We start from the raw sequence: 57068 nt of genomic DNA, 5'->3' as shown, positions 1-57068 counted from the left end.
GAGGAGGACGTCGTCGGACAGGCGGCCCGGACCGGTGAGAACGTCATCGGGCCCGCGCTGCGCGAGCTGGCCGAGCGGCACCCGAGCGTCGGCGAGGTGCGCGGCACCGGCATGTTCTGGGCCCTGGAGCTGGTGCGGAACCGGGAGACCCGGGAGCCGCTGGTCCCCTACAACGCGAGCGGCGAGGCCAACGCGCCCATGGCGGCGTTCGCGGCGGCGGCGAAGGCCAACGGCCTGTGGCCCTTCGTCAACATGAACCGCACGCACGTCGTGCCGCCGTGCAACATCGGCGAGGCGGAGGCCAAGGAGGGCCTCGCCGCGCTGGACGAGGCACTGTCCGTGGCGGACGAGCACACCGTGTGACGGCTCCGGCCGCCGCCCCGGCCGCCGGGACACGGGCGTCCGCACGGACTCTCCTGGCGCCGCGACCCCACCGCGTAAGGTGACGTGCTCGTAGACACACATGAGCGACGACCACGTACCCGTACGCGATGGGGGAGCCAGACACCATGCCCGGCACCGGCGGCGGCGCCGTAACCCGTAGCACCCTGCGGCAGCAGATCGCGGACGCCCTCCGTGACGAGGTGCTGGCCGGCCGGCTCCAGCCGGGGCAGGAGTTCACGGTGAAGGAGATCGCCGAGCAGTACGGCGTCTCCGCGACCCCGGTCCGCGAGGCCCTCGTCGACCTGTCGGCGCAGGGCCTCCTGGACTCCGTCCAGCACCGCGGCTTCCGGGTCCACGAGTACTCCTTGGACGACTACCGGGGCATGATCGAGGCCCGGAGCATGATCACGGACGGCATGTTCCGCAGCCTGGCCGGCGGTTCCATGAAGGACGCGGACAAGCCGCGGGCCCTCGCCGCGCTCGCCGGGGTGCGCCGCCGCGGCGAGGAGGCCGCCCGCGCCGCCGTCGCCGGCGACCTGAACGTCCTCATCGGGTACGACCTGCGCTTCTGGCGCGAGCTGACCGGACTGTTCGGCAACCCCTACCTCACCGACTTCCTGCACCGCATGCGCGTCCAGTGCTGGGTGTGCACGGTCCAGCACCTGCGGCGGGTGACCGACCTCAAGGGGCACCTGTGGTCGGGGCACACCGAACTCGTGGACGCGCTGGCGCGGCGCGAGCCCGAGCAGGCGCACGCGATCGTCGCCGCGTACAGCGCGCACTCCCTCGCCCTCGTCGAGCGACTGGCCGCCGGATGAGCGCGCCGCAGTACACGGTCGTCCCCGACGACAGGCCGGCCAAGGACGTGGAACTCACGGTCGTCGTGCCCGCCTACAACGAGGAGCGGCGGCTCGGCCCGACGCTCGACGCGATCGTCACCCATCTCGGCGAGGACGACGGCCGGTTCGGGGAGTGGGAGCTGATCGTCGTCGACGACGGCTCCACTGACGCGACCGCGGACGTCGTCGCGGCGGTGACGGACCGCGACCCCCGGGTCCGGTTCGTCGCGAGCCCCAGCAACCGCGGCAAGGGCCACGCGCTGCGCCTCGGTGTCGCCGCCTCGCGCGGCCGGCGCGTGCTGGTCACCGACGCGGACCTGGCGGCCCCGATCGAGGAGCTGGAGCACCTCGACAAGGCGCTCGCCGACGGCCGGGCCGCGGCGATCGGCTCGCGGGCCACACCCGGCGCGACGATAGAGACGCACCAGCACCGGCTGCGCGAGTTCCTCGGCCGCGCCGGCAACTTCCTGATACGCAGGGTCGCGGTGCCCGGCATACGCGACACCCAGTGCGGCTTCAAGCTGTTCGACGGCGACCGCGCCCGCGAGGCGTTCGCCGCCTCCCGGCTCAACGGCTGGGGCATAGACGTCGAGATACTGCAGCACTTCCGCCGCTCCGGCTGGCCGGTGGCCGAGGTCCCGGTGCGCTGGGCGCACCAGTCGGGCTCCAAGGTGCGGCCGCTGGACTACGGGCGGGTCCTCGCCGAACTCTCCCTCCTCAAACTGCGCCTGCTCGGCCCGGCGGACGTGCTGGCCGCGGCCCTGTTCCTGCTGATGTCGGTGGCCCTGTACTCCGGGCGCTGGACGAACCCCGACGACCGTTACCTCGTCGACTCGCTCCAGGACCAGAACCAGTGGGAGTGGTTCTTCGCGGTCACCGCCGACAACGTCAGCCATCTGCACAACCCGCTGTTCACGACCTTCCAGGGCTTCCCGGACGGCGTGAACCTGATGGCCAACACGGTCATGCTGGGCCTGTCCGTCCCCTTCGCACCGGTCACCCTGCTGTTCGGCCCCGCGGTCTCCCTCAACCTGGTGATGACGCTGGGCCTCGCCGCCACGGCCGCCGCCTGGTACTGGCTGATCGTCAAGCGGGTCGTACGGCAGCGGGGCGCGGCCTTCCTCGGCGCCGCGCTCGCCGCCTTCGCCCCGCCGATGGTGAGCCACGCCAACGCCCACCCGAACTTCGTGATCCTGCTGATGATCCCGCTGATCATCGACCGTGCCCTCAGGCTGTGCGCCGGCACCCGGGTGGTCCGCGACGGCGTCGTCCTCGGGCTGATGACGGCCTACCAGGTCTTCCTGGGCGAGGAGCCGCTGCTGCTCGCCTCGATGGGCATGGCCCTGTTCGCGCTGGCCTACGCGGCGGTCCGCCGGGACGTCGCCAAGGCGTCCTGGCGCCCGCTGCTCCGTGGCCTCGGGATCGGGGCGGCGGTCTGCCTGCCCATCGTCGCGTTCCCCCTGTACTGGCAGTTCGCCGGACCGCAGAGCTACAAGAGCGTGCTGCACGGCGACAACGCGGGCAACAGTCCGCTCGCGCTCCTCTCCTTCGCGGAGCGCTCGCTGGTGGCGGGGAACGCGGAGACCGCGGGCGCGCTGTCCCTGAACCCCACCGAGCAGAACGCCTTCTACGGCTGGCCCCTGGCGGCGCTCGCCTTCGCCATCGCCGTACGGCTGTGGGACCGGGCGCTCGTCAAGGCGCTCGCCTTCACCGCGCTCGCTGCGGCGGCGCTGTCCCTCGGCCCGAGGTTCCGGGTCCCGCTGACGGACGTGGTGCTGCCCGGCCCCTGGGCGGCCCTGTCGGACAAGCCGCTCTTCGAGTCGGTCATCGAGGGCCGGGTGGCGATGGTCTGCGCGCCCGCCCTGGGCATGCTGGTGGCGCTCGCCTTCGACCGGCTCGTGCGCACCCGCGCCCTCGGCACCCAGTACCTGGGGATGGTGGCCGTCGCCGCCGCGCTGCTCCCCCTCGTCCCGGCGCCGCTGAAGTCCGTGGACCGGGCGGACGTCCCCGCCTTCGTCGCGGACGGGACCTGGAAGCCGTACGTCGGCGAGGGCGAGTCGCTGGTGCCGGTGCCGCTGCCCGACCCCGTCAACGCGGACGCGCTGCACTGGCAGACGACCGCCGGCCTCGGTTTCCGGTTGCCGGGCGGCTACTTCAACGGCCCGTTCGGCGAGGAGCGGGTCGGCATCTACGGCGCCGCGCCCCGCTACACGTCCAACCTGCTGCGCGAGATCGCCAACACCGGCACCGTCCCGGAGATCGGGAAGAACTGGCGGGCGCAGGCGCGCTACGACCTCGCGTACTGGAAGGCGGGGGTGCTGGTGCTCGGCCCGCAGGTCCACCAGGACGCGCTGCGGCAGGCGGTGGACGAGCTGGTGGGGCACCCGGGCACGTTCACCGGCGGCGCCTGGGTGTGGGACCTGGACGGGGCGGGCGGGTTCAGCCCGTCGTAGGGACGCACCGCCGCCGGGGTTTGAGGGACGGTCCCGCGGGCGATCGGGGGTGTGGGGGCCCAGCCCCCGGGCGGGGTCGCGGACGGGCAGCCCCCGGTGCCGCCCCGGGACGGATATGAGCCGGAGTTGCGCACCGGGAGTCACCGGCGGGCGCCGCGCGCATTACGCTTCCCTGACCATCGTCGTGCCGCTGCCGCGCAACGAACCAGAGGAGTCGTCTGTTGGCCTGTGACCTGTGGCTGGTCCCGCTCGTCGACGTGTTGTGCCACACCCCCGACAACCCCTTCGCCGAAGAGCTCGCGCTCTACGACAAGGTGCTGGGCGAAGCCGGCCTCCCACCGGTCCCGGTCTACGCGTACATGCCCGGACTGACCGGTGAGGTCGCCCCGGTCGCGGGCTTCGACTACGACGCGCTGCACTTCCTGCGACGGGCGTACCTGCTGCAGATGTGCGGCCTCGCGGTGACCCCGGTGGACGAACTGGGCGGCGACTACGAGCAGCTCCTGGAGATGTTCGAGACGAACGCCCAGCAGTCGCACCTGGTGTGGCACTACGACCACGCGGGCGCCTACGTCCCGGTCGACTTCCGGTACCCGCTCTCCAGCGACGAGCTGCTGGCGGGCGGCGGACCGCTGGGCTCGGCCCACGGCCTGCTGCGGGAGCTGGAGTTCGTCGGACCGTCGATCGGGATCGACCCCGGCAATCCGCCCGTGGCACCGGAACCGCCGCGCGCGCCCACGGAGTTGGAGGAACCGGCCGCGCCCGCGCCCTACGACGCGAGCCCCTTCGCCCGTGAACGGCACGTCTGGCTGGGCCTGCACGCGGCGGCCACGCGCAGTCTCGCCCAGGGCTCGATGATCATCTTCAGCTGAGGGGACTCCCGGCGCGGTCAGCCGAGCTGGGAGAGGCCCTTCTGGAGGTCGTCCGCGTTCATGATCGGGAAGACCTCGACCTTGGCGTTGAGCTGGGTGAAGAACGGTTCACCCACGGGGGGCAGCTCGGAGCTGTCCGTCATGTCGAAGACGAGGTAGCACGTCCGGTGGCCGCCCTCGGGGCCGAAGTACGCGGCCTCGGGCCTCAGGTGCTCCATTGTCTCCTTGATGAGCTGCGGCATCTTGCCGCTCGTCAGGGCCTCGTTGGCCTTGTCGGTGTCCATCGTGGCTTTGAGCATGACGCGCATCGCACTCACCTTCTCCTGGCTGACGCACGCACTCGTACCCCTTCAGCCTATGCCCGCTCCGTCCCCTTCGCCCCAGCAGAAAGGGCGCCCCGAGGGGCGCCCTTTCCGTGGTCACGGGACCGGCTAGATGAACGAGTTGATCTCGATCGTCTCGTCGCGGCCCGGGCCGACGCCGATCGCGGAGATCGGTGCGCCGGACATCTCCTCCAGTGCCTTCACGTACGCCTGGGCGTTCTTGGGCAGGTCGGCGAAGGACTTGGCCTTCGTGATGTCCTCCGACCAGCCGGGCAGCGTCTCGTAGACGGGCTTCGCGTGGTGGAAGTCCGTCTGCGAGTACGGGAGTTCCTCGACGCGCTTGCCGTCGATCTCGTACGCCACGCAGACCGGGATCTCCTCCCAGCCGGTCAGCACGTCCAGCTTGGTGAGGAAGAAGTCCGTCAGGCCGTTCACCCGCGTCGCGTACCGGGCGATGACCGCGTCGAACCAGCCGCAGCGCCGGTCACGGCCGGTGGTGACACCGCGCTCGCCGCCGATGCGGCGCAGAGCCTCGCCGTCCTCGTCGAACAGCTCCGTGGGGAACGGGCCCGAACCGACGCGCGTCGTGTACGCCTTCAGGATGCCGATGACCCGGCTGATCTTCGTGGGTCCGACGCCCGCGCCGGTGCAGGCGCCGCCGGCGGTCGGGTTGCTGGACGTCACGAAGGGGTACGTGCCGTGGTCGATGTCCAGGAGCGTGCCCTGGCCGCCCTCGAAGAGCACGACCTTGTCCTGCTCCAGGGCCTCGTTCAGGATCAGCACGGTGTCCGCGACGTACGGCTTCAGCCGGTCCGCGTAGCCGAGCAGCTCCTCGACGACCTGGCCGGCCTCGATGGCCCGGCGGTTGTAGAGCTTGGTCAGCAGCTGGTTCTTGACCTCGAGGGCCGCTTCGACCTTCTGCGTCAGGATCGACTCGTCGTACAGGTCCTGGATGCGGATGCCGACGCGGTTGATCTTGTCCGCGTACGTCGGGCCGATACCGCGGCCGGTGGTGCCGATCTTGCGCTTGCCGAGGAAGCGCTCGGTGACCTTGTCGACCGTGACGTTGTACGGCGTGATGATGTGTGCGTTGCCGCTGATCAGCAGCTTGGAGGTGTCGACGCCGCGCTCGTTGAGCCCGTTCAGCTCGGAGAACAGGACCGAGGGGTCGACGACGACTCCGTTGCCGATCACCGGCGTGCACTCAGGCGTGAGGATTCCGGAAGGGAGGAGGTGGAGGGCGTACTTCTGATCGCCCACGACTACCGTATGGCCGGCGTTGTTGCCGCCCTGGTAGCGCACCACGTAATCCACGGAACCACCGAGCAGGTCGGTGGCCTTTCCCTTGCCTTCGTCACCCCACTGAGCACCGAGCAGCACAAGTGCGGGCACAGGCGTACACCCCTTCCGGGCGGGGCATGTCCAAGGTCGGGGACGTACGCTGCTGTCTTTGCTGTACGGCAGCGTGCGCCGGCGACCACCTTTGGCCGCGACCGTCGGACCGGATGCCCCGGAATAGACGAAGCCCCTGGCGCAATAGCGCAAGGGGCTCTTGCACCAAGATGCTACCCGAGGAAGCGAGGCATGACCGAGGTGGCGGCTTCCGACCAGCTCCTGGTGGTCATCGACCCGGTCGCCCGTCGCGGCGACGGGGAGTCGGTACGGATCGCGAAAGACGTGCTCAGCGCGGGTGCGGCCACCAAGGTGTGCCTCCCTGACGGGCCCGAGGAATTCGCCCGGGCACTGGCCCGAAGGGGTTCCCGGCGGCCGGTGGTGATCGGCGACGACCGCGCGCTGCTGCGTGCCGTCTCCCTCCTGCACCGGCAGCGCGAGCTCACGGCGTGCGCGCTCTCCCTGGTGCCCGTGGGCGGCGCGCTCTCGCTCGCCCGCGCCCTCGGTGTGCCGACGGGCGCGGTGGCGGCGGCCCGCTGCGTCCTTGAGGGCTCCGTGCGGCGCCTGGACCTGCTGGTGGACGACAGCGACGGTGTGGTGGTCGGCGGGCTGCGGATCCCCTCGCTGCCGCTGACCGTCGGCTCCGCCGCCGACGACTCCTCCGGCCACGCCTGGCTGCGGACCTGCCAGTCCCTGGTCCGTACGCTGGCGACGCGCCCCTCCCGGCCCGCGTCCCTGACCGGCTCCGGCCCCAGCCGCCTGCGGATCGAGGTCGACGGCGTGACCCTCGTCGACCTCGACCAGCCCGTGGAGGCGGTGTCGGTGACGCCCTGCGCGGGCGGCAGCGCCGAGGTGGAGGTGCGGCGCCTGTCCCTGGGCGCGGAGGCCTCACCCCTGCGGGCGGTGGGCCGGCGCGTGACCGTCTCGGGCGCGGACTTCCGCTACCGCGCGGACTCGGTGATCACGGGCCCGGTCCGCACCCGCACCTGGACGGTCCGCGAGGACGCCTGGGGCCTGACCCTTCCCGGCTGACCCGCCGCCTGCCCGGACGGCGGCGGGCGCGGGCGCTCAGACCTCGACGCGCAGGCCCTCCAGCCCCCGGATCACGAAGTTCGGCCTGCGCTCCGGCTCGGACACCGGGCGGAGGCCGGGCGCCTGCTCCAGCAGCGCGTCCAGGGAGGCGGCCAGCTCCAGCCGGGCCAGCGGCGCCCCGATGCAGTAGTGGATGCCGGCGCTGAACGAGATGTGCGGGTTGTCGCGCCGCGAGAGGTCCAGCTTCTCCGGCTCGGCGAACACGGCCGGGTCGTGGTTGGCGGAGCCGAACAGCATCGCGATCTCCGCCCCCCGCGGGATCGTCGTGCCGTCGATCTCGATGTCGTCCAGGACCCACCGCTCGAAGAGCTGGAGCGGGGTGTCGTAGCGCATCAGCTCCTCGACCGCCGTCGGGACGAGCGACCGGTCGGCGCGCAGGGCCGCCAGCTCGCCGGGGTGCCGGAACAGCGACCACCAGCCGTTCACCGTCGCGTTGACGGTCGCCTCGTGCCCCGCGTTCAGCAGCAGCACGCAGGTGGAGATCATCTCCTGCTCGGTGAGCCGGTCGCCCTCGTCGTGCGCCGCGATCAGCCCCGAGACGAGGTCGTCGCCCGGCTCCTCGCGGCGGACCGCGATCAGCTCCTGGAGGTACTCCGTGAACTCGACGGACGCGCGGACCGCCCGCCGAGCGGTCTCCGGGGACGGCTTCAGCTCGTACATCCCGCAGATGTCCGCCGACCAGGGCCGCAGCGGCGCCCGGTCCTGCTCCGGGATGCCCAGCATCTCGGCGATCACCGCCACCGGGAGCGGCTCGGCGACATCGGTCAGCAGATCGCCGCCGCCCGCCGCCACCAGGTCCGCGACCAGCTCGGACGCCAGCCCGTGCACGTACGGACGCAGCCGCTCGACCGTACGCGGTGTGAACGCCTTGGACACCAGCCGCCGGATCCGGGTGTGGTCCGGGGGCTCCAGGTCGAGCATCCCGTGGTCGTTCAGGACGTGGAACGGCTCGTGCTCCGGGGGCGGTGCCGTGCGCCCGAACTCCTCGTGCGTGAACCGGTGCCGGTACGTGCGGCCCAGGCGCCGGTCCCGCAGCAGCGCCGAGACGTCCGCGTGGTGCGGCACCAGCCACTGGCCGGTCGGCTCGAAGAAGTGCACGCGGCCCTGGGCACGCAGCTCGGCATACGCGGGGTACGGGTCGGCGAGGAACGCCGGGTCCCAGGGGTCGAAGGCAGTCATGTCCGGACGCTAGCCCGCCGCACCCCCGGCTGACCAGGGGTGTCGGCCCGTGGCGGGCCGCGTCCCCCTCCCGCCGCCGGGCCGGCCCGCGCCTCCCGGCCGGGCTCCTCAGGCCGGTCGCACCAGCCGGGCCTCGTACGCGAACACGGCCGCCTGCGTGCGGTCGCGCAGCCCCAGCTTCACGAGGATCCGGCTGACGTGGGTCTTGATGGTGGACTCGGCGACGACCAGGCGGCTCGCGATCTCCGCGTTCGACAGGCCCTGCGCGATCAGCACCAGGACCTCCGTCTCCCGCTCGGTCAGCTCCCCGTACGCCGCCTGCGCCCCCGCCGGGAACCGGGGTGCCTCCGCGAGCTTGGAGAACTCCGTGATCAGCCGCCTGGTCACCGAGGGGGCGAGCAGCGCCTCACCCGACGCCACGACCCGCACCCCGTCGGCCAGCTGACGGGCCGAGGCGTCCTTCAGCAGGAACCCGGAGGCTCCGGCCCGCAGCGCCTGGTACACGTACTCGTCCAGGTCGAAGGTGGTCAGCACCAGCACCTTCGCCGCGCCGTCCGCGGCGACGATCTCCCGCGTCGCCTCGATGCCGTTCAGCTCCGGCATGCGGATGTCCATCAGGACGACGTCCGGGGACAGCTCGCGCACCCGCCGCACGGCGTCGCGCCCGTTGACCGCCTCGCCGACCACCTCGATGTCCGGCATCGCGCCGAGCAGCACGGAGAACCCCTCACGCACCATCACCTGGTCGTCGGCGATCAGGACGCGGATGGTGCCTGGGGCGGCGGCCGGGCGGTTCCCTTGGCCGGCGCGGTCGGTGCCAGAGGGGCCGTTGGTGCCAGGAGTGCCGTCGGTGCCCCGGGTGCCGTTCAACGCGCCGCCGTTCGTGTCGGCCGTGTCGCCCGTCATGCGGACTCCCCGGCGAGGGCCACCGGGAGGAAGACCGAGATCTCGTACCCGCCGTCGTCCGTGCCGCCCGCGGTCATCTCGCCGTTCAGCATCGTGACGCGCTCGCGCATGCCCGTGATGCCGTGCCCCGCGCCGTGCGGGGACTTCTGCGGCGTCGGCCGGGGGGCCGGGCCGTTCACGACGCGCAGGCCGAGTCCGCCGAGCACGTAGCCGATCTCGACACGGGCCGTCGCGCCGGGCGCGTGCCGCAGGGTGTTGCTCAGCGCCTCCTGCACGATCCGGTACGCCGACAGCTCGACGCCCTGCGGCAGCTCGCGCACCGCTCCGGTGACCGCCTTGTCGACGGGCAGGCCCGCTTCGCGCACGTTCGCCAGGAGCGCGTCGAGGTCGGCGAGCGTCGGCTGCGGGGCGTCCGGCGCCTCGTAGTCCTCGGCCCGTACGACGCCGAGGACGCGGCGCAGCTCGGTCAGTGCCGCGACCGCGTTCTCCCGGATCGTGGCGAACGCCTTCTCCAGCTCGGGGGGCGGGTTCTCGACGCGGTACGGGGCGGCCTCGGCCTGGATGGCGACCACCGACATGTGGTGCGCGACCACGTCGTGCAGCTCGCGGGCGATGTTGGTGCGCTCCTCCAGCAGCGTGCGCCGGGACCGTTCGTGGGCCGTGACCGTCTGCTGGGCGGTCACCTCCTGCTCCGCCTGGCGGCGCACCTGCCGCACCGTGACGACCAGCAGGGCGAGCGCCGAGACGAACAGGAACGGCACGCTGTTGCTCGCGTAGTGCCCGCCGCCCAGGAGCGCTTCGACGAGGAAGCCGTACGCCGCCGTCAGTGTCCACATCCAGGCCGCCGTGCGCGGACGGGTCCGGGCGGCGACGACCGTGAGGACGACCAGGTGGGTGGCGAAGCTGGCGGGCGCCCAGGGCCAGTCCGACCACTGGGTGCCGAACGTGGCGACGATCGGCGTGGATGCCATGGAGAGCCAGAAGGCGCCGACCGGCCGCACCAGGGTCAGCAGCACCGCGCTCACCGAGAGGAGCACCGTCAGCAGGTCCGTGACGCCGCCGGCGGCCACGCTGGACGCGGCGGCGACGAGCAGCACCAGCGCGGCCGCCGCGGTCACCAGCGCGTGCGGGGTCCATACCGCGTACCGCAGGGCCCGCGCGGGGAGCCGGCGGGAGAGCGGGCCGTCCCCGCGCAGCGGCGGCAGGGGCCGGTAGGCGAAGGCGTCGTGGAAGAGGTCCTGGCGCAGCCTCCGCAGGGCGCCCATGGCCAGCCGGAACTCGGGGCTGCGCCCGTCGGCGCCGCCGGCCGGTATCGGCATCGTCTTCGTCTGGGTCGTCTCGGTCACGTACAGAACGGTAGGGCGGGGGCGGGCCGCGGTCGTCCCCAGTGAGAGGGGTCCTTTCGGATCCTTCTCAGGTACTACGGGGAGGACCGCGGCGGCGGGGCGAGGCTGCCCGGCCGCCCGTACGGAGCCCTGGGGGCGCCGCGGCCCCGTCGTCACCAGGCCAGTTGGGCGATCTCCTCGGCCACCACGGCGCAGGCGTCCGCCGCGGGGTCGATGAGGGGGAAGTGGCCCACGCCGTCCAGGAGGGTCAGGCCGACCACCTCGCCGGCCTTGGCCGCGGCGTCCGCGTACGCCTCCGCGACGGCCTGCGGCACCACGAGGTCGGCGCGGCCCTGCACGAGGGTGGTCGCGATGCCGGTCGGCAGCAGCAGGGCCGGGTCCGCGTACGCCCTGCGCTCGGCGAACTTCCCCGCGCCGCCGAGGAGTTGGGACGTCGCGCCCGAGCAGACGTCCAGCTTCTCGGCGACGCCGAAGTCGGCGATCGGGGCGAGCGCCACGACACCGCGCAGGGGGGCCGGGCGGTCGAGGTACCAGGGGGCGTCGGCCGGCAGGAGATGGCGGGCGGACGCCCACAGGGCCAGGTGCCCGCCCGCCGAGTGACCGGTGACGACGACGCGGCGCGGATCGGCCTGGGGCAGCGCCTGCCGTACGAGTCCGGGCAGGGCGTCGAGCGCCGCCGCGACGTCGTCGAAGGTGTCCGGCCAGCGCCCCGCGACCGGGCCGGTGCCGCCCTGCGCGGGGATGGCGCTGCCGCGCCGGTACTCGACGTTGGCCACGGCGAACCCCCGCCGCGCCAGGAAGCCGGCGAGCGGGGTCACGTGCCGGCGGTCGAACGCCGTCCGCCACGCGCCGCCGTGCAGGACGACGACGACCGGCGCGGGCACGGTCGCCCCGGGGCCGCGCGGGGCGTAGAAGTCGATCACCTGGTCGGGGTGGCCGCCGTACGCCGCGGTGGAGTCCGGGTCGACGGCCGGATGCGAGAAGGCGGACGCCTCTTCGGCGGCGTCACGGGCGACGTCGTCACGGCCTTCGGCACCACGGGGGACGGCGTCGTCCGGCATGCTCCAACCTCTCAGCGGCGAAACGGAATTGGACGGAAAGACGAGGTGGCCGGGAGGGAACGCGGCCGTTGGCGGGGACGGTATCAGGCCGATGACGTGCGCGGACAGGTGGATGTCACGCTCGGTGAGGGTTAAACGGTTCTGCTGTTTCGTTACGCTGGGGTCGCGCACGTCCGGCACCCGGCTCGGGCCACCGCACCCCGGCCGGCGCGTCCGTCGTCCGTCCTGCCCCCGTCCGCCGTGTCCCCCCGTCCGCCGCAGCTCCGTCCGCCGCGGTCCCGAGCGCCGTAGCCTCGTCCGCCGTAGCCCTTCCGCCGCATCCCCAGGAGGCCGCATGTCCGCCGAGCCCGGCACCGTACGACCCGGGGGCCGCACCGCGCGCGTGCGTGCCGCCGTACTGCGGGCGGCCGGGGACCTGCTGGCCGAGCGGGGCTTCGCGCACCTCGACCTCGCGGACGTGGCCCGCCGCGCCGAGGTCGGCAAGACGACCGTCTACCGCCGCTGGGGCAGCGTCACCGGGCTCGTCGCCGACCTCCTCGCCGACATGGCCGAGCAGTCCCTGAACCGCACCGACCTGGGCTCCGTGCTGGAGGACCTGCGCGCCAACGCCGCGCTGGTCCAGCGGACGCTGGCCGACCCCCGGCAGGGGGCGCTGTTCCGCGCGGTCATCGCGGCGGCCACGTGCGACGCGCGTACGGCGGAGGCGCTGGCCCGCTTCTACGAGGTGCGGGTCGCGGAGTGGGTGCCGTGCGTGCGGCGCGGCGTCGAGCGCGGGGAACTGCCGGCCGGCACCGACCCGGCGCAGGTCGTGCGCGCCGTGTCCGCGCCGCTGTACTACGCCCTGCTCACCACGGGAACGGCCCCCGACCCGGCCGCCGCGGACCGGGCGGCCCGGGCCGCGGTGGCCGCGGCGACGGCCGGGGTGTACGCGACCGGAGCGTGAGTGCCCCACGGGCGCGGCCCGCTCCGGTGCGGCGCGGGTCGGGTACGCGGGGCGCCCCGCGTCGGGTGCGTGGGGTGTGCGGGGCGACCGGGTCGCGGTGCGTGGGGTGTGCGGGGCGACCCGGTCCGGTGCGTGGCGCGTGCGGGGCGACCCGGTGCGTGGTGCCGGGCCGGGGTCGTGCGGGCGGGGTGTGGCCCCCGCCCGCGCCGTAGCCGGAGTGCTACTCCAGCACCTCCGCGAGGACCCGTACCGCCCGTTCCACGTCCGCGAAGCCGACGTACAGCGGGGTGAACCCGAAGCGGAGTACGTCCGGGTGCCGGAAGTCGCCCACCACTCCGCGCCCGATGAGCCGCCTCATCACCTCACCGGCGTCCGCGCAGCGCAGCGCCACCTGGCTGCCCCGCTCCCCGTGCGCCTCCGGGGTCATGGACTCGACGCGGCCCTCGGGCACGTACGCCGCGACGCACTCCAGGAAGAAGTCCGTCAGTGCCAGCGACTTGGCCCGCACCTCCTCGACGCCGACGCCGTCCCACACCTCCAGGGCCGCCTCCAGCGCCAGCATGGAGAGGATGTCCGGCGTGCCGACCCGGCCGCGCAGCGCACCCGGCGCGGGCTCGAACTCCCCCCGCATGCCGAACGGTTCGGCGTGCGAGTTCCAGCCGGGCAGCGGCGAGTCGAAACGGTCCTGGAGGTCCGAGCGCACATAGAGGTACGCCGGTGAACCCGGTCCCCCGTTCAGGTACTTGTACGTGCAGCCCACGGCCAGGTCGACGCCGTGCTCGTCCAGTCCGACCGGCAGGGCGCCCGCGCTGTGGCACAGGTCCCAGACCGCGTAGGCCCCGGCCTCGTGCACGGCCGCCGTCAGCCCGGGCAGGTCGTACAGCCGGCCCGTGCGGTAGTCGACGTGGTTCAGCAGTGCCGCCGCCGTCCGCGGGCCCAGCGCCCCGGTCACCTCGCCGGGGGCGACCGCGCGCAGCGTGCACCCGGTCATCCGCGCCGCCGACGCCGCGATGTACCCGTCCGTCGGGAACGTCGTGGCGTCGACGACGATCTCGTCGCGCCCCTCTCCCGCGAGGCGGACCGCGCCGACCACCGCCTTGAACACGTTGACGCTGGTCGAGTCGCCGACGACGATCTGGCCCGGTGCGGCCCCCACCAGCGGGGCGATGCGGTCGCCGATCCGCTCGGGCGCGGTCCACCAGCCGCTCTCCTCCCAGGACCGGATGCGCAGTTCGCCCCACTGCCTGCGGACCACGTCGTCCACCCGGCCCGGCACCGCCACCGGCAGCGCGCCCAGCGAATTGCCGTCCAGGTACACGGTGTCGTCGAGCACGAAGTGCTCGCGCAGTCCGCCGAGCGCGTCCGCCGCGTCCAGCTCCTTCGCCCTGGCGCGCGCCTCAGACATGGGACCTCGCCGTCCACAGCTCGGGGAACACGTTCTTCTGCGCCCGCTTCTCCAGCCAGGCCACGCCCGCCGAGCCGCCGGTGCCGGTCTTGGCGCCCATCGCGCGGCGGGTCGCCACGAGGTGGTCGTTGCGCCAGCGCCACACCAGCTCGGCCACGTCGGTCAGCGCCTCGCCCAGCCGGGCCAGCTCACCGCTCTCGTCCCCGGCGTAGAGCTCCGTCCACACGGCCTCCACCTCCGGCGACGGCTCGTACTTCTTCGCGACGTCGCGCTCCAGCACCGCCGCAGGGATCGCGTACCCGCGCCGCGCGAGCAGCCGCAGCACCTCGTCGTACACGCCCGGCTCGTGCAGCGCCTTCTCCAGCTCGGCGTGCACGCGCGGCGCGCCGCGGTGCGGGACGAGCATCGACGCGGACTTGTCGCCGAGCAGGAACTCCATGCGGCGGTACATCGCGGACTGGAAGCCGGATCCCTCGCCGAGGGCGCTGCGGTACGAGTTGAACTGCGCCGGGGTCAGCTGACCGAGCGGGCGCCAGGACGCGTTCAGCGCCTCCAGCTCGCGGACCGAGCGCTTCAGCGCGGCGACGGCGGTCTTCACGTCGTCCGCGCGCAGGGCGCGCGCCGTGGTCTCCCACTCGTGCACGATGACCGTGAACCACAGCTCCATGACCTGGGTCGTCACCAGGAACACCATCTCGCCGGGGTCGTCCGAGAGGGTGTGCTGCAGGTGGGTCAGGACGTCCGCCTGTACGTAGTCCTCGTACGGCGTGGTCCCCTGGAAGTCGAGATGCGGGGTCTCGGGCTCCTGAGCCTCTTCGGGCTGAGTCTGATGAGCCTGTTGGGACATCGCTGTCTCCTGTTGCGTACTCCGGGTAGCGGTCCGCCCCTGCCGTTACCGGCACGGGGGCCCCGGTCCCCACCGCGCATCCTCCGCAATGGTCCCCCGAAACCGCAAGGCCCGCCTGATCACACCAGGCGGGCCGGGCGACGCGCTTCGGCTCTAGCCCAGGGTCTGGGCCGCCGCGGGCGAGGAGTCCTTCAGGAACTGGCTGCAGCGCTCGTACTCCTCCTGCTCGCCGATCGCCTGCGCGGCGCGGGCGAGGGCGTGCAGGGCGCGCAGGAAGCCGCGGTTCGGCTCGTGCTCCCACGGGACCGGGCCGTGGCCCTTCCAGCCGTTGCGGCGCAGGGAGTCCAGGCCGCGGTGGTAGCCCGTACGGGCGTAGGCGTACGACTCGACGACGCTGCCGCGCTCGAAGGCGTCGTCGGCCAGCTGGGCCCAGGCGAGCGAGGAGGTGGGGTACTTCGCGGCGACGTCGGCCGGGGGTGTGCCGTTCGCGAGGAGCTCGCGGGGCTCCGGGTCGTCGGGCAGTTCGGTCGGGGGCGGTCCCCCGAGGAGGTTCTCGTGAAGGCTCATGGACTCCAGTCTGCGCCATGCGGGGCGGGGCGCGGCACGGGTGGGCGCCGGGCGCCGGCCGTCGGTGAGCCCCCGGCCGTCGGTGGGCGCCGGGCGCCGGGGGGTGGGTCGGGGCCGTGCCGGTACATCCGGCCGTCGGTAGTCGTCGCCGGCCCTCGTCACCAGCCTCGGTTGCTCACGTCCCGTACCCGACGGCCATCCGATGTACCGGCACGGCCCCTTCCGCCGGATCGCGGCTGCGGGTCGTGGGCGGCTGGGCTGCGGGGGCTCGGGGCGGCTGCCCGGCTGCGGGCTGGTAGCGCCGCGCGCGGCTTCCGGTCGTGGGCGGGTGCCGGATGTACGGGGTGACCGGCCCTCCGTCGGCGATGCCCGTAGGCGCCGCGTACCGGTGTGGTCCTCGTCGTCGGCCCGGGTCAGGTCCGGTGTTTCGGGGGGTCCGGGGACGGGCGGGCCGACTCCAGTGGGGGTGCTGTGACCCAGCCGTGCGTGCGGCACTGGGGGCGCCGGCAGTCCGGCCGGGGACGCCGTACCGTCGTGAACGCCACCACCGCGCCCACGAGGAGCACCCCCGCGCACCACGGCATCGCCCGCCGGAAGGCCGCGTCGAACTGCTCCGCCGACCGGTACGCCTCCGGGCCCATCCCCGCCAGCAGCGGCAGCGCCGCCACCGCGACGAGGCCCGCCACCCGGGCCGCCGCGTTGTTGATCCCGCTGGCCAGCCCCGCCCGGCCGGTGTCCAGCGACGCCAGCACGGTGGCCGTGAGCGGCGCGACCAGGGCCACCATGCCCGCGCCCATGACCAGCACCGCCGGCAGGACGTCCGCCACGTACGAGGTGTTCCGTCCCACCCGCAGCATCAGCAGCATCCCGGCCGCGCACAGCACCGGCCCCACCGTCAGCGGCAGCCGGGGGCCGATGCGCTGGGCGAGGTCACCGGAGCGGGCCGAGAACAGCAGCATCAGGACGGTCGTCGGCAGCAGGGCCGTGCCCGCCTGCAGGGCCGAGTAGCCGGCCACCACCTGGAGCTGGAGCGCGGTCAGGAAGAAGAAGCCGCCGAAGGCCGCGTAGACGCAGAGGGTGACGAGGTTGACCGCCGTGAACTGGCGGGACGCGAACACCTCCAGCGGCAGCATCGGATCGGGCCGCCGCCGCTCCACCACCACGAACGCCACCCCGGCGGCGAGCCCGGCGACCGCCGTGACCACGACGACGGCGGTGCCGTTGCGGGCCTCCGTCAGCGCGTACGTCACCAGGGCCAGCGACGCGGCGGCCAGCACCGCGCCGAGCACGTCGAAGTGCCCGTGGGCGCGCCCGTCGGCCGACTCGGGGACGTGGCGTACCGCGACGGGCACGCACAGCAGGGCCAGCGGCACGTTCAGCAGGAAGACCCAGCGCCAGCCCGGCCCGTCCACCAGCCAGCCGCCGAGGAACGGACCCACGGCCGCCCCGACCCCGCCGAGGCCGGACCAGAGCCCCACCGCCCTCGCCCGGTCGTCCGGGTGGAAGGACGCCTGGATCAGCGCGAGCGAGCCGGGGGTGAGCAGCGCCCCGCCGACCCCCTGCAGGGCGCGCGCCGCGACGAGGACGGCCGCGTTCGGCGACAGGCCGCACAGCAGCGAGGCCGCCGCGAACCACACCACCCCGATGACGAAGATCCTGCGCCGCCCGAAGTGATCGCCCAGGGCCCCGCCGAGCAGGATCAGGCCCGCCAGGGTGAGCAGGTAGGCGTTGACCGTCCACTGGAGCGCGGCGAGGTCGGCGTCCAGGTCGCGGCCCACGCGGGGCAGGGCGACGTTGACGACGGTCGAGTCCAGCAGGGCCATGCCGGAGCCCAGCACCGTGGCCAGCAGGATCCACTTCCCCTGGGGCGAGGTGATCCTGACGGCCGGGGTCTCCTGCGGCGGGGCAGCCATGCAGCCGATCATCCCGCGCCGGGCGCCGCACGGCCAGGCTTGGGGACGGCGAAGGGCCCGCCCCTCGGGGGGGCGGGCCCTCGGAAGGCCGGGACTACTTGATCTTCGTGCCGGTGGAGCGGAGGTTGGCGCACGCCTCGGTGACCCGCTGGGCCATGGAGGCCTCGGCGAGCTTGCCCCAGGTGCGGGGGTCGTACGTCTTCTTGTCGCCGACCTCGCCGTCGACCTTCAGGACACCGTCGTAGTTGCGGAGCATGTGGTCCGCGACCGGGCGGGTGAACGCGTACTGCGTGTCGGTGTCGAGGTTCATCTTCACGACGCCGTTCTCCAGGGCCGTGGCGATCTCCTCGGCCGATGAGCCCGAGCCGCCGTGGAAGACGAAGTCGAACGGGGAGGGCTTGCCGTACTTGGCGGCGACGCCCTCGTTCAGCTCCTTCAGCAGCTCCGGACGCAGGACGACGTTGCCCGGCTTGTACACGCCGTGCACGTTGCCGAAGGAGGCGGCCAGCAGGTAGCGGCCCTTCTCGCCCAGGCCCAGGGCCTCGGCCGTACGGATGGCGTCGTCGACCGTCGTGTACAGCGAGTCGTTGATCTCGTGCGAGACGCCGTCCTCCTCGCCGCCGGTCGGGGTGATCTCGACCTCAAGGATGATCTTCGCGGCGCGGGCGCGCTCCAGCAGCTCCTGGCCGATGGCCAGGTTGTCGGCGAGGGTCTCCGCCGAGCCGTCCCACATGTGGGACTGGAACAGCGGGTTGCGGCCGGCCTTGACGCGCTCCTCGGAGACCGCCAGCAGCGGGCGTACGTACCCGTCGAGCTTGTCCTTGGGGCAGTGGTCGGTGTGCAGCGCGACCGTCACCGGGTACTTCTCGGCGACGATGTGGGCGAACTCGGCCAGCGCCACGGCACCGGTGACCATGTCCTTGCTGTACTGGCCGCCCAGGAACTCGGCGCCGCCGGTGGACATTTGGATGATGCCGTCGCTCTCGGCCTCCGCGAAGCCGCGCAGCGCAGCGTGCAGGGTCTGGGTCGAGGTCACGTTGATGGCCGGGTAGGCGAACTTGCCTGCCTTCGCCCGGTCGAGCATCTCGTTGTAGACCTCGGGGGTTGCGATGGGCATCTGTCCGCTCCTTGTATGTGCGGGTGGCGTGGTGCTTGGGACCCTGACCTAGGGGGGCGACGTCATCGTCGGCCCCATCTTTCCAGACTCGGCCCGATGGTCCACCCATGGCGTCCGGCCCGTGGACAACCGGGCCGGGCCCGGGTGGACGGCGCTCAGTCGAGGCCCAGCTCGTCCTTGTCGAAGGCGAACAGGTACGGCACCCCGGCACCCTCCTGGATCTTCTCGGCGGCGCCCGTCGCCCGGTCGACGATGGTGGCGACGCCGACGACCTCGGCGCCCGCCTCGCGGACCGCCTCGACGGCGGTGAGCGGGGAGCCGCCGGTGGTGGAGGTGTCCTCGACGACGAGGACCCGGCGGCCCCTGATCTCCGGGCCCTCGACCCGGCGCTGGAGACCGTGCGCCTTGGCGGCCTTGCGCACCACGAAGGCGTCGAGCCGCCGGCCGCGCGCGGCGGCCGCGTGCAGCATGGACGCGGCGACGGGGTCGGCGCCCATGGTGAGGCCGCCCACCGCGTCGAAGTCGAGCTCCGCGGTGAGGTCCAGGAGCACCTGGCCGACCAGCGGGGCGGCCTCCCCGTCGAGGGTGATGCGGCGCAGGTCGACGTAGTAGTCGGCCTCCAGCCCCGAGGAGAGGGTCACCTTGCCGTGCACCACGGCCTTGTCCTTGATCTGCTGCAGCAGCGCGCCGCGTACGTCACTCATGCGAGCCAGCTTAGAGGCGCCGCCGGGCCCGGCCCGCCCCGCCTCAGAGGCGTCGCCAGGTCCAGGTGGTGGCGGCTTCGAGGGGTTCGATCGGGGTGACCAGCCTGGGCTGGGAGTTGAGCCCGTCCGGCGGTCCGGTCTGCGGTTCCACGCAGACGGCGGCCTCCTGCTCGTCGTACACGACGACCCACTGCTCGGGGCTGGTGACCTTCAGCTCCAGGTGTCCCGGCCAGGTGACCGTGACGTCGACGCCGTCGGGCATCCCGAAGCAGTCGTCCCAGGGGCCGGGCCTCGGCTCGGTGCGCCGTCCGGTGGGCAGGTGGTCGTCGCCGCGCTCCTCCTGCCAGGCGGGCGCGAAGTCCAGCCGGGCGTCCTCGCCGCTGCCGAGGTTCCGGTTGAACCAGGGGTGCCAGCCGATCTGCGCCGGGAAGGAGGACTCGTGCGCCTCCACGGCCATGGCGAGCGTGAGGCTGTCCTCGGTCAGGGTGACGATCTGCGTGACGCGCCCGGGGTGGGGCCAGGGGTCGACGAGGTCGTACGTGATGACGGCCTCGCCGTCGCCGGCCCGCGCGGTGCGCCAGGCGCCGTCCCGGACGGTGCCGTGGATGGCGTGCGGCGGGGAGTTGAGGGGCAGCTGCCGCAGGACGCCGCCGTCGCGGAAGCGTCCGTCACGGACGCGCCCGCACCAGGGCACCATCGGGAAGCAGCCGAACTTCGGTCCCTGCCGCAGCAGTTCGACGCCGCCGATGCGCAGTCCGCCCACCCGCCCGCCGTTTCCCGGCTGTACGGTCACCTCCGCGTCGCCCGCGGTCAGCGTGATGTCTTCGTTACTCACGTGATGACCCTACTGGCCCGGCGGTGTGCCGCTCAGCCCGTCCGGTACCGGAGGCCGGAGCGCGTCCTTCGCCGGGCGGGGCCCCGGACCGCCCGGCCCGCCGGGTCACCTCACCGGCGTCGGCGCAGCGCCCGTCCGACGACGACGGCCGAGGCCAGCGCGAGGGCCGCGGCGGGCGCCGCCCAGCGCAGGGTGGCGCCGGCCGCGCCGGACTCGGGCGCGGGCACCGGCGCGTACCGTCCGCGCGGCGGTGCGTGGTCGACCTCCTCCGCGCTCCGCCCGATCATCGTCCGGCGGGCGTGCGCCGCCTCGGCGGCCGGTTCGCCGGGCGCGTCCAGTCCCTCGGCCACGAACTCCCGTTCCGCCTGCTCGGCGTCGAGCTCCTCCTCGGCGAGGGGGTCGAGGGAGGGCGGCGGCACGTCGGTGTCGAAGACGGAGGGCGGGACGGGTCCGGCCGCGTCGCCGATGTCGTCGGCGGCGTCGGCGTCGTCGTCCTCGGCGGCGGACAGACCCTCGGCGGACGCGGCGGGCGTGGGTACGGCGGGCGCGGCGTGCTCGCCGGTGCCGGCGGCCGTGCCGTCCGCCTCCGTGAAGGAGCCGTCGCCCGGGGACGCCGGCTCACCGGCACCCTCGGCGGCCGGCTCCGCGGTCCGGGCGGTTCCCGCCGCCAGGTTCTCCGCGAACCGGTCCAGCAGCCGGGTCGCCGCCGAGGCCACCGCGTCGGCGGGGAGTTCCTCGACGCGCCCGTCCGCGGTGGCGCCGCCGCCGAAGGCGACCGCCGTCCCGCCGTCCGCGGCGGTGAGCCGCAGGGTGAGGGCGAGCTTGACGGAGCCGCTGCCGCGGGACTCGGTCGCGTCGCCCTCGACGGCGTACGAACCGTCGTCCCGGGCGGCGACCCGCAGCGCCCCGCGGTACGTGATGCTGTGGCTCCCGACGCGCACCTTCAGCCGCCCGGAGACGGGCGCCGTCCCCGCGTCCTGCTGGAGCCCGGGGACCGCCCGGGCGACCCGCGCGGGGTCGGCGAGCGCCTCCCTCAGCCGTTCGGCCGGAACCGGAACGAACACCTCATGGTCCATGTCAGCCGAGCCTACCCAGCATGGCTCGAAGCGCACCCCTGCATCACGGGATTCTCCCGGTGTCCGTGCGCCCGGGGACTCAGTCGGCGTACCGCGGGTGGATCAGCGTGGACGGCGGCAGGCCGGTGACGCGGGTGGCGGCCGCGGCGCGCGCGTCGGCGGCGAGCGCCGCGCCGGTGAGGCCGTGCGGCGGGGGTTCGCGCGGGTCCACGCGAAGCGGCGGGCGGCTGCGGGCGGCGAGGACGAACCCCCAGTCGCGCGGGGCGCGGGAGGCGCCGGTCGTCCGGTCGGGGCCGGCCGCGAACCCGGAGTCGCGCCCTCCGGCGCAGTACGGCGCGGTGCGCAGCCCGGCGGCCCGCACCGTGGCGTCGACGGTCCAGAAGACGCGGGGCCGGGAGAGGACGGGTCCCGCGTGCACGGCGAGCCGGCCGCCGGGGGCCAGGGCCTGCCGGGCGAGGCCGTAGAACTCCTGCGAGTAGAGCTTGGTGCTCGGGGTGATGCCGGGGTCCGGCAGGTCCGAGATCACCACGTCGTACGTGCCCCGGTCGCGGCGCAGCCGGTCGAAGGCGTCGCCGACGGTGACGTGGACCCGCGGGTCGTCGAAGGCGTGCCCGTTGAGCGCGGACAGGGCGGGGTCCCGGCGGGCCAGGCGCACGACTCCGGCGTCGAGCTCGACCACGTCGACGCGGCGCACCCCGGAGTGGCGCAGCACCTCGCGGGTGGCGAGCCCGTCGCCGCCGCCCAGGACGAGGACGCGCGCCCGCGGCCCGTTCAGCGCGGGGTGGACGAGCGCCTCGTGGTACAGGTGCTCGTCGCGTCCGCTGACCCGCAGGCGTCCGTCGAGGTAGAGGTCGAGGGGACGGCCGTGGGTGCCGCCGGTCAGGACGACCTCCTGGACGCCGGTCTGCAGGGCGACGCGCACGTCAGCGCCGTAGACGGCGTGGCGTGCGGCACGTTCGAAGTCGTCGACGAGGAGGGCGGCCGTGGCGAGCAGCCCGAGGACGAGGACGTTGGCGGTGACCAGCAGCCAGCGGGCGCGCCGGGTCAGGTCGTGCCGGAACAGGCCGAGGACGAGCGTGCCGCCGGCGACCACGTTGACCGCGCCGGTGAGCAGGGCGCCGGTGAGCTGGCCGAGCAGCGGCAGCAGCAGGAAGGGGAAGGCGAGGCCGCCGACGAGCGCGCCGACGTAGTCCGCGGCGAACAGGTCCGCGACGGCGCCGCCCGCGTCCTGGCGCCGGATGCGCTGGATCAGCTCCATGAGGAGGGGGACCTCGGCGCCGATGAGGAGGCCGATGGCCAGGGAGAACGCCACCAGGAGGCAGCGTGATCCGCTCGCCCAGGCGCCGCCCCAGTCCCCGGTCCAGGCGAACATCGCGTACAGGGCCATCGCGCTGCACCCGCCGACCAGGGCGAGGGCGGCCTCGACGGCGCCGAAGCCGGCCGCGGCGCGGCAGCGCAGCCGTTTGGCGGCGAGGGAGCCGATGCCCATCGCGAAGACCATCACGGAGAGCACGACGGAGGCCTGGGTGACGGAGTCGCCGATCAGGTACGAGGCGAGGGCGACGAGTTCGAGTTCGTACACGAGTCCGCAGGCGGCGCAGACGAAGACGCAGGCGAGGACGAAGAACCGTCCGGTGCCGGGCCCTACGGGCAGGCGCGCCGGGCCCCGCTCACCGACCGGCGGCGGCGCGCCGGGTGTCGGGGCTCCCCGTGACCGCGTGAAGCCGCGTGTGGGGGAGGGCGCGTGCGGATCGATCACGCTGCGAACGCTACGTCACGGCGGCGGCACGCCTCGTCACCCACACGTGTGGAACGTGGCCGCCTGTGCGACACCGCGTGCCGGGGGCCGGGGTACGCGACGGCCGTGCCCCGCGGGCCCGGACGGGCGGCGGAGGTCCGGCCGGTCAGACGGCGGACGTACTCAGGGACGGGACTCGTACACCCACTCTCGTCCGGGTGGCGACGAGTTGACCGTCCTGCGGATAGGCGTGCCAGGTGCGCCAGTGCACTTGGCCCTCGTGGCGCTGGGCGAGCATCGCGGTGAAGGCGTGCGGGCTGCCGGGAAAGACGCCCGCGAGACCGTGGGGATGGTCGGCGACGAGGGCCAGCAACTCCTGGGCGCGGCCCGCGAAGGAGCCGTGCGACAGCGTCTCGACGCGGGCCGCGAACTCGTACTCCCAGTCGCCGATCCGCTTCGCGACGCCGAGCGGCAGCGGGGTGCTGCTGCCGGCGATGCACGCGACGGTCTCCGAACAACTGCCCCCGTCCTCCTCCAGAAGCACCTGGTGGGAGGCTCCGAGCAGCCGCAACTGCAGTTTGGCGCCCGTCAGTTCGAGGTCGAGGGTGGCGAGCGCCGGGAGCGGCTCGCGGCCCAGGGTCCAGGCGAGGTCGGCCGCACGCGTGTCGGTGTACGAGGTGTTCAGGGTCGTGAGCATGGGTCGGCTCCGCTATGGCGCAAAGGGAGGTGGGGGGTCCGGCGCACCCCGTCGGTACCGGGGGATCGGCCAGGTCAGTCCGGTCAGGAGGGACACGTCCGAGGGCCGCGTTGGTGATGTAGAGGGAATCATGAACTGTGGCGACACCACAGCGTTTTTACCCAACTTCGTAGGGTTTCCATCCCCCCGAGGGCTCCACAGCTCAACTGTTCAACCACGGCGTACGCCCGGAGCACCGAAGCCGCACCCGGAACCCGCCGTTCCGTCAGGGCCGCCGACCCGGGCCCGCCCGGCAGCCGAAGGCACGGGAGCGGGCCGGGCGGGAACGCCGGAGTGCCCGTCGGGGCACTCCCCCGACGGGCACTCCGGTGTGCGGACGCGCTTCCCCCGAAGGAGCTCAGCTGCCCCGTGTCAGCTGCCTCCGCCGCATCCGCCTCCGCCGCCGCACGACGACCCGCCTCCGCAGGACGAGCCGCTGCTGCACGACGAGCCTCCGCCGCAGGAGTGGCCGTGGTGGCCGCCCCCGCTGGACGATCCGCACGACTGGGCCGCGCCGCCCCCGGCCCACCAGCTTCCTTCCCCCCTCGCGCGGCGCGAGCGCGAGGTCCGGCCCTTCGACAGGTGCGCGGTCTTCCCGCGTCCGCGTCCGGCGGCCTTGAACAGCCCGACCAGGGCGACCAGACCGACAGCCAGGATGATGCCTGCGAGCATGGCGCCACCCTCCTTCCACTTCCCCCGAAGCGGCCCCCCGTGGGCCCCTTGTCCGTTGGTGCGTACCGTGCGCCCCCGTGTTCCCGCGGGGCGGTTCTCCGGTGGTACTCCCCGGTGGTGCTTCCTGCGTGGGAGGGGGATGCCCTCACGCCACGCGCGCGAAAGCAGAGTTGAGCAACTTCAGAGGCTTCTCTCCGGGCAACGGCCCCTGACCCGCACAGAAGGGCAGGTCAGGGGCCGTCCGTGGGTCAATGGGCCGTCCGGGGGCCGTGCTTGTCGTTCAGGCTCCGAGGTGTCCCCCGTCGCCGGCGCCGAGGAGGGAGTTCGCGAGCCGGCGTTCGACGGCGGAGGGCAGGGACCACAGCTCGGCACGCCGCTTCCGGTCCTCCGAGCCCTGGCGGGCGGCGCGGCGGACACCGGACACCGCCGAGGCGAGGGCGGCCAGGGACACGGCGAGCCCGGTCCCGAGCAGCGCACCGGCGAGTACGGCGCCGTCCGCCAGGGCGAACGGAAGCGCGACTCCGAGGCAGAGCGCGCCGATGCCGCTGAGGACGCAAACCATCCACCACAGCGGCGTGAGCGGGTGCTCGTCGCGCAGATGGTCGGCCAGCTGACGGTCGGTGGGACGCCGCCGCGGGTGCGCTCCGGCCGCGCGGAACAGCTCCGCCCGGCCCCGCAGCGCCCACACCGCGTGCACTCCCACCCAGACGACGGGCAGCAGGAACAGCGTCACCAGCACCGAACCCGCCCGGACCGTCCGCGGCACCGCCATCCAGCCGGAGGCGTCGGCGACCACGGACACCGCGGCGGCTCCCACGCATACGGCACCCGCAGCGCTCGTGACCACGAGCCACCGCCGGGCCCCGCGCACCCGGGCGCTGAGAGGGAACTCGACCGCGTCCAACGCCTTCTCCCCTCGACGACCGCAGGAACTCTACGCAGCTCTCCGAAAGGAAGCACTCGGATGCCTGGCGGGCTCGAATTCTGCCCGAGGCGCCGACGCCAGGACTCCGGTCGAACACCGCTTGGCTTCTTCCGCGTTCGGACCGAGATCGACAGCGGGCCCCCGTCGACGAGGACGCGCTCACCCGCGAAGGTGTTGAGGAACTCCGGAGCTTCGGCGCAGGATGACCGGCATGACCTCCAGCGCACGCCCTCTTCTGAACCGCCGGCTCGCCGAGTTCGGTACGACGATCTTCGCGGAGATGTCGGCCCTCGCCCTGAGCACCGGCGCGATCAACCTCGGCCAGGGTTTCCCCGACACGGACGGTCCTGAGGAGATCCGGGAGGCCGCCGTGCGGGCGCTCAGGGCGGGGCGCGGGAACCAGTACCCGCCGGGGCCCGGGGTGCCCGAGCTGCGGAGGGCGGTCACCGAGCACCAGCGGCGGCGCTACGGGCTGTCGTACGACCCGGACACCGAGGTGCTGGTCACGGCCGGCGCGACCGAGGCGATCGCCGCGACCCTGCTGGCGCTGCTGGAGCCGGGCGACGAGGTGATCGCGTTCGAGCCGTACTACGACTCGTACGCGGCCTGCATCGCGATGGCCGGCGGCACCCGGGTGCCGGTGACGCTGCGCCCGCACGAGGGAGCCTTCCGGCTGGATCTCGACGAGCTGCGGGACGCGGTCACCGACCGGACCCGGCTGCTGCTGATCAACACACCGCACAACCCGACCGGCACCGTGCTGACCCGCGAGGAGCTCACCGAGATCGCGCGGCTCGCCGTGGAGCGGGATCTGATCGTGGTCACGGACGAGGTGTACGAGCACCTCGTGTTCGACGGCGCCGAGCACCTGCCGCCGGCGTCGTTCCCCGGGATGCGCGAGCGGACGGTGAGCATCGGCAGCGCGGGCAAGACGTTCTCGTTCACCGGCTGGAAGGTCGGCTGGGTGACGGCGCCGCCCGCCCTGGTCACCGCGGTGCGCTCGGCGAAGCAGTACCTGACGTATGTGGCCTCGGGGCCGTTCCAGTACGCCGTCGCCGAGGCGCTCGCGCTGCCGGACGCGTACTTCGACGCCTTCCGCGCGGACATGCGGGCCAAGCGGGACCTGCTGGCCGCGGGGCTGGAGGAGGCGGGCTTCGGGGTGTTCCGGCCGGCGGGCACGTACTTCGTCACCACCGACATCCGGCCCCTCGGCGAGTCGGACGGCTTCGCCTTCTGCCGCTCGCTGCCGGAGCGCGCCGGTGTCGTCGCCGTCCCGAACGCGGTCTTCTACGACCACCGCGAGGAGGGCGCCCCGTTCGTACGGTTCGCGTTCTGCAAGCGGACCGAGGTGCTGACCGACGCGGCGGAACGGCTCCGCGAGGCGTTCGCGGGCTGACCGCGCCCTGTGGGACGGACGCGTCCCCCCGGCCGCCTGCCACGCCTCGCCCGCCCGCCCGCACTTTCGCGCCGGAGGCGCGCGTTCTGCAAGCGGACCGAGGTGCTCCATGGCGCCGCCGGTCGCGGGCGGCGTTCCGCGGCTCCTGGCCGCGCCGGGAAGGGGCGTTCCTAGCACCGTGGGGGCCGCTGTCGCGGACGGCGCGCCGGACCGGCGCGACCCGTACCCGCACGGCGCTGTAATGCTCGCAAATGCCCCGTGAGGGACGCACAGTGCCGGTGTGACCCACGCGAGTACCATTCCCGCCCCCGCCAGGCAGTCCGGCGCCGGGGACCGCGGCCGCCCGGTCCCCGTCCGCCGTCGGCCGCCCGTTACGGCGGCCACGGCGCTCGGACTGTTCGCCGCCGCCCGCCTCACGGGCGTCCTCGTGGTCGCCGTGGCCGCCTGGGCGCAGGGAAGACAGCCGCTGGCCCTGCTCGGCCGTTCGTGGGACTCGGTCTGGTACCTGGGCATCGCGGCGCACGGGTACGGCCGCAGCATGCAGGCCGGTCCCGAGGTCGTCCGCAGCGACCTGGCTTTCTTCCCGCTGTATCCGGCGCTGATCCGCTGCGTCACCGCCCTGACCCCGCTGGGCGGCGGCGCGGCGGCCCTGCTGGTCGCCTGGACGGCCGCCGCCGCCGCCGCGTACGGGATCTACCTCGTGGGGGCGCGGCTGCGCGGTCCCGCCGTCGCCACCGTGCTGGTCCTGCTCTGGGGGCTGCTGCCGCACTCGGTGGTGCTGTCGATGGCGTACACGGAGCCGGTGCTGACGGCCTTCGCCGCCTGGTCGCTGTACGCGGTGCTGACCGGGCGGTGGCTGTGGGCGGGGACGCTCGCGGCGCTGGCGGGGCTGGCCCGGCCCAACGGGGTCGCCGTGGCCGCGGCGGTCCTCGCGGCGGCGGCGCACGAGATCGTGAAGGCGCGCGGCCGGAAGGTTTCCCACAGGCTGTGGACGGGCGCGGCGCTCGCACCGCTGGGGTGGGGCGGCTACGTCCTGTGGGTCGGCGTGCGCCGGGGCGACCCGCTCGGCGGCTATTTCGCGGTGCAGCGCCTGTGGGGATCGCGCTTCGACTTCGGCCGCGGCTCCCTGGGCTTCGTGAAGCACCTGCTGCTGCACGGTGACCGCTTCGTCTTCCCGATGACCATGGTGATCGTGGCGGCGGGCATGCTGCTGTTCGCGCTGCTGGCCCTGGACCGCGCCCCGCTGCCGCTGCTCGTGCACAGCGGCGTGCTGCTGCTGATCGCGCTGGGCGGCTCGGGCTTCTTCGAGTGCAAGCCGCGCTTCCTGCTGCCCGCGTTCCCGCTGCTGCTGCCGCTGGCGGGCGCGCTGGTGCGGACGGCAAGAGCCCGGCCGTGGCACGCGACGCTGGTGGTCGGTGCCCTCGCCGGGCTCTCCTTCGCCTACGGGGCGTATCTGGTGGTGGTCGCCCATACGCCCCTGTGAGTGGGGGCCGGGACTACTCCTCGTCGTCCCCGGGCTTGTCCGCCTCGTTGACTTCCTGCTCCAGGCCGAGCTGCTCGACGAGCCACTTGTCGAACTCGATGGCGGCCCGCACCCAGCTGACCGTCGACGAGACGAAGTGCTCCAGGCTGACGCCGGTGCCGATCAGCATCTGCGCCTCGCCGATGAGCCGGACGGTGCCGTCGTCGTGCGTGTGGCTGTAGACCTTCGGCCACAGGGTGCGACGGTTCCAGTCGTCGATGGACTCCAGCAGCGCGGGCTTCTCGTCGATCTGGTGCGGCCGGTCGTAGAACGTCCGGACCGAGAAGACCTGCTGGTCACCCTCACCGCGGAACATGAAGTACGTACGGAACTGCTCCCACGGCGCGACGAGGTCTCCCTCTTCGTCGACGAGGTGCTTGAGCTCCATCTGGTCGAGGAGCTGCTTCACGAGGTCCTGATCCGGGACGACGGGGCCCGCCGGTCCGCCGGGCTGCGGCTCGGGCTGGCCCCCGAAATTCGGAATCGAGGACGGGTCGATGCTCACCGTGTATTTCCCTTCGTACGGATTACGCCATCCTCCCCCATGCGGGGCGGGGAGTGGCAACCCCTGGCGGGCCTGTCCGCCGGGGGCTGACTCGATCCGGCCGATCTCCGCCGACGGGCGGGCCGGGCGCGCCGCGCCGTGGCCGGGCGGCTACGGCGTGCGCACGAGGTCCCGGGAGGGGACCCCCGCACCGGGGCTCCCCCGCCGGGTACCCCGACGGCTGCGGGGAACTACGGAGAACTACAGGGTCTTGCCGGTCGCGCGGTCCGTCGCCGGGCCCACGATCAGGCCGTCGCCGAAGGCGTCGACGCGGACCGTGTCGCCGTCCTTGACCTCGCCCGCGAGGATCTCCTTGGCGAGCCGGTCGCCGATCGCCGTCTGGATGAGGCGGCGCAGCGGCCGGGCACCGTAGGCCGGGTCGTTGCCCTTGTCGGCGAGCCAGGCCAGCGCCGCCTCGGTGACCTCCAGGGCGAGCCTGCGGTCGGCGAGACGCCGGGCGAGCCGGTCGATCTGGAGCCGGGCGATGCGCTCCAGCTCCTCCTTGGACAGCGCCGAGAAGACGACCAGGTCGTCGAGCCGGTTCAGGAACTCCGGCTTGAAGGAGGCGCGTACGACCTCCAGGACCTGCTCCTTCTTCTCCTCCTCGGTGCTGAGCGGGTCGACCAGGAACTGGCTGCCCAGGTTCGAGGTGAGCACCAGGATGGTGTTGCGGAAGTCGACCGTGCGTCCCTGACCGTCCGTCAGGCGGCCGTCGTCCAGCACCTGGAGCAGCACGTCGAAGACCTCGGGGTGCGCCTTCTCGACCTCGTCGAGCAGGACCACGCTGTACGGGCGCCGGCGCACGGCCTCCGTCAGCTGGCCGCCCTCCTCGTACCCGACGTAGCCGGGCGGGGCGCCCACCAGGCGGGCGACGCTGTGCTTCTCGCCGTACTCGCTCATGTCGATGCGGACCATGGCCCGCTCGTCGTCGAAGAGGAAGTCGGCGAGCGCCTTGGCCAGTTCGGTCTTGCCGACGCCGGTCGGGCCGAGGAAGAGGAAGGAGCCGGTGGGCCGGTCGGGGTCGGCGATCCCGGCGCGGGTGCGGCGCACGGCGTCGGACACCGAGCGGACGGCCTCGGTCTGTCCGATGAGGCGGCGGCCCAGCTCGTCCTCCATGCGCAGGAGTTTCTGGGTCTCGCCCTCCAGGAGCCGGCCCGCGGGGATGCCGGTCCAGGCACCGACGACGTCGGCGATGTCGTCCGCGCCGACCTCCTCCTTGACCATGGTGTCGGTGCCGGCGGCCTCCTCCTCTTCCTCGGAGGCGGCCTCCAGGTCCCGCTCCAGGTCCGGGATCTCGCCGTAGAGCAGCTTCGAGGCGGTGTCGAAGTCGCCGTCGCGCTGGGCCCGTTCGGCCTGGCCGCGCAGCTCGTCGAGCTTCTCCTTCAGTTCACCGACGCGGTTGAGGGACTGCTTCTCCTTCTCCCAGCGGGCGGTGAGGCCGCGCAGCTCCTCCTCGCGGTCGGCGAGGTCGCGGCGCAGCTTCTCCAGGCGCTCCCGGCTCGCGGCGTCGGTCTCCTTGCCGATCGCCAGCTCCTCCATCTTCAACCGGTCGACGGAGCGCTGGAGTTCGTCGATCTCGACCGGGGACGAGTCGATCTCCATGCGCAGCCGGGACGCGGCCTCGTCGACCAGGTCGATGGCCTTGTCGGGCAGGAAGCGGGAGGTGATGTACCGGTCGGACAGGGCCGCGGCGGCCACCAGGGCGCTGTCGGCGATCTGCACCTTGTGGTGCGCCTCGTAGCGGCCCTTGAGCCCGCGCAGGATCGCGATGGTGTCCTCGACGGTCGGCTCGGCGACCAGCACCTGCTGGAAGCGCCGCTCCAGGGCGGGGTCCTTCTCGATCCGCTCGCGGTACTCGTCGAGCGTCGTCGCGCCGACCATCCGCAGTTCGCCGCGCGCGAGCATGGGCTTCAGCATGTTGCCCGCGTCCATGGCGGAGTCGCCGCCGGCGCCCGCGCCGACGACGGTGTGCAGCTCGTCGATGAAGGTGATGATCTGGCCGTCGGAGTCCTTGATCTCGGCCAGGACGGTCTTCAGGCGCTCCTCGAACTCGCCGCGGTACTTCGCGCCGGCGACCATGGCGCCGAGGTCGAGCGCGACGAGCCGCTTGTTCTTGAGGGACTCGGGCACGTCGCCCTTGACGATCCGCTGGGCGAGGCCCTCCACGACGGCGGTCTTGCCGACGCCGGGCTCGCCGATGAGGACGGGGTTGTTCTTGGTGCGCCGGGACAGCACCTGGACCACCCGGCGGATCTCCTGGTCCCGCCCGATGACGGGGTCGAGCTTGCCCTCCCGCGCGGCGGCGGTGAAGTCGGTACCGAACTTCTCGAGTGCCTTGTACTGGCCCTCGGGATCCGCAGTCGTCACCCTGCGCCCTCCCCTGGTCTTCTGGAACGCGTCCAGCAGCTTCTTCGCACCGGCCCCCTGTGAGGACAGTACGTCCGCGGTGCGGCCGCCCTTCGCGGCGATGCCGATGAGCAGGTGCTCGGTGGACAGGTACTCGTCGTCGAGCTCCTTGGCCCGCTCCGTGGCGTCGGCGATCACGGCGAGCAGCTCGCGGCTGGGCTGCGGGGGCGCGACGGTGGAGCCGGTCACGCGGGGCAGCGCGGCCAGGACCTGCTCCGTGCCGGTGCGCACGGCGGCCTGGTCGGCCTCGACGGCGGCGAGCAGGTCGGTGATGTTCTCGTTGTCCTGCCCCGCCAGCAGAGCGAGCAGCAGGTGGGCGGGGGTGAGGTCCGGGTGCCCCTCGGACACGGCCCGGCTGCTGGCCGCGTTGATCGCGTCCCGGCTCCTGTTGGTCAGCTCGGCGTCCACGGTCGCTGTCTCCTCCTTGCGTCAGTCGTACTCAGCCTGACTCCAGCAACGTACACAAAGTTGAGTCTATTCCACTCAAGGAGTGAGGCGGGACGAGAAACGGTTAAGTTCCCGCCATGGCCGCATACCCCGTGGATCCACGCGATCCCGACCCCGCATACCTCAGCTTCTGGCGCGAGCACCACCTCTGCACCCTGACCACCCCCCGCCCCGACGGCTCCCCGCACGTGGTGCCCGTCGGGGTGACCTACGCGCCGGAGGAGGGGCTGGCCCGGGTGATCACCAACGGGTCCAGCACGAAGGTGGCCAACATCCTGGCCGCGGGGCCCGGCGGTGCCCGGGTGGCGGTGTGCCAGGTGGACCGGCGGCGGTGGGCGACCCTCGAAGGGCTCGCGGTCGTGAGCCGGGAGCCGGAGCGGGTCGCGGAGGCGGAGCGGCGCTACGCGGAGCGGTACGGCCGGGTGCCCTCGCCCAACCCCGCCCGGGTGGTCATCGAGATCCGGCTGACCTCGGCGATGGGCCGCGGCTGACCGCCGGGAGCGCACGTGGGGTCGCCCGGCCTCTCCGGGACCGGGGCGTACCGGGATGTTCCGCCGCAAACTGCAGCGGCGTCACCGTGTTCAGGTCACGGTGACGCCGCTGCGGGGGGGAAGTACCTGCGCGATCTACAACGACGGGGGAATCGCGTCAGGCACTGCGGGGGGTGGCTGAGATGGTCCGTACGTCCGGGGCTTCCGGCTCGACCAGCTGATGGTCACGCTGGTCCAGGTTCACGAAGATCATGCCGTACCGGATGGCGCACCGTACCGGCTGCGGCGCCCCCCGAGGCCGCCGCAGACACCGGTACGCCCGGACGTCGTCGTCGTCGTCCCGGGTGACGACCACCGGCTCCCCGAAGACCGTCACCATCAACGAGTCACCGCTGTGGGGGATGGCGGTGGCCAGGTCGATGAAGTGCCAGCCGGACCGGTAGGCGGTCGCCATCTCCCGGCGGAAGGAGCGGTCGTCGGGCGGGATGGTCATGCCGCCACGTCCTTGGGGGAACCGACGCTCCACGAGAGGTCGCCCTGCACGCGGCTCCAGGAGAGGTCCGGCGGGGCGATGCTCCAGGAGAGGTCGCCGGGCACGGCGTCGGTCGTGCTGGACACGTGTGCATCGGCAGGCTCACTGCTCCAGGAGAGGTCCAGGGCGCTTGCGGCACTGAAGACCATCCCAGCGGAGAAGGCGACAGCGAGCACCGAGCGAACCATTCTCTTGCACATAGTCGGCTTCGTCCTCACTTCCTTGGATAACTCTCCCCCGCCGTCCTCCAAGACGATGGCTCATTCAGTCAGGCAAACACCACAGGGTCGATGCATCATGTTCCTGCACGTTCAGGACCCTGGGGGGTGGAGCTTTGCCTACAAAGAACTCACATCGGACACATCCTCATGCCGAGACTGAACTGTGCGACGAAGGCAGGCGTCTTTACGCCTCCGCGCTGCGCTCCGGGCGCATCGCCCGCAAGGAGGTCGGACCCGCTCCCTGCCTGATGGAGTTCGCGCTGCTGCACCCCGACCCGGACGACCCCCTGTGGCTCCGGCCGGTGCCGCCGGCGGCCGCGCTCGCGCAGCGCCTGCACCCGATAGAGCGGGAGATCCAGGAGCGTAGAAGCCTGGCTGTGGAGTTGACCGACTCCTTCGAGCCATTCATGGCCATCACCGCCCAGGATCCGCCGACCACGCACGCCATCACGGTGCTGGAAGGCATCAACCGGATCAACTCCGCGATCGAACTGGCGATGACGGAGTGCCACTCGGAGATCCTGACCGTCCAGCCGGGCGGCGGGCGCAGCGAACACTCTCTCATCGAGGCCCTGGAGCGCGGGCGCGCGGTCATCGCCCGCGGCATCACCATGCGCACGCTCTACCAGCACACCGCGCGGCACAGCCAGGGCACGCTGGCCTACGCGGAGCACATGACCAAGGGCAACGTCGAGATCCGGACCCTCGAAGAGCTCATCGAGCGGTTGATGATCTTCGACCGCACGGTGGCCTTCATCCCGGCGCGCGGCGACGGCCAGATGGCCCTCGAACTGCGCCACCCCGGCCTCGTGGAGTACCTGGCGAAGGTGTTCGAGCAGCTCTGGGCCCGCGGGGTCCCGCTGCTCGAAGAGGCTCCCTACGCGCCTCCCACGGACGGCATCACCGGCGTCCAGCGCTCCATCGCCAAACTGCTCGTGGAGGGCCACGTCGACGAGGCGATCGCCCGGCGCCTGGGCATGAACGTGCGCACCTGCCGCGCCCACATCGCCAAGCTCGCCGCCGCGCTCGGCAGCGGCAGCCGCGCCCAACTCGGGTTCCTGATAGCGCAGTCCGGCATCCTCGACCCCGAACACTGACGGCGCGGGACCGGCCCGCCGGCCGGCCGCGCCGCCGACGACCCGGAGCCGTACCGCCGTCCCGTCCCCGCGCGAGGGGCCCGGGGGCGCCCTCAGCGGCTCGTGGGCGCGTCCTGGCCCGGGACGCTGACCGGCAGCAGTTCGGCGGCGTCCGAGGCTCTGGGCGGCCCGTCCAGGCCCGCCTGGGCGATCCGCACTCCCAGCTGCGTACGGCTGGCCGCGCCCAGCGTCTCGGAGAGCCGGGCGATGTGCGCGCGGCAGGTGCGGACGCTGATCCCGAGCCGCTCGGCCACCACGGCGTCCTGGTGGCCCTCCGCGAGCAGCGCCGCGATCGACCGCTCCCGGTGCGTGATCCCCTCGATGCCCGTCGAGGGCAGCGGCGCGGCGAGCGGGATGCCCAGCCGCCACAGCCGCTCGAAGACCGTGACCAGGTAGTCCACCAGCGCCGGGTGGCGCAGCTCCAGGGCGATCGTGCGGTCCGTGTTGGCGGGGATGAACGCCACCTTGCGGTCGAAGACGATCAGCCGCTCCACGACCTCGTCGAGCGTACGGGCCTCGGCGGCCTCCCCCATCAGCTCCATGTACGTGTGCAGGCCCTGGCCGTGCCGCGCCACATGGGTGTACAGGTCGCGCATCCGGACCCCGCGCCTGCGCAGTCCCAGCGCCCGGTGCAGCCCCTCCGACAGCTCGTCCTCGCGGCGGATGCCGCCCGGCTGCACCGTCAGCACCTCGGTACGACACGCCTCGGTCGCCTCGTCCATCGCGGCCCGGATCCGGGGCAGCCCGTCGAGCACGCGGATCGCGGCGCCCTCGGCCGGCGCCCGGACGCGCCCGCCGAGCCCCGCGTACCACTCGAAGGCGGCCACCGCGTCGCCCACCCGCGTCTGGCTGGCGGTGATCTCCTCGTACACGCCGCGCAGCAGCCGGGTCATGACCTCCTGCGGAGAGGTCGGCACGAGCCAGCCCATGTCGTCGGGATCCGGGTGCAGGAGCGCCAGTTCGAGCAGGCAGGGCACCGCGTCGGCGTCCGAGCGCAGCACCCGGCCACGCCGTACGGCGCGGGAATACACGCGGTCCCCGGCCTCGCACAGCCGGTCAGCACCGTGCGGATGCGTGTCCGTCCCGAGCCCCGCCATCTCCCACCCCTGGCTCCAAACTCCTGGCTCCAGCGTCTTGCGCGATGCAACGCCTCGGCGTCTTCCGCAGCGACACTATGCGCGGCCCGGTCCGCCATCGCAACACGCCTCCTTCCCGCGCCCGCCCCCGATCGCCCCGACAAGCCAGGACATGTCCCCACCTCCGCAACGGCCGCTTGCAACAAGCTGTCGGTGCGGGGTTCGTACGCGACCGCGGGCACACATCGCGTCTCCGGCTTGGCGGAAGAGGCGAACGGGCCCGGCGGAAGCGGCGTATGTCCCGGTGTCCGAGGTCTCACGTGCGCGGGGAGGAATACGGAGGCGGCTCGCGACTGGCCGGAATGCTGCTGTCGGAGCGGTCGCCGGACGGGGCGGACCCGGGGAGGCGGGCACGCGACGCCCGGGGAACGGGGGCACACGTCAGCCGCCGTGAACGCGGGACCGCCCGCGCGCGGTGTCCGCGAGCGGGCGGTACGGGCGGGCGGGCGGTCGTCGCCGGGGGGCCGCGACCTCTGCGACCCCGCTTCGGAGGGCTAGTTGAGGCCGATGGCCGCGCAGTCCGCCTTGAACTTCGCGGTGCAGATCTGCTTCACGGTGTAGAAGCCCTCCTGCACGACGGTCTCGTCGATGTTCTTCTTGGTCAGCGCGACCACGGGGACGAGCTGCGCCGGGATGTTCTTCTTCGTGGGGCTGCTGACCTTGTCGCGGGTGAGGGCGTCGAACTCGATCGAGCGGCCCTGGACCTTCGCCACCGCCATCTGCGCGGCGGCGTTGGCCTCCTGCGCGTACGACTTGTAGACGCTCATGAACTGGTCGCCCGACACGATGCGCTGCACGGCGTCCAGTTCGGCGTCCTGGCCGGTGACCGGCGGGAGCTTGGTGGCGCCGGTCTCCTTGAGGGCGGAGATGATCGCGCCCGCCATGCCGTCGTTGGCGGAGTAGACGCCGGCGATGTTGTCCAGGCCGATGGCCGTGATCGCCTTCTCCATGTTGACCTTGGCGTTCTCCGGCTTCCAGTCCTTGGTGTCGAAGCGCTCGGCGATGTCCACCTTGCCCTGGAGCTCGGAGAGGGCGCCCGCCTTGAACTGCGCGGCGTTCGGGTCGGTTTCCGAGCCGTTCATCATGACGATCTTGCGGTTGTCCGAGCCGGGGCCGAGCGCCTCCACGAGGGCCCTGCCCTGCACCTGCCCGACGAGTTCGTTGTCGAACGAGATGTACGCGTCGATCGGCCCCTGTGCCAGGCGGTCGTACGCGATGACGGGGATGCCCGCCTCCTTGGCCTTGCGCACGGCGCCCGCGATGGTCTTGGCGTCGACCGCGTCCAGCAGGACGACGTCCACCTTGTCGGCCACCATCTGTTCGAGCTGCGCGCTCTGCCGCGCCGCGTCCTGCTCGGCGTTGGCGTACTCGACGCGCCCCTTGTCATTGGTGAGGTCGGCGACCTTCTTCTCGATGATGGGGTAGTCGAACTTCTCGTACCGGGAGTTCTCCTTCTCCGGAAGGAGCAGGCCGACCGTGATGTCGTCGCCCTTCTTGGGGCTCGCGGAACTGCCGTCGCCCCCGATGCCGTCGACCACGCCACAGGCGGCGAGCGGGGCAGCCATGGCAAATGCGCCCAAGGCTATGGCAGTACGACGCATACGGAATCGGGTGTTCACTTCATGTGCCTTCCGGACGAGGGCGCAGCTTTGCGACCAGGTGGCTGAAAGCCAACGCGCCGATCACCGCAGCGTCAAGGAGTAACCACTTAACGAGATGGCAACGGACTTCCGTGTTCGGCTTGTGAAAGTACCAACTCGCCGGACGTGCGCGAACGTTGCACCCTCTCCACCTCGTGGAATGTTCGTGCGACCCCGGCGGCGGCCCCATCTGTCACGGACGGTAGTCACTTGCGTACAACGCCTCCCCGTGCGAGCCTGGTCCCTCACCCCTGTTATCGAACACCTGTTCCCGTAGCGGGTGGAGGGAGGCCGTCGGTGAGCGGCGCACGGGCGACGGGGAGCGCGGTGTGGATCGGCTCGCTCATCCGCCGCTTCCCCGATCTCGTCGAGGCACTGGCCCACGGGGCCCGGCAGGAACTCGGGGACGGCCCCGTGGGCGCCCCGGACGGCGGACCCGCCCACCCGGTGCGGCTGCACCTCGCGGACGCCGTGCGCGACATCACGGACGGCGTGGCCGAGCTGGAGGAGGCGGTCCGCGAGCGGCTCGGGCTGCGGCCCGTCGCACCCGCGCCGGTGCCCGTGCGGCTGCGCCGCGTCGCGGGGCTCCTGGAACGCATCGGCGGCGACCCGCTGCTCGCCGCGCACGTCGGGGAGGAGGCCCGGCGGATGGCGGCGCGCTGCGCCCGGGCGCTGGGCGACCCCGAGCCGTCGGTACGGCTGCCGGGCCGCTGCCCGCGCTGCGGAGCGGCGTCCCTGCGGGCGTTCCCCGAGCCGGCCGAGGTGCGGTGCGCCGACCCCGCCTGCGCCGCCCCGCCGGACGACGGCGGGGACGGTGAACTCCCCCCGGCCACCGAGGGGTCCGTGGACGCGTGAAGGGGCCGGGAGGTCTCCCTCCCGGCCCCTTCACGTGTGAGCGACGCCCGCGACGGCTACTCGGACGACCGCTTCGGCCGCCAGACCACCAGCGCGCTCGTCTGCTGGACGTCCTGGTACGGCACCAGGTCCCGGCGGTACGAGGCGTGGACGGCGGCCTCGCGCTGCTGCATCGCGGCCGCGGCTCCGTCGAGGGCCGCCTCCATCTCCGCGACCCGGGACTGGAGCGCGGCGACCTGGTTCTCCAGCTCGATGATGCGCTTGATGCCCGCGAGGTTGATGCCCTCGTCCTGCGACAACTGCTGCACCGTACGCAGCAGTTCGATGTCGCGGGCCGAGTAGCGCCGGCCCCGCCCGGCCGTGCGGTCCGGGGAGACCAGGCCGAGGCGGTCGTACTGACGCAGGGTCTGCGGGTGCAGACCGGAGAGCTGGGCCGCCACCGAGATGACGTAGACCGGCGTCTCCTCGGTCAGTTCGTACGGGTTGCGTCGACGGCCGATTCCGTCCATGGCGTCCTCATGCTCCCTTCGCGGCCTGGAACAGCTCCGCCCGCGGATCCTCCTCCGCGGTCGCCTCGCGATACGCCTCCAGCGCGTCGCGAGCCTTGCCCGAGAGGTCCGCGGGGACGGCGACCTCGACGGTGACCAGCAGGTCGCCGCGCGTGCCGTCCTTGCGGACCGCGCCCTTGCCCCGGGCGCGCATGGTGCGTCCGTTGGGCGTGCCGGGCGGCAGCTTCAGCGTGACCGGCGGCCCGCCCAGCGTGGGCACGCGCACCTCGCCCCCGAGCGCCGCCTCCGGGTAGGTGACGGGCACGGTGACGGTGAGGTTGTCGCCCTTGCGGCCGAAGACCGGGTGGGCGGCGACGTGCACGACGACGTAGAGGTCGCCGGCGGGACCGCCGCGCTCGCCCGGCGCTCCCTTGCCGCGCAGCCGGATCCGCTGGCCGTCGCTGACGCCGGCCGGGATGCGGACCTGCATCGTGCGCGAGGACTTGGCCCGGCCGCTGCCCCGGCAGACCTCGCAGGGGTTCTCCGCGATCAGGCCGCGGCCCTTGCAGTCGGGGCACGGGTCGGTCAGCGAGAAACCGCCGCCCGATCCGCGGGCCACCTGGCCGGTGCCGACGCACGTCGGGCACACGCGCGGTGTGCCGTTCGCGTCGCCGGTGCCCGAACAGGCCTTGCAGGGCGACTGGGAGGACATGCGCAGCGGCACCGTCGCGCCGTCCACCGCCTCCGTGAAGCTCAGCGTGACCTCGGACTCGACGTCCTGGCCCCGCCGGGGTTGCGTCCGGGCGCCGGTGCCCGCGCCGCCGCGGTTGAACAGCCCGCCGAAGACGTCGCCGATGCCTCCGCCGAAACCGCCCGCCGCGGTGCCGCCCTGGGCGCCGCCCCCGAAGAGGTCGCCCAGGTCGAAGTTGAAGGAGCCGCCGCCGGCACCGGGACCGGGCCGGAAGCCGCCGTTGCCGAAGAGGGCGCGGGCCTCGTCGTACTCCTTGCGCTTCTTGGGGTCACCGAGGACGTCGTTCGCCTCGGAGATCTCCTTGAAGCGCTCCTCCGCCTTGGCGTTGCCCTTGTTGGCGTCCGGGTGGAACTCGCGGGCGAGCTTCCGGTACGCCTTCTTGATCTCGGCCTCGGTGGCGTCCTTGGGGACGCCGAGGACCTTGTAGTAGTCCTTCTCGATGAAGTCCTTGGTGCTCATCCTCGACGTCCCTCCTCCCTCGTGCGTACGTCAGCCCTCGTCCGGGCCACCGCTCTCCTTGTCGTCCGCCGCCTCGGCGGTCTCGGCGGAGTCCGCCTTGACGGTCTGCGCCCCGGGCTGGGGCTCGGCGACGGCCACCCGCGCGGGGCGGATGGTGCGCTCGCCGATGCGATACCCAGGCTGCAGAATCGCCACGCACGTCGTCTCGGTGACGTCCGGCGCGTAACTGTGCATCAGGGCCTCGTGGATCGTCGGGTCGAAGGGCTCGCCCTCCTTGCCGAACTGCTGCAGGCCCATCTTCGCCGCGACGGTCTCCAGCGACTCGGCCACCGACTTGAAGCCGCCGACCAGTTCGCCGTGCTCCCGCGCGCGGCCGATGTCGTCGAGTACGGGCAGGAGCTCGGTCAGGAGGTTCGCCACGGCGATCTCCTTGACCGCGATCCGGTCGCGCTCGACCCGGCGGCGGTAGTTCTGGAACTCGGCCTGGAGCCGCTGGAGGTCCCCCGTGCGCTCGGTGAGCGCGCTGCGGGCCTGGTCCAGCTGGGCCGTCAGACCGGCCAACTGTGCTGCTGCGTCCCCGTCCGGGGCCGCCGCCGCCTCCTCCTCCGAGGAGGGGGTGGCGGCCTGCGGCTCGGCGTCGTCAGAGGTGGCGCCGGAGGGGACGTCGGGCTTCTCTTCGAAGCCCGGGGTCTCCTCCGTCACGCGGCACCGTCCTTGCGGTCCTCGTCGACGATCTCGGCGTCGACGACGTCGTCGTCAGCGGCCTTCGGCTGCTCGGCTCCGGCACCCTCGGCGCCACCGGCCGCCTGCGCGGCGTTGGCGTCGGCGTACATCGCCTGGCCCAGCTTCTGGGAGACGGCGGCGACCTTCTCGGTGGCCGTGCGGATCTCGGCGGTGTCCTCGCCCTTGAGCGCGGCCTTCAGCTCCTCGATACCGGCCTCGACCTCGGTCTTGACCTCGCCCGGGACCTTGTCCTCGTTGTCCTTGAGGAACTTCTCGGTCTGGTAGACGAGCTGCTCGCCCTGGTTGCGGGTCTCGGCGGCCTCGCGGCGGGCGTGGTCCTCCTCCGCGTACTTCTCGGCCTCCTGGCGCATCCGGTCGACCTCGTCCTTCGGCAGCGAGGAGCCGCCGGTGACGGTCATCTTCTGCTCCTTGCCCGTGCCCAGGTCCTTCGCGGTCACGTGCATGATGCCGTTGGCGTCGATGTCGAAGGCGACCTCGATCTGCGGGACGCCGCGGGGCGCCGGCGGCAGACCGGTCAGCTCGAACATCCCGAGCTTCTTGTTGTACGCCGCGATCTCGCGCTCGCCCTGGTAGACCTGGATCTGCACGGACGGCTGGTTGTCCTCGGCGGTGGTGAAGATCTCGGACCGCTTGGTCGGGATCGTCGTGTTCCGCTCGATGAGCTTGGTCATGATGCCGCCCTTGGTCTCGATACCGAGGGACAGCGGGGTCACGTCGAGGAGCAGGACGTCCTTGACCTCACCCTTGAGCACACCGGCCTGGAGGGCGGCGCCGATGGCGACGACCTCGTCCGGGTTGACGCCCTTGTTGGCGTCCTTGCCGCCGGTCAGCTCGCGCACGAGCTCCGCGACGGCCGGCATACGGGTGGAGCCGCCGACGAGGACGACGTGGTCGATCTCGGACAGCTGGATGCCGGCGTCCTTGATGACGTTGTGGAACGGGGTCTTGCAGCGCTCCAGCAGGTCGGCCGTCAGCTGCTGGAACTGAGCCCGGGTGAGCTTCTCGTCCAGGTGCAGCGGGCCCTCGGCGGAGGCGGTGATGTAGGGCAGGTTGATCGAGGTCTCGGTGGACGAGGACAGCTCGATCTTGGCCTTCTCGGCGGCCTCGCGGAGGCGCTGGAGGGCCATCTTGTCCTTGGCCAGGTCCACGCCGTGGCCGGACTTGAACTGCTGGACCAGGTAGTCGACGACGCGCTGGTCCCAGTCGTCACCACCGAGGTGGTTGTCACCGTTGGTGGCCTTCACCTCGACGACGCCGTCGCCGATCTCCAGCAGGGACACGTCGAAGGTGCCGCCGCCGAGGTCGAAGACGAGGATCGTCTGGTCGTCCTTGTCGAGGCCGTACGCCAGGGCTGCGGCGGTCGGCTCGTTCACGATGCGCAGGACGTTCAGGCCAGCGATCTCGCCGGCCTCCTTCGTCGCCTGGCGCTCGGAGTCGTTGAAGTACGCCGGGACGGTGATGACCGCGTCCGTGACCTTCTCGCCCAGGTAGGCCTCGGCGTCCCGCTTCAGCTTCTGCAGGATGAAGGCGCTCATCTGCTGCGGGTTGAAGTCCTTGCCGTCCAGGTTGATCTTCCAGTCAGTGCCCATGTGGCGCTTGACCGAACGGACCGTCCTGTCGACGTTCGTGACCGCCTGGCGCTTGGCGACCTCGCCGACGAGCACCTCACCGTTCTTGGCGAAGGCGACGACGGACGGCGTGGTCCTGGCGCCCTCGGCGTTGGTGATGACGGTGGGCTCGCCGCCCTCCAGAACGCTGACGACGGAGTTAGTCGTGCCCAGGTCGATGCCGACCGCACGTGCCATGACAATTCCTCCAGCTGACTTGAGTGGAACGGACTCAAGTGTGCATCACACCCGGCGCGTGGTCAACAGAGCTGAGTCGAGCGGGCTCAACTCTTATCCCTTCCTTACGCGCAAGGAAGCGCTGACCTGGGGAATCGGGGCACCCGTCGACCTGCGGGCCGGGTGAATCCGACACCGGGTCCCCCCGGAGCGCGCGCCCACGCGGACCACGAATGCCGTGAATGACGGAATATGGTGTGAATGGCAGCATCCGGTTCCGCCCCGCGGGCCGCCACCCGGCGACCTCCGGGACGGCGCGGCGCGTGAGGCAAGCCTCAGCGACACAGATCACCGCCCGCCCGGCTACAGTGCGGCGCCAGAAATGGGTAGTCTCAGACGGACTGCATAAGTTACCGCTTAGTAATCGCTCTCGAAGCACCACCGCGCAGGCCCGAGGAGCCCTTCATGCAACTCGCCGCGATCATTGTGTCGCTGGTACTCGCCGTCGTCGGCGCGGCGCTGTTCGGCCGAGCCATCGCACAGATCTACCGGTTCGTGCGGCTCGGCCAGGACATCCCCGCGGGCATCCGCACCGACGACTGGGCAGCGCGTACCGTCACGGTCGTCAGGGAGTTCCTCGGCCACACCCGGATGAACCGCTGGGGCGTGGTGGGCGTCGCCCACTGGTTCGTCGCCGTCGGCTTCTTCTCGCTCGTACTGACTCTCGTCAACGCCTTCGGCCAGCTCTTCGAGGCCGACTGGGTGCTGCCGGTCCTCGGGCACTGGCTGCCCTGGGAGATGTTCGTCGAGTTCATCGGCACGATGACGACGCTCGGCATCCTCACGCTCATCGTGATCCGCCAGCTGTCGCTGCCCACCCGCCCGGGCCGCAAGTCCCGGTTCGCGGGCTCGAACTTCGGCCAGGCGTACTTCGTCGAGGCCGTCATCCTCATCATCGGCCTCGCGATCATGACGCTGCGCGGCCTGGAGGGCGCCCTCACCGGCGTGGACCACTACGAGGCCGCCTACTTCGCCTCGTACCCCCTGGTCAAGGCCTTCAGCGGGCTGAGCCTCGGCACCCTGCAGAACCTCGTCTACCTGACCGCGATGATCAAGATCTCGACGTCCTTCATCTGGATGATCACGGTCTCGCTGAAGACGGACATGGGCATCGCCTGGCACCGCTTCCTGGCCTTCCCCAACATCTGGTTCAAGCGCGACGCCAAGGGCGGGACCTCGCTCGGCGGACTCCTGCCGATGACGTCCGGCGGCAAGGCCATCGACTTCACCGACCCCGGTGACGACGACGTCTTCGGCGTCTCCCAGGTGGAGCAGTTCTCCTGGAAGGGCCTCCTCGACTTCTCGACCTGCACCGAGTGCGGCCGCTGTCAGTCGCAGTGCCCCGCCTGGAACACCGGCAAGCCGCTCTCCCCCAAGCTCCTCATCATGTCCCTGCGCGACCACGCGCACGCCAAGGCGCCGTACCTGCTGGCCGGCGGCGGCAAGGACATGGAGGGCAACGAGAAGGCGTCGGCCGAGGCCCTGAAGGACGTGCCCGCCGCCGCCCTCGCGGAGGCCGAGCGCCCGCTGATCGGCACGCTGGAGGAGAACGGCGTCATCGACCCGGACGTCCTCTGGTCCTGCACCACCTGCGGCGCCTGCGTCGAGCAGTGCCCGGTCGACATCGAGCACGTCGACCACATCGTCGACATGCGCCGCTACCAGGTGATGATCGAGAGCGCGTTCCCGTCCGAGGCGGGCACGATGCTCAAGAACCTGGAGAAGAAGGGCAACCCCTGGGGGCTGGCCAAGAAGCAGCGCCTGGAGTGGACGAAGGAGGTCGACTTCGAGATCCCGGTCGTCGGCCGCGACATCGAGGACCTGACCGAGGTCGAGTACCTCTACTGGGTCGGCTGCGCCGGTGCCCTGGAGGACCGCGCCAAGAAGACCACCAAGGCCTTCGCGGAGCTGCTGCACATGGCGGGCGTCAAGTTCGCGATCATGGGCGGCGACGAGAAGTGCACCGGCGACTCCGCCCGCCGTCTCGGCAACGAGCCCCTGTTCCAGGAGCTCGGCATGGAGAACGTCATGGCGCTGAACATGGCGTTCGGCGAGGAGACGGACGACGAGGGCAAGGTCCTCCCCGAGTCCGCGAAGCCGAAGTCCGCGAAGAAGATCGTCGCGACCTGCCCGCACTGCCTCAACACCCTCGGCAACGAGTACCCGCAGCTCGGCGGCGACTACGAGGTCATCCACCACACCCAGCTGCTCCAGCACCTCATCGACGAGGGCAAGCTGCTGCCGGTCACCCCGGTGGACGGCCTGATCACCTACCACGACCCCTGCTACCTGGGCCGGCACAACAAGATCTACACGCCGCCGCGCGAGATCATGTCCGCCGTCCCGGGCCTGCGCCAGCAGGAGATGCACCGCCACAAGGAGCGCGGCTTCTGCTGCGGCGCCGGCGGCGCGCGGATGTGGATGGAGGAGCGGATCGGCAAGCGCATCAACAACGAGCGCGTCGACGAGGCCCTCTCCCTCAACCCGGACATCGTCTCCACCGCCTGCCCGTTCTGCCTCGTCATGCTGACCGACTCGGTCAACGGCAAGAAGAACGACGGCAAGGCCAAGGAGTCCGTCCAGGTCGTGGACGTCGCCCAGCTGCTCCTGGACTCGGTCAAGACCCCGGCCGACCCCACGGGCCCGGCCGAGGCCGAGAGCACCCCGGAGCCCGAACCCGCCAAGTGAGGTCCGCCGCCCCCGGGCGGCGGTCCCGCCGGCCCCGCGCCGGCCCGGCTCCCTGACGAGAACACCCCATGTCCCCGCTCCGAGCAGGGGACATGGGGTGTCCTCGTCCCCGGGCCCGGCAGGGGCCATGATGGGCGGGTCGTGGCGCGAGGAGCGCCGCCGGACGAGCCTGGAGCCGCCTCGATGTCCCTGCGTGCCGTGCTGGCCTCGGTCCTGGTGTGCGCCGCCCTCACCGGCTGCGGCGCCGACGAGCCCTCGTCCGACCGCCCCGCGCACGGGCGCCCCCCGGCCGGGAAGCCCGCCGCCCACCCCCGTCCCGGCGACTTCAACGGCGACGGCTACGACGACTACGTCACCGTCGTGCGGGCGAAGTCCGCGGGCGAGAAGGAGTCGCCGAGCCTGGTCGTCGTCTACGGCTCACGGAAGGGGCTCGACCCCGCCTGGACGAGCCGCGCCCGGGCGGCCGAGGGCGAGGAGCTCATGTCGGTGCCGCTGCGCGCCGACCTCGACGGGGACGGCTTCACCGACCTGGTGGGCAGCCGCGGCGCGGAGCTGTCCGGCGCGCGGGCGTTCGCGATGTTCGGCGGCCCGCGCGGCCTCGGCCCCGCCCGCGCCCTCGACCTGCCCGAGGGCTTCCGCCCGCTGGCCGCCGCCGACTTCGACGGCGACGGGTCCGTGGACCTGCTCGACGGCGGCCGGGGCGGCACCGGGGACACCGGTTCCCGGGAGCCCGGCACCGGCGGGAGCCTGCGGTACGGGCCCTTCGACCGCGCCGGCACACCCCGGCGCACGGCGGACCTCGACGTGAACCAGCAGGGCTACAGCACGCCTCAGGCCGCCGCGACCGGCGACTTCGACGGCGACGGCCGCGCGGAGGCCGTCCTCACCTACTCCTACGACGCCGAGCAGGACGACTCCGCGCCCGCCGGACTGCACTCCGTCGGCTTCTACGAGGGCGGCGAGCGGGGCCTCGTCCGCGACACCCGCCCGGAGGAGCGCCTCGGCCGCGCCCTGTCCACCTCCGACGGCCCGCGCACCCCGGGTGTCGGCGACGCGGACGGCGACGGCACCGACGACCTGCTGCTGCCGACCCTGCTGACCGTCTCGCCCGCCGAGATGCCGGCGACCGGCGGCGCGGTGACGATCCTGTACGGCGCCCGGTCGGGCCTCGGCACGGGACGCCCCGAGACCGTGATCGGCGACCGCACCGGTGACCGGCGGCGCGTCGACTTCGGCTCGTCACCGGCCGTGGGCGACGTCGACGGTGACGGCCGGCCCGACCTCGTGGTGAACACCCCCGACTTCCGGCGGCACGACGGCAGGATCACGCTCCTGCCGGGCGGCACGGAGGGGGTGCCGTCCACCGCCGGGGAACAGTCGGTGGACGCCGCGACCGAAGGGCTGCCCGGTACCCCCAACCCGCACTACTGGAACGCCTTCGGACACCAGCCGCCCCTGCTGGACGTCGACGGCGACGGCCACGCCGACGCGGTGGTCTTCGGGCCCCTGTACGAGAAGCGCGCGGGCGCGTTCCTGGTCCTGCACGGCTCGGACGCCGGGTTCGACCCGAAGCGGGCGCGGATGTTCACCCCCGCGGACATGGGCCTGCGGGTGCGGACCACCGGCTGAACCCGGGGGGACGCGAGGCCGGTCCCCCCGGCGAGCCGGTGGGCCCCCGCCAGGGGCGCCGCCCTCCGCGGCACGACGCCGGGCCTGCCGCACCCCGGGAGCCCGGTCACCGAGCCTGCCCGTGCCCGGCCGCGCGGTAACCGGGCGGGCCGCACCACCGGCCGCGCGGTGACCGGGAGTGCCGCCTTCGCCGTGCCCCCCGCAGTGCCTTCGGCCGGGGCGCCCCGCCCCGACCCCGCGACCGAGGAGGCTCCGGACCCCGGCCAGGGCCTCCGGCCGGGGTCCCTCCAAATCCGCCCCCGCCGCGGAGTTCACCCGGTGGACACTCCCGCACAACCCTTCGTCCATCTCGTGAGTCACACCGAGGACACCCGTATGCCCCTGTCCCGGGAGTGGCCCATGCGTGCAGAGAAGCCGGCCGTCGCGGCGGCGTGGCGGCCGCCGCCCCCCGCGGGTCCCCCGGACCCCGCCGACGACGTCGGCACCGTCACCCCCGGCCCCGGCCCCGCACCGCGCTGACCTCCGGTACGGACGCCCCCGCGTCCCCCGTCACCGACCGCTCCCGACGGCCGAGTCCCCCGGCTCCCGTCCGGCGTCCTCCCCCGGGCCGCCGCCCCCCGCCCCTCCCCGCAGCAGAAGCAGGAGTCCCTCCGTGACCCGCAGACCCCTCCCGGCCGCCGTGCTCTGCACGGCCGTCGTCCTCGCCGTCGCCGGCCTCTCCTCCCCCGCCGCCCTCGCGGCCCCCGGCGGCCTCCAGGGCGACTTCAACGGCGACGGCTACGCCGACATCGCGGTCGGCGTTTCCGGCGCCACCGTCTCCGGCCAGGCCAGGGCCGGTTACGTGAACGTCGTCTGGGGCGGACCCGAGGGCCCCGGCACCGCCGGCTCGGCCACGGTCAGCCAGGCCACCTCCGGGATACCGGGCACCCCCGAGGCCACCGACCTGTTCGGCGCGCGCGTCGCCTCGGCCGACGTGGACGCCGACGGCTTCGCCGACCTGCTCGTCGGCGCCCCCGGCGAGTCCCTCAGCGACAGCGCGTACGACGAACACGGCACGCTCACCGTCGTGTTCGGCTCCTCCTCCGGCTTCCGCAGCGGCGGAAAGGTGGCCGCCAAGGGCGCCGGGGACGCCGACCGGCTCGGCGCCCTGTTCACCGCGGGCGACTACGACCACGACGGGGACACCGACCTCGCGATCGGCACCAGCGGCGAGGAGGGCGGCGCGCTCCTGTTCCGCCCCGGCCCGCTCACCTCCCCCGCCGCGACGACGCTCCTCGACGGCTACGACTTCGCCGGCGCCGACGACCTGGCCACCGGCGACTTCGACGGCGACGGCACCGACGACATCGCGGTCACCTGGTCCGGCATGGAGCTGTACGGGACGGCCGTCTGGTCCCTCGCGGGCGGCGAACCGGCCGAGGTCTGGCGCACCGGCGACCACGCCGCCTCCCTGGCCGCCGCCGACCTGAACGGGGACGGCGCGGACGACCTGGTCCTCGGCCACCGGCGCGACAACCCCGAGGCCGACGTGCCGTCACCGTGCCCGGACGAGTCGAGCGGCGCGGTCCTCGTCCGGTTCAGCGCGGGCGGCCTGCGCGACGGCTCGGACGTCTGCCTGTCCCAGTCCTCGGCCGGGGTGCCCGGCACGGCCGAGGCGGGCGACGCCTGGGGCTCCTCGGTCGCGGCGGCCGACCTGGACGGCGACGGAGCGCCCGAACTCGTCGTCGGCGCCCCCGGCGAGGACGTCGGCTCGCTGGAGAACGCGGGCTCGGTCACCGTCCTGAAGGGCACGGGCACGGGCCCGCTCTCCGGCGGCGTCTCGTACACGCAGAACACCCAGGGCGTTCCCGGCACCGCCGAGGCCGGCGACCTGTTCGGGGCGACGGTCGCCACCGGCCGCTACGACCGGGACGGCCTCGCGGACCTCGCCGCCGGCGCCCCCGGCGAGAACTCCTCCGCCGGCGGTGTCTGGTACGTCCCGACGACCGACGCCGCGTACCCCGAGGGCGCGCGCTCCCTCACGCCGCGCGGCCTCGGCCTGTCCGGCGCGAAGGCGTACGGCACGGAACTGGGCCGCTGACCGGGGGCCGGTCCCGGCCCGCGGCACCCGGTGGGGCGCACCCGTCACGTGCGCCCCACCGGGCACAGAAGTTTTTCGAATTCACGTACAACCCTTGCCCCACTCCACGGGTCTCCTGTTCGCCGACCGCCCCGTTACGCCCAGGACAACTCCAGGCGAACGCGGGCGACGAGCACCCCATCGACTGTGGACGCCCGCCAGGCGTTCCCCGCATGCCGCAGGAGAATCCCGCATGCACAAGCACCTCCGCATCGCCCTCGCGACGGCCGCAGCGGCCACGCTGACGGGCGGTCTGCTCACCTTCACGACCACCACGGCCCTGGCCGCGGACTCGGTCCACCACCACGAGGCCGACTTCAACGGCGACGGCTACGGCGACACCGCGTTCTCCGCGGGCGACGCCACGGTCGGCGGCAAGAAGGAAGCGGGCCAGATCGTGGCCCTGTACGGCTCGGCGAGCGGCGTGACCTCGACGCAGCGCACGACGGTCAGCCAGAACACCACCGGCGTCCCGGGCTCCGCGGAGACCGGCGACCACTTCGGCTGGGTCAGCGCCTACGGCGACTTCAACGCCGACGGCTTCGACGACCTCGCCGTGTCCGCCTCGTACGAGGACGTCGACGGCGACACCGACGGCGGCACCGTCCTCGTCCTGTGGGGCTCCTCCACGGGCCTCACCGGCGGTACGACGATCGCGGACCCGGCGGTCTCCTCGCACGACCGCTGGGGCAAGACGCTCGCCGCAGGCGACTACGACGGCGACGGCAAGGACGACCTGGCGGTGGGCTCGTCCGAGAGCACCGTCCACGTCTTCAAGGGCGGCCTGACCACCTCCGGCGGCTACGGCGCCCGCGCCACCGTCAAGCCCCCGATCCAGTCGGGCGGAGTCACCGGCCCGCTCAACCTCACCGCGGGCGACGTCAACGGCGACGGGAGGACCGACCTGGTCGTCGACGGCTTCGAGGACGACAGCGACTACGGCTGGAACACCAACTACTACATCCCCGGCTCGGCCTCCGGCCTGGTCTCCTCCGGCGCGGTGGAGCTCAAGCGCGGTGTCATCACGGCCATCGGCGACGTGAACGGCGACGGCTACGGCGACATCGTGACCGGCCAGGAGTGGGACCCGTCCAACAACGAGGACCCCTCCGTGCCCGAGTCGGTGACCGGCGGCAAGGTCCACGTCATCTACGGCTCCTCGGCCGGCCCCGCCTACACGGTGGCCGTCAGCCAGAACTCCGGCTCCGTCCCCGGCTCCTCCGAGCGCGGCGACTGGTTCGGCGGCGAGCTCTCGCTCGGCGACATCAACGGCGACGGCTTCCAGGACCTGGCGGTCGCCGCCGCGGGCGAGAACCTGAACGGCGTCGTCAACACGGGCGCCGTGACCGTCCTGTACGGCTCCGCCTCCGGCATCAACACCGGTTCCGGAGCCCAGTACTTCGCCCAGTCCACGGCCGGCGTCCCCGGCTCGGACGAGAAGAACGACTACTTCGGCGCCGAGGTCAAGCTCACCGACGTCACCCACGACGGCCGCGCGGACCTGCTGGTCGCGGCGATCGGCGAGAACGACTTCAACGGCTCGGTCACCTACCTGCCCTCCGGCGGCACGAAGATCACCACCACCGGCGCGCGCTCCCTGGCGCCGTCCGCGGTCGGCGTCTCGACCGACGGATACCCGGCGTTCGGCGCCAACGCGGCCAACTGACCCACGCCCTCAGCCTGTCGGGCCCGCGCCGCTCCCGGCGCGGGCCCCTCCCCTCAGGAGCTCCCGCATGCGCCTGCGCACCACCACGGCCCTCGCCGCCCTCCTGGCCGCGGGGGCCGCCCCCGTGGCCCTCACCGCCCCGGCCTCCGCCGCCGCCGCCAAGCACTACGACGACTTCAACGGCGACGGCTACCGCGACCTCGTGTACGGCAGCGCCTACTCGGGAATCTCCGGCGCCGACGGCTGGGAGGGCGGCGCCGTCACCGTCGTGTACGGCAGCGCCTCCGGGCCGGACACCGCGCACACCCAGATCGTCCACCAGGACAGCCCCGGCGTGCCCGGCGCGGGCGAGGAGGACGACACGTTCGGCGAGAGCCTCGCCGGCGCGGACCTCGACAAGGACGGCTACGCGGACCTCGCCGTCGGCAACCCCACGGAGCACGTGGGCAGTTACCGGTACCGCGGCTCGGTCACCATCCTGTGGGGCTCGCGCTCGGGCCTGAGCGGCGGCACCAACGTGACCCCGAAGTCCGGGGCCCAGGGCCACTTCGGCAGGGACGTGGCCACCGGCGACTTCACGGGTGACGGCTCGCCGGACCTCGCGGTCGTGGGCGGCGAGGAGGCGTGGCTGTACCGGGGCGCCTTCACCCGCTCCGGCGGCACCGGCAGCGTCAGCAAGGTCGACAAGGCGGACGGCGGCTGGTCCTCCGACGGTCTGGCCGCCGGCAAGGTCGACGGCGACGGCAGGACCGACCTCGTCGTCCTCGGCGACCAGTTCCACGACGGGACGAACCACCACCGCGCCTGGTTCCTCAAGGGCACGGCGAGCGGCCTGTCCTCGGGCCCGTCCAGGACGCTCGGCAGCGCCGCCGCGGACGCCGCCGTCGGCGACTTCGACAAGGACGGCTACGGCGACGTCGCCCTGGCCCTGCCCGACGCGAGCGGCGGCAAGGGCGCGGTGACCGTCTGGAAGGGCACGTCCGCCGGACCGGGCGGCTCGGCCACGTACACCCAGGCCACCTCCGGCGTCGCGGGCACCCCCGAGGCGGACGACAACTTCGGCTACGACGTCACGGCGGGCGACACGAACGGCGACGGGTACGCGGACCTCGCGGTCGGCGTCCCCCACGAGGCCGTGGACGGCCGGGAGCACCAGGGCGGCGTGCACGTCTTCCGCGGCGGCTCGGGCGGCCTCGCCGGCGCCCGCTCCTCCTGGATCGCGCAGTCCGTCATGGGCGCCCCCGACTCGGGCACGTCCTTCGGCTACACCGTCCGCCTGCGCGACCTGGACGCGGACGGCAGGGCGGACCTCGCCGTCGGCGCGACCACGGGCGGCCTGGTCCTGCGCGGCACCGCCACGGTCCCCTCCGCGTCCGGCCCGACGGTCCTGAACGATTTCGGCGGCACCTTCACCGACTGACCCGCGCGCCCGCGAAACCGGGGGGACCCCGGCACCCGTACCACCTCGGGAGCCGGGGTCCCCGGAGGTCGCCTCCACCACGTTGGCCTACGTGCCGCGTCAAGCGCGCTCACGTACGGGAAGACCCCGAGCAGCCACGGAGACCAGGCCCGTTGCCCCCTTAGGGGATGTCACAGCTCGGCCGCAAAGCCGGGTCCATTGCCCCGGCCCCGGCACGTCACTCTGCGGGACCAGGTACGTTCGATTACGTGGCTGGATTCAGGATCGGACGCGGCCGGGACAACCGCACCCCGCAAGGGCGACCGCAACAACACCCGCGGCAGGAGCCGTACGGACAGCAGGCCCCCCAGGGCCAGGGCCCGACGTACGGCTACCCACCCGCGCCGCAGCAGCAGTACGGCGGACAGCCCTACGGCGGTCAGCCGAACGGCGGCACGTGGCCGCAGGGCGGCCAGGGCGAGCCGGAGTACTTCGGCGACGACGGCCGGCAGGGCTACCAGCAGGGCCCCGACCCGTACGCGGCCAACCAGCCGGGGCACACCCAGGCCTTTGCGATCGGCGAGGACCCGTACAACCAGGGCGAGACCTACCGCGCAGGGCAGGCACCGGCCCCGCCGGTCGGCCCCAGGCTGTACTGGAAGGACCTGCTCAAGGGAGTCGTCCTCCGCCCGAACCAGACCTTCCTCCAGATGCGCGACTACGCGATGTGGGGCCCCGCGCTCGGCGTCACGTTCCTCTACGGCCTGCTCGCCGTCTTCGGCTTCGACGGCGCCCGCGAGGACGCGATCAACGCCACGCTGTCCAACGCGGTGCCGATCGTCCTCATCACCGGCGTCGCGATCGTTCTCAGCACCTTCATCCTCGGCGTGGTCACCCACACCCTGGCCCGTCAGCTCGGGGGCGACGGCGCCTGGCAGCCGACGGTCGGCCTCTCCATGCTGATCATGTCGATCACGGACACCCCGCGTCTGCTGGTCGCCATGTTCTTCGGCGGCGACGCCTCCTTCGTCCAGCTCCTCGGCTGGGTGACCTGGCTGGCGGCCGGCGCCCTGCTCACGCTGATGGTGTCCCGCAGCCACGACCTGCCCTGGCCCAAGGCCCTGGGCGCGTCGGCGATCCAGCTGATCGCGATCCTGTCGATCGTCAAGCTCGGCACGTTCTGAGCACACCGCTCGGCACGTTCCGAGCGCACCGGCACCGAGCCGGCGACCCGGGCCCGTCCGCGGCGGTTCAGTCCGCCGGGGCGGGCTCGATGTTCTGGTTGGCGTGGAAGAGGTTGTGCGGGTCGTAGGCGCGCTTGACCGCCGCCAGCCGGTCGTAGTGGCCGCCGTAGGAGGCCCGCACCCGGTCCCCGCCCTCGTCGGCGCCCAGGAAGTTGACGTACGCGCCGCCCATGGACTGCGGATGCAGCTCCCCCCAGTAGTCGACGCACCACTGCCTGACCGTCTCCGCGTTCGCGGGGTCCGGATCGACACCGCCGACGATGCCGGACCAGACGGCGTCCCGGCGCGTCCACGCGGTGTCGTCCTCGCCTACCCGCCCGGCGGCCCCGTCGACCGGGTACATGTGCATGGTCGACAAGGGGGTCGGAATGCCCTCCGCGTACTTGGCGTGCACCTCGACGGCGTCGTCGGTGATCCGGTCGAACAGGTCTCCGCGCCAGTACCACTGGAGCCCGGCCGGGATCAGCTGGTCGAACATGCTCTGCACCGCGGGGTACGGCATCGGCGCCGTGAAGTGGAAGGTGGGCGGTCCCGCCTCGTTCACCGGCGCCAGCATCTCCTCCACGCGGTCCGGGTCACCGCTCCAGCACCACACCACGCCGCACATCTTGTGCCCGTGGGTCTCCTCGGGGAACGGCGGTCCCGGCGGCACCACGAGCACCGCGAAGAACCCGTTGAGGTCGTCGGGCGCCTTCGGCAGGAACTCGCGGTACCAGCGCAGTACGTCCCCGATGCTGTCGAGCGTCCACAGGGTGATCCCGAGCGAGACGGTGTGCACCGGGTGCAGGCGGTAGGTGAAGGAGGTCGCGACGCCGAAGTTCCCGCCGCCGCCGCGCAGCGCCCAGAACAGGTCCGCGTGCTCCCGTTCGCTCGCCGTGACGAAGCCGCCGTCGGCGAGCACCACGTCGGCGGAGAGCAGGTTGTCGGCGGTCAGCCCGTACTTGCGGGTGAGGTGGCCGTGCCCGCCGCCGAGGGTGAGGCCCCCGAGGCCGGTCGTGGACATGATGCCGGTGGGCGTGGCCAGGCCGAAGGCGTGGGTGGCGTGGTCGAGGTCGCCCAGGGTGGCGCCGCCGCCGGCCTGGGCGGTCTGCGTCACCGGGTCGACGCGCACCCCGCTCATCGGCGACAGGTCGATGGTGACGCCGTCGTCGACCATGCTCAGCCCGGCGCCGCTGTGCCCGCCGCCGCGTACGGCCGTCTCCAGGCCGCGGTCGCGGGCGAAGTCGACCGCCGCCATCACGTCCCCGGCGTCCCGGCACCGCACCACGGCGGCCGGCCGGCGGTCGATCATCGCGTTGTAGACCGTGCGGGCCCTGTCGTACTCGGCATCCTGCGGAGTGATGACCGGACCGCGCAGCGCGGTCCGCATCGCCTCCCACGTACTGGCGTCCATGGCGATCGCTCTCCCTCGCGGGGCCCCGGCGCCGCCATGAGCCGCTGGCTCGATCGCACGTCACGGGTCCCACGCGGACACCGACGGGGCTGACCGTTCCAGCGTCCCGCCGTGGCGGGGAGCCCGCATCTCCGCACGCCGGACCGGCATCCGGGCGGGCGCCGGCCCTGCGGTAGCGTCTGTCCGGCCCGGGGACACCGGGCGAGGGGGAGGGGACGTTCGTGCGCGTGGGGATACGTGGGACACGCGGCTGGGGAGCCCGGCGCTGGATCGTCTTCGGGGTGATCGCGTTCGGGTCGCTGTTCCTGGTCGTCGGGCTGATCCTGACGGGCGTGTCCGTCTCGTTCCTGACGAGCGCGGAGCGCACCTCCGGCACCGTGGCGGCCCTGGAGTGGCGGCGCGAGCACGACACGGGGACCCGCAAGCGGACGACCGACCGGCGCGTGGCCTACCCGGTGGTGGAGTTCACGTCGGCGGACGGCACGACGCACCGGTTCCGCGACCACACGGGCTCCAACCCGCCCTCGTACGAGGCGGGTGAGCGGGTCGAGGTGCTCTACCGCGCGGACTCCCCCGAGGACGCGCGGATCAACGGGTTCGCCTCCCTGTGGCTGCTGCCGCTGATCTTCGGCGGGATCGGGCTGCTGTTCACGGGCGTCGGCACGGCCGTGGCCCTGGTGACGCGCGGCCGGTCCCGGCCCGCGGCCTGACCCGGACGGGCTGCCGCGCAAGGCCCCGACGGAACCGCGCACGCTCCGCCCGACCGGACCGCCGGCGCCCACCGCCGTCCCGCCCGCTCAGAGGGCCTCGGTGTTCGGCCGGACCGCTTCCCCCGAGGGTTGTGGTTGAGAAAGTGGGCGGCCAGGGCGGCGCGCAACAAAAGTGGATCTTGTCTTACCGCGCACTTGGTGCCCCCCCTCGTCAGATGACGCTGCTCAGGCGTCGCGGTCGGTCTCTCGGCGGTCCGGTCGCGGCCGCGACGGCCGTGCGGCCGGAAGCGAGGACCGGTTGTGTACTGCCGTTATCCAGCGAACGCGCCTGACGTCGGCGCTTCAGTTCTCGGGCGAGTCCGCTTCGTCGTGTTCGGCGAAGACCTCGCGTGCCACGGCGTAGCTGTCAAACGCGCGAGCCACACCCGCGTAGACGGCCATCTGGATGAAGGCTTCGACGATCTCCTCTTTGGTCACGCCATTGTGCAGAGCGATACGCAGCTGGCCCCGAAGCGGCTCCAGGATGCCCAGACTCGCCGTGATGGTGACCGAGATGAGTGCACGGGTGCGAAGGTCGAGATGCTCGCTGCGAGTCCATGCGTCATTGAAGGCGTGTTCGGTCGCGATCCGTGTGAAGTCGTAAGCGTTGTCGGGTTCCGTCGGCCTTGGATCGACATACGGCGCCAGGCTGAAACCAAGAATCTTCTCGGCGTTGTTCAGAGCACGCGTGTAGTCAGCGTTGTGTTCCGTCACGGCGCCATTCTGCGCACTGCCGACCAAAAGCTATTAGACCGGCACGACGCTGGAACAAGACGCTGTGTTGTCAAGAGCGCCCCTTTTCGCTGACACCAGTACCCGACACCAACGATGAAGCGGTATCGCAATTGACGGACGAGGTCATGGAGTGTCTGTCCGGGTTACCTGCCGCACTCCGCAGACTGAGGTATTGGCGGCAGGGCGGAGGCCGTAGCGGGCCCGGCGAGGAGACGCCCGTCGATTCGTGGTTCCAGGTCCACTCTCGCCTGAATGGCCGCCTCGAAGCCTTCGTGGCAGCAGCACGTAGCGCTGTGGACGATCTGCTCCGCGTAAGCGGGCCGGAGCGGTGACAGCGGCAGCCCCGCGACGACGCAGGTCAGAGCGCTTCCTTGTTCTCCTTCGGCGCCTGTCCCGACCTATGTACTGGAGGCAGAACGCTCCACGGGAAGTTGATCCACTCGTCGGTGCGCTTCCACACGTACTCGCACTTCACGAGCGAGTGGGACTTCTCGTAGACGACGGCGCTGCGGACCTCGGCGACGGCGTCCACGCAGAAGTCGTGCACGAGCTTCAGCGTCTTGCCGGTGTCGGCGACGTCGTCCGTGATGAGCACCTTCTTGTCGGAGAAGTCGATCGCGTTCGGGACGGGCGCCAGCATGACCGGCATCTCCAGGGTGGTCCCGACGCCGGTGTAGAACTCGACGTTGACCAGGTGGATGTTCTTGCAGTCGAGGGCGTACGCGAGTCCGCCGGCCACGAACACCCCGCCCCGCGCGATGCTCAGCACGATGTCGGGCTCGTAGCCGTCGTCGACGATCGTCTGGGCGAGTTCGCGCACGGCGACGCCGAACCGCTCGTAGGTCAGGTTCTCCCGCACCTCGCTCATGTGCTGCTCTCCGCTCCCGCTCACACCTGGGTCCGGTGGAAGTTGAGGAAGGACCGCGAGGCGGTCGGCCCGCGCTGGCCCTGGTACCGGGACCCGTACCGCTCGCTGCCGTAGGGGAACTCCGCGGGCGAGCTGAGCCGGAACATGCACAGCTGCCCGATCTTCATCCCCGGCCACAGCTTGATGGGGAGTGTCGCGAGGTTGGACAGCTCCAGCGTCACGTGGCCGGAGAAGCCGGGGTCGATGAAGCCGGCGGTGGAGTGGGTGACCAGCCCGAGCCGCCCGAGCGAGCTCTTCCCCTCCAGCCGGGAGGCCAGGTCGTCGGGGAGCGAGATGACCTCGTAGGTACTGGCCAGCACGAACTCGCCGGGGTGCAGGATGAACGGCTCGTCGCCCTCGGGCTCGACGAGCCGCGTGAGGTCGGCCTGCTCGACGGCGGGGTCGATGTGGGGGTAGCGGTGATTCTCGAACACCCGGAAGAACCGGTCGAGTCGCACGTCGACGCTCGACGGCTGCACCATGGTTTCGTCGTACGGATCGATGCGGACCCGTCCGGCGTCGATCTCGGCCCGGATGTCCTTGTCTGAGAGAAGCACGCCCCGAGGATACGCAAGGCGCGCGGACCGGCCACAATCGTGGCC

49 protein-coding genes (1 of these 49 running past the window's edge) are annotated in these 57068 nt (G+C 72.7%); 18 read left to right on the top strand and 31 right to left on the bottom strand.

Annotated features, from left to right (window positions below; all coding sequences use genetic code 11):
* The 4 genes from ACWGIS_RS04645 to ACWGIS_RS04630 all read left to right on the top strand — a co-directional run.
* A protein-coding gene (locus ACWGIS_RS04645) for an aminotransferase class III-fold pyridoxal phosphate-dependent enzyme (RefSeq protein WP_453360948.1) crosses the window boundary here: on the top strand, positions 1-363 show its 3' portion. The gene continues 993 nt to the left of window position 1, outside the view; only the last 363 of its 1356 coding nucleotides appear in the window; the start codon falls outside the window, past its left edge; the stop codon is at positions 361-363.
* A gap of 146 nt (positions 364-509) precedes the next feature.
* On the top strand, positions 510-1202 hold the full coding sequence (locus tag ACWGIS_RS04640) for a GntR family transcriptional regulator (RefSeq protein ID WP_453361091.1): 693 nt from the start codon (positions 510-512) through the stop codon (positions 1200-1202).
* Positions 1199-3676, top strand: coding sequence for a glycosyltransferase (locus tag ACWGIS_RS04635; protein WP_453360947.1), 2478 nt, complete (start codon positions 1199-1201; stop codon positions 3674-3676). The genes ACWGIS_RS04640 and ACWGIS_RS04635 overlap by 4 nt, the downstream gene beginning before the upstream one ends.
* Positions 3677-3897: 221 nt before the next feature.
* Complete coding sequence (locus ACWGIS_RS04630; protein ID WP_453360946.1) at positions 3898-4548, top strand: hypothetical protein; 651 nt, start codon at positions 3898-3900, stop codon at positions 4546-4548.
* A gap of 17 nt (positions 4549-4565) precedes the next feature.
* On the opposite strand, the gene ACWGIS_RS04625 is transcribed toward ACWGIS_RS04630, so the two are convergent.
* Both ACWGIS_RS04625 and ACWGIS_RS04620 read right to left on the bottom strand, forming a co-directional pair.
* Positions 4566-4856 carry a hypothetical protein gene (locus ACWGIS_RS04625; RefSeq protein ID WP_453360945.1) on the bottom strand — a complete coding sequence of 97 codons (291 nt, stop codon included), beginning with the start codon at positions 4854-4856 and terminating at the stop codon, positions 4566-4568.
* A gap of 123 nt (positions 4857-4979) precedes the next feature.
* A complete protein-coding gene (locus ACWGIS_RS04620) occupies positions 4980-6263 on the bottom strand; it encodes an adenylosuccinate synthase (protein ID WP_453360944.1) in 1284 nt (427 codons plus the stop codon).
* 192 nt (positions 6264-6455) lie between these two features.
* Here ACWGIS_RS04620 and ACWGIS_RS04615 point away from each other — a divergent pair, with 192 nt between their 5' ends.
* A complete protein-coding gene (locus ACWGIS_RS04615; protein ID WP_453360943.1) occupies positions 6456-7295 on the top strand; it encodes a diacylglycerol kinase family protein in 840 nt (279 codons plus the stop codon).
* A 36-nt stretch (positions 7296-7331) separates the two neighbouring features.
* On the opposite strand, the gene ACWGIS_RS04610 is transcribed toward ACWGIS_RS04615, so the two are convergent.
* The 4 genes from ACWGIS_RS04610 to ACWGIS_RS04595 all read right to left on the bottom strand — a co-directional run bounded on the left by ACWGIS_RS04610 (position 7332) and on the right by ACWGIS_RS04595 (position 11847).
* Positions 7332-8534 carry a cytochrome P450 gene (locus tag ACWGIS_RS04610; protein WP_453360942.1) on the bottom strand — a complete coding sequence of 401 codons (1203 nt, stop codon included), beginning with the start codon at positions 8532-8534 and terminating at the stop codon, positions 7332-7334.
* 108 nt (positions 8535-8642) lie between these two features.
* Positions 8643-9440 (bottom strand): response regulator, encoded by a 798-nt coding sequence (locus ACWGIS_RS04605; RefSeq protein ID WP_453360941.1) that lies wholly within the window; start codon positions 9438-9440, stop codon positions 8643-8645.
* A complete protein-coding gene (locus ACWGIS_RS04600; protein ID WP_453360940.1) occupies positions 9437-10786 on the bottom strand; it encodes a sensor histidine kinase in 1350 nt (449 codons plus the stop codon). Before ACWGIS_RS04600 ends, ACWGIS_RS04605 begins: the two co-directional genes overlap by 4 nt.
* 152 nt (positions 10787-10938) lie before the next feature.
* Complete coding sequence (locus tag ACWGIS_RS04595; protein WP_453360939.1) at positions 10939-11847, bottom strand: alpha/beta hydrolase family protein; 909 nt, start codon at positions 11845-11847, stop codon at positions 10939-10941.
* A 334-nt stretch (positions 11848-12181) separates the two neighbouring features.
* Here ACWGIS_RS04595 and ACWGIS_RS04590 point away from each other — a divergent pair, with 334 nt between their 5' ends.
* Positions 12182-12790, top strand: coding sequence for a TetR/AcrR family transcriptional regulator (locus tag ACWGIS_RS04590; protein ID WP_453360938.1), 609 nt, complete (start codon positions 12182-12184; stop codon positions 12788-12790).
* Between the two features lie 220 nt (positions 12791-13010).
* Here ACWGIS_RS04590 and kynU read toward each other — a convergent pair whose 3' ends face one another.
* The 11 genes from kynU to ACWGIS_RS04535 form a co-directional block, all read right to left on the bottom strand.
* Positions 13011-14195, bottom strand: a complete 1185-nt coding sequence (kynU, locus tag ACWGIS_RS04585) for a kynureninase (protein WP_453360937.1) — start codon at positions 14193-14195, stop codon at positions 13011-13013.
* On the bottom strand, positions 14188-15042 hold the full coding sequence (locus ACWGIS_RS04580; protein ID WP_453360936.1) for a tryptophan 2,3-dioxygenase family protein: 855 nt from the start codon (positions 15040-15042) through the stop codon (positions 14188-14190). The genes kynU and ACWGIS_RS04580 overlap by 8 nt, the downstream gene beginning before the upstream one ends.
* Positions 15043-15195: 153 nt before the next feature.
* Positions 15196-15609, bottom strand: coding sequence for a DUF3151 domain-containing protein (locus ACWGIS_RS04575; RefSeq protein WP_453360935.1), 414 nt, complete (start codon positions 15607-15609; stop codon positions 15196-15198).
* Positions 15610-16022: 413 nt separating this feature from the next.
* Complete coding sequence (locus tag ACWGIS_RS04570; protein WP_453360934.1) at positions 16023-17522, bottom strand: MFS transporter; 1500 nt, start codon at positions 17520-17522, stop codon at positions 16023-16025.
* Positions 17523-17616: 94 nt separating this feature from the next.
* Positions 17617-18639, bottom strand: a complete 1023-nt coding sequence (fbaA, locus tag ACWGIS_RS04565; RefSeq protein ID WP_453360933.1) for a class II fructose-bisphosphate aldolase — start codon at positions 18637-18639, stop codon at positions 17617-17619.
* A 155-nt stretch (positions 18640-18794) separates the two neighbouring features.
* Positions 18795-19343 (bottom strand): orotate phosphoribosyltransferase, encoded by a 549-nt coding sequence (pyrE, locus tag ACWGIS_RS04560; RefSeq protein ID WP_453360932.1) that lies wholly within the window; start codon positions 19341-19343, stop codon positions 18795-18797.
* 43 nt (positions 19344-19386) lie between these two features.
* Positions 19387-20178: an aldose epimerase family protein gene (locus ACWGIS_RS04555; RefSeq protein WP_453360931.1), complete on the bottom strand. Its 792-nt coding sequence runs from the start codon at positions 20176-20178 to the stop codon at positions 19387-19389.
* A gap of 110 nt (positions 20179-20288) precedes the next feature.
* Positions 20289-21254 carry an SRPBCC domain-containing protein gene (locus ACWGIS_RS04550; RefSeq protein ID WP_453360930.1) on the bottom strand — a complete coding sequence of 322 codons (966 nt, stop codon included), beginning with the start codon at positions 21252-21254 and terminating at the stop codon, positions 20289-20291.
* 79 nt (positions 21255-21333) lie between these two features.
* On the bottom strand, positions 21334-23013 hold the full coding sequence (locus ACWGIS_RS04545) for a polyamine aminopropyltransferase (protein ID WP_453360929.1): 1680 nt from the start codon (positions 23011-23013) through the stop codon (positions 21334-21336).
* 145 nt (positions 23014-23158) lie between these two features.
* A complete protein-coding gene (locus ACWGIS_RS04540; protein ID WP_453360928.1) occupies positions 23159-23689 on the bottom strand; it encodes a DUF2617 family protein in 531 nt (176 codons plus the stop codon).
* A gap of 991 nt (positions 23690-24680) precedes the next feature.
* Positions 24681-25217 (bottom strand): hypothetical protein, encoded by a 537-nt coding sequence (locus tag ACWGIS_RS04535; protein ID WP_453360927.1) that lies wholly within the window; start codon positions 25215-25217, stop codon positions 24681-24683.
* Positions 25218-25527: 310 nt separating this feature from the next.
* Here ACWGIS_RS04535 and ACWGIS_RS04530 point away from each other — a divergent pair, with 310 nt between their 5' ends.
* Complete coding sequence (locus ACWGIS_RS04530; protein ID WP_453360926.1) at positions 25528-26721, top strand: pyridoxal phosphate-dependent aminotransferase; 1194 nt, start codon at positions 25528-25530, stop codon at positions 26719-26721.
* Between the two features lie 280 nt (positions 26722-27001).
* Positions 27002-28204, top strand: coding sequence for a hypothetical protein (locus ACWGIS_RS04525; RefSeq protein ID WP_453360925.1), 1203 nt, complete (start codon positions 27002-27004; stop codon positions 28202-28204).
* A gap of 13 nt (positions 28205-28217) precedes the next feature.
* Here the strand turns inward: ACWGIS_RS04525 and ACWGIS_RS04520 are convergent, their stop codons facing one another.
* Positions 28218-28748 (bottom strand): YbjN domain-containing protein, encoded by a 531-nt coding sequence (locus ACWGIS_RS04520; protein WP_355789325.1) that lies wholly within the window; start codon positions 28746-28748, stop codon positions 28218-28220.
* 240 nt (positions 28749-28988) lie between these two features.
* Complete coding sequence (clpB, locus tag ACWGIS_RS04515; RefSeq protein ID WP_453360924.1) at positions 28989-31601, bottom strand: ATP-dependent chaperone ClpB; 2613 nt, start codon at positions 31599-31601, stop codon at positions 28989-28991.
* A gap of 116 nt (positions 31602-31717) precedes the next feature.
* On the opposite strand from clpB, the gene ACWGIS_RS04510 reads away from it, so the two are divergent.
* Positions 31718-32131: a pyridoxamine 5'-phosphate oxidase family protein gene (locus ACWGIS_RS04510; protein WP_453360923.1), complete on the top strand. Its 414-nt coding sequence runs from the start codon at positions 31718-31720 to the stop codon at positions 32129-32131.
* Between the two features lie 157 nt (positions 32132-32288).
* Here ACWGIS_RS04510 and ACWGIS_RS04505 read toward each other — a convergent pair whose 3' ends face one another.
* Both ACWGIS_RS04505 and ACWGIS_RS04500 read right to left on the bottom strand, forming a co-directional pair.
* Positions 32289-32624, bottom strand: a complete 336-nt coding sequence (locus tag ACWGIS_RS04505; protein ID WP_453360922.1) for a hypothetical protein — start codon at positions 32622-32624, stop codon at positions 32289-32291.
* On the bottom strand, positions 32621-32749 hold the full coding sequence (locus ACWGIS_RS04500) for a hypothetical protein (protein WP_453360921.1): 129 nt from the start codon (positions 32747-32749) through the stop codon (positions 32621-32623). Before ACWGIS_RS04500 ends, ACWGIS_RS04505 begins: the two co-directional genes overlap by 4 nt.
* Before the next feature lie 248 nt (positions 32750-32997).
* Here ACWGIS_RS04500 and ACWGIS_RS04495 point away from each other — a divergent pair, with 248 nt between their 5' ends.
* Positions 32998-33981 (top strand): helix-turn-helix transcriptional regulator, encoded by a 984-nt coding sequence (locus ACWGIS_RS04495; RefSeq protein WP_453360920.1) that lies wholly within the window; start codon positions 32998-33000, stop codon positions 33979-33981.
* A 92-nt stretch (positions 33982-34073) separates the two neighbouring features.
* Here ACWGIS_RS04495 and ACWGIS_RS04490 read toward each other — a convergent pair whose 3' ends face one another.
* Together ACWGIS_RS04490 and ACWGIS_RS04485 are read right to left on the bottom strand one after the other, a co-directional pair.
* Positions 34074-35117: a LuxR C-terminal-related transcriptional regulator gene (locus ACWGIS_RS04490; protein ID WP_453360919.1), complete on the bottom strand. Its 1044-nt coding sequence runs from the start codon at positions 35115-35117 to the stop codon at positions 34074-34076.
* Positions 35118-35650: 533 nt separating this feature from the next.
* On the bottom strand, positions 35651-36757 hold the full coding sequence (locus ACWGIS_RS04485) for a sugar ABC transporter substrate-binding protein (RefSeq protein WP_453361090.1): 1107 nt from the start codon (positions 36755-36757) through the stop codon (positions 35651-35653).
* Between the two features lie 336 nt (positions 36758-37093).
* On the opposite strand from ACWGIS_RS04485, the gene ACWGIS_RS04480 reads away from it, so the two are divergent.
* Positions 37094-37651, top strand: coding sequence for a hypothetical protein (locus tag ACWGIS_RS04480; protein ID WP_453360918.1), 558 nt, complete (start codon positions 37094-37096; stop codon positions 37649-37651).
* A gap of 56 nt (positions 37652-37707) precedes the next feature.
* Here ACWGIS_RS04480 and ACWGIS_RS04475 read toward each other — a convergent pair whose 3' ends face one another.
* The 4 genes from ACWGIS_RS04475 to dnaK are packed head-to-tail and all read right to left on the bottom strand — an operon-like array spanning position 37708 to position 41898.
* The gene (locus ACWGIS_RS04475) at positions 37708-38160 is read right to left on the bottom strand and encodes a heat shock protein transcriptional repressor HspR (RefSeq protein ID WP_453360917.1); all 453 of its coding nucleotides are present in this window, start codon (positions 38158-38160) and stop codon (positions 37708-37710) included.
* Between the two features lie 7 nt (positions 38161-38167).
* Positions 38168-39349 carry a molecular chaperone DnaJ gene (gene dnaJ / locus ACWGIS_RS04470; RefSeq protein ID WP_453360916.1) on the bottom strand — a complete coding sequence of 394 codons (1182 nt, stop codon included), beginning with the start codon at positions 39347-39349 and terminating at the stop codon, positions 38168-38170.
* A gap of 30 nt (positions 39350-39379) precedes the next feature.
* Positions 39380-40051: a nucleotide exchange factor GrpE gene (gene grpE / locus ACWGIS_RS04465; protein WP_453360915.1), complete on the bottom strand. Its 672-nt coding sequence runs from the start codon at positions 40049-40051 to the stop codon at positions 39380-39382.
* Positions 40048-41898 carry a molecular chaperone DnaK gene (gene dnaK / locus ACWGIS_RS04460; protein WP_453360914.1) on the bottom strand — a complete coding sequence of 617 codons (1851 nt, stop codon included), beginning with the start codon at positions 41896-41898 and terminating at the stop codon, positions 40048-40050. Before dnaK ends, grpE begins: the two co-directional genes overlap by 4 nt.
* A 444-nt stretch (positions 41899-42342) precedes the next feature.
* On the opposite strand from dnaK, the gene ACWGIS_RS04455 reads away from it, so the two are divergent.
* From ACWGIS_RS04455 to ACWGIS_RS04430, 6 genes are all read left to right on the top strand, one after another.
* Positions 42343-44625 carry a heterodisulfide reductase-related iron-sulfur binding cluster gene (locus tag ACWGIS_RS04455; RefSeq protein WP_453360913.1) on the top strand — a complete coding sequence of 761 codons (2283 nt, stop codon included), beginning with the start codon at positions 42343-42345 and terminating at the stop codon, positions 44623-44625.
* Positions 44626-44808: 183 nt separating this feature from the next.
* On the top strand, positions 44809-46254 hold the full coding sequence (locus tag ACWGIS_RS04450) for an FG-GAP and VCBS repeat-containing protein (protein ID WP_453360912.1): 1446 nt from the start codon (positions 44809-44811) through the stop codon (positions 46252-46254).
* Positions 46255-46906: 652 nt separating this feature from the next.
* The gene (locus tag ACWGIS_RS04445; RefSeq protein ID WP_453360911.1) at positions 46907-48334 is read left to right on the top strand and encodes an FG-GAP and VCBS repeat-containing protein; all 1428 of its coding nucleotides are present in this window, start codon (positions 46907-46909) and stop codon (positions 48332-48334) included.
* A gap of 232 nt (positions 48335-48566) precedes the next feature.
* Positions 48567-50039 carry an FG-GAP repeat protein gene (locus ACWGIS_RS04440; protein ID WP_453360910.1) on the top strand — a complete coding sequence of 491 codons (1473 nt, stop codon included), beginning with the start codon at positions 48567-48569 and terminating at the stop codon, positions 50037-50039.
* A gap of 67 nt (positions 50040-50106) precedes the next feature.
* Positions 50107-51459 (top strand): FG-GAP and VCBS repeat-containing protein, encoded by a 1353-nt coding sequence (locus tag ACWGIS_RS04435; protein ID WP_453360909.1) that lies wholly within the window; start codon positions 50107-50109, stop codon positions 51457-51459.
* Positions 51460-51626: 167 nt separating this feature from the next.
* Entirely contained in the window at positions 51627-52622 is a 996-nt protein-coding gene (locus ACWGIS_RS04430) for a YIP1 family protein (RefSeq protein WP_453360908.1), read from the top strand.
* A 67-nt stretch (positions 52623-52689) separates the two neighbouring features.
* Here the strand turns inward: ACWGIS_RS04430 and ACWGIS_RS04425 are convergent, their stop codons facing one another.
* The gene (locus ACWGIS_RS04425; RefSeq protein ID WP_453360907.1) at positions 52690-54075 is read right to left on the bottom strand and encodes an FAD-binding oxidoreductase; all 1386 of its coding nucleotides are present in this window, start codon (positions 54073-54075) and stop codon (positions 52690-52692) included.
* 227 nt (positions 54076-54302) lie between these two features.
* Between ACWGIS_RS04425 and ACWGIS_RS04420 the strand changes: the two genes are divergently transcribed.
* The gene (locus ACWGIS_RS04420) at positions 54303-54785 is read left to right on the top strand and encodes a DUF3592 domain-containing protein (protein WP_453360906.1); all 483 of its coding nucleotides are present in this window, start codon (positions 54303-54305) and stop codon (positions 54783-54785) included.
* A 342-nt stretch (positions 54786-55127) separates the two neighbouring features.
* Here ACWGIS_RS04420 and ACWGIS_RS04415 read toward each other — a convergent pair whose 3' ends face one another.
* The 3 genes from ACWGIS_RS04415 to dcd form a co-directional block, all read right to left on the bottom strand.
* Positions 55128-55538: a carboxymuconolactone decarboxylase family protein gene (locus ACWGIS_RS04415; protein ID WP_453360905.1), complete on the bottom strand. Its 411-nt coding sequence runs from the start codon at positions 55536-55538 to the stop codon at positions 55128-55130.
* 379 nt (positions 55539-55917) lie between these two features.
* On the bottom strand, positions 55918-56427 hold the full coding sequence (locus ACWGIS_RS04410; RefSeq protein WP_453360904.1) for a phosphoribosyltransferase: 510 nt from the start codon (positions 56425-56427) through the stop codon (positions 55918-55920).
* Between the two features lie 20 nt (positions 56428-56447).
* Entirely contained in the window at positions 56448-57023 is a 576-nt protein-coding gene (gene dcd / locus ACWGIS_RS04405; protein ID WP_453360903.1) for a dCTP deaminase, read from the bottom strand.
* Positions 57024-57068 lie beyond the last annotated feature (45 nt).

It is taken from the genome of Streptomyces sp. NPDC054842, from assembly GCF_053611025.1.
The sequence above is the reverse complement of the archived record's forward strand: the minus strand, read 5'-3'. Positions and strand labels throughout refer to the sequence as shown.

What these genes read in the sequence shown, in the direction of transcription:
- ACWGIS_RS04430 (WP_453360908.1), top strand. Translation starts at nt 51,627, where the DNA reads ATGTCACAGCTCGGCCGCAAAGCCGGGTCCATTGCCCCGGCCCCGGCA.
- ACWGIS_RS04490 (WP_453360919.1), bottom strand. Translation starts at nt 35,117, where the DNA reads ATGGCGGGGCTCGGGACGGACACGCATCCGCACGGTGCTGACCGGCTG.
- ACWGIS_RS04435 (WP_453360909.1), top strand. Translation starts at nt 50,107, where the DNA reads ATGCGCCTGCGCACCACCACGGCCCTCGCCGCCCTCCTGGCCGCGGGG.
- ACWGIS_RS04610 (WP_453360942.1), bottom strand. Translation starts at nt 8,534, where the DNA reads ATGACTGCCTTCGACCCCTGGGACCCGGCGTTCCTCGCCGACCCGTAC.
- ACWGIS_RS04475 (WP_453360917.1), bottom strand. Translation starts at nt 38,160, where the DNA reads ATGGACGGAATCGGCCGTCGACGCAACCCGTACGAACTGACCGAGGAG.
- ACWGIS_RS04425 (WP_453360907.1), bottom strand. Translation starts at nt 54,075, where the DNA reads ATGGACGCCAGTACGTGGGAGGCGATGCGGACCGCGCTGCGCGGTCCG.
- ACWGIS_RS04625 (WP_453360945.1), bottom strand. Translation starts at nt 4,856, where the DNA reads ATGCGCGTCATGCTCAAAGCCACGATGGACACCGACAAGGCCAACGAG.
- ACWGIS_RS04485 (WP_453361090.1), bottom strand. Translation starts at nt 36,757, where the DNA reads ATGCGTCGTACTGCCATAGCCTTGGGCGCATTTGCCATGGCTGCCCCG.
- ACWGIS_RS04615 (WP_453360943.1), top strand. Translation starts at nt 6,456, where the DNA reads ATGACCGAGGTGGCGGCTTCCGACCAGCTCCTGGTGGTCATCGACCCG.
- dnaJ (WP_453360916.1), bottom strand. Translation starts at nt 39,349, where the DNA reads ATGAGCACCAAGGACTTCATCGAGAAGGACTACTACAAGGTCCTCGGC.
- pyrE (WP_453360932.1), bottom strand. Translation starts at nt 19,343, where the DNA reads ATGAGTGACGTACGCGGCGCGCTGCTGCAGCAGATCAAGGACAAGGCC.
- ACWGIS_RS04505 (WP_453360922.1), bottom strand. Translation starts at nt 32,624, where the DNA reads ATGACCATCCCGCCCGACGACCGCTCCTTCCGCCGGGAGATGGCGACC.
- ACWGIS_RS04575 (WP_453360935.1), bottom strand. Translation starts at nt 15,609, where the DNA reads ATGAGCCTTCACGAGAACCTCCTCGGGGGACCGCCCCCGACCGAACTG.
- ACWGIS_RS04635 (WP_453360947.1), top strand. Translation starts at nt 1,199, where the DNA reads ATGAGCGCGCCGCAGTACACGGTCGTCCCCGACGACAGGCCGGCCAAG.
- ACWGIS_RS04450 (WP_453360912.1), top strand. Translation starts at nt 44,809, where the DNA reads ATGTCCCTGCGTGCCGTGCTGGCCTCGGTCCTGGTGTGCGCCGCCCTC.
- ACWGIS_RS04605 (WP_453360941.1), bottom strand. Translation starts at nt 9,440, where the DNA reads ATGACGGGCGACACGGCCGACACGAACGGCGGCGCGTTGAACGGCACC.
- ACWGIS_RS04595 (WP_453360939.1), bottom strand. Translation starts at nt 11,847, where the DNA reads ATGCCGGACGACGCCGTCCCCCGTGGTGCCGAAGGCCGTGACGACGTC.
- ACWGIS_RS04510 (WP_453360923.1), top strand. Translation starts at nt 31,718, where the DNA reads ATGGCCGCATACCCCGTGGATCCACGCGATCCCGACCCCGCATACCTC.
- fbaA (WP_453360933.1), bottom strand. Translation starts at nt 18,639, where the DNA reads ATGCCCATCGCAACCCCCGAGGTCTACAACGAGATGCTCGACCGGGCG.
- dnaK (WP_453360914.1), bottom strand. Translation starts at nt 41,898, where the DNA reads ATGGCACGTGCGGTCGGCATCGACCTGGGCACGACTAACTCCGTCGTC.
- kynU (WP_453360937.1), bottom strand. Translation starts at nt 14,195, where the DNA reads ATGTCTGAGGCGCGCGCCAGGGCGAAGGAGCTGGACGCGGCGGACGCG.
- ACWGIS_RS04540 (WP_453360928.1), bottom strand. Translation starts at nt 23,689, where the DNA reads ATGCTCACGACCCTGAACACCTCGTACACCGACACGCGTGCGGCCGAC.
- ACWGIS_RS04455 (WP_453360913.1), top strand. Translation starts at nt 42,343, where the DNA reads ATGCAACTCGCCGCGATCATTGTGTCGCTGGTACTCGCCGTCGTCGGC.
- ACWGIS_RS04580 (WP_453360936.1), bottom strand. Translation starts at nt 15,042, where the DNA reads ATGTCCCAACAGGCTCATCAGACTCAGCCCGAAGAGGCTCAGGAGCCC.
- ACWGIS_RS04550 (WP_453360930.1), bottom strand. Translation starts at nt 21,254, where the DNA reads ATGGACCATGAGGTGTTCGTTCCGGTTCCGGCCGAACGGCTGAGGGAG.
- ACWGIS_RS04440 (WP_453360910.1), top strand. Translation starts at nt 48,567, where the DNA reads ATGCACAAGCACCTCCGCATCGCCCTCGCGACGGCCGCAGCGGCCACG.
- ACWGIS_RS04640 (WP_453361091.1), top strand. Translation starts at nt 510, where the DNA reads ATGCCCGGCACCGGCGGCGGCGCCGTAACCCGTAGCACCCTGCGGCAG.
- ACWGIS_RS04570 (WP_453360934.1), bottom strand. Translation starts at nt 17,522, where the DNA reads ATGGCTGCCCCGCCGCAGGAGACCCCGGCCGTCAGGATCACCTCGCCC.
- ACWGIS_RS04590 (WP_453360938.1), top strand. Translation starts at nt 12,182, where the DNA reads ATGTCCGCCGAGCCCGGCACCGTACGACCCGGGGGCCGCACCGCGCGC.
- ACWGIS_RS04410 (WP_453360904.1), bottom strand. Translation starts at nt 56,427, where the DNA reads ATGAGCGAGGTGCGGGAGAACCTGACCTACGAGCGGTTCGGCGTCGCC.
- ACWGIS_RS04530 (WP_453360926.1), top strand. Translation starts at nt 25,528, where the DNA reads ATGACCGGCATGACCTCCAGCGCACGCCCTCTTCTGAACCGCCGGCTC.